Source organism: Acinetobacter sp. SM1B, from assembly GCF_003289665.1.
Lineage (GTDB): Bacteria > Pseudomonadota > Gammaproteobacteria > Pseudomonadales > Moraxellaceae > Acinetobacter > Acinetobacter schindleri.
In genome coordinates this window covers 1,344,322-1,397,103 of sequence record NZ_QMBM01000001.1, presented here as the reverse complement: position 1 = coordinate 1,397,103, position 52,782 = coordinate 1,344,322, and the positions used below count along the sequence as shown (strand labels likewise).

The window sequence follows — 52,782 nt, the reverse complement described above, 5'->3', positions numbered from 1 at the left end:
TTTTCTATCATGATTCTAGACTAACATATCTGTTCTGCTAGTCTAGAGCCAATTAAATATTATAATATTTAATTTATCTTAAATATCTTTATATAAACCTTCAAATGTAAACCTAATTCAACAAATGCAATCTCCTGCATAGATTCTGTTATGAAATGTCAGGTCTTAGCCTATTTCTGGAAAATCTCCCTAATATATTTTTCTGTCATTACACTCAACAATGGACCTGAAAATATATGAATAATTATCCTGAAACCCCAAATTCAACCGAAACACAAGACCATCAGCCTGGTGTTCAGACTGCAATGAACCCAAAGCCAGAGATTATTAAACCTCACTATAAAGGTAGCGAGAAATTGAAAGGCAAAGTTGCTCTTATTACCGGTGGAGATAGTGGGATTGGCCGTTCGGTATCTGTCCTGTTTGCCCGTGAAGGAGCGGATATCGCGATTTGCTATCTGGACGAAGATCAGGATGCAAAAGATACAAAGAAAATGGTTGAAGCAGAAGGACAGCGCTGTCTACTGATCAAATGTGACTTGCAGCAACCAGAAGAAATTCAAGATCTGGTGAAACAGACTATTCAGGAATTCAAGACAATTAATATTCTGGTAAATAATGCAGGAGTACAATATCCGCAGAAAAGTATTACCGATATCTCTCCTGAACAGCTATATCAAACTTTTAACACCAATATTCTGGGTATGTTTCATTTAACTCAGGCGGTTCTCCCACATATGCAGGCAGGTGACAGTATTATTAATACCACCAGTATTACCAGCTATCACGGACATGATGAACTGATCGACTACTCCAGCACTAAGGGTGCAATTACCACGTTTACCCGTAGTCTTTCGACCAATTTGCTGAAAAACAAGACAGGTATTCGTGTTAACGGGGTTGCACCCGGCCCGATCTGGACCCCACTTATTCCAAGTAGTTTTGATGAAGAAACCTTAAAAGAGTTTGGTAAGCAGACACCGATGGGCCGCATGGGACAGCCAAGTGAAGTCGCTCCAGCCTATTTATTTCTGGCTAGTGAAGAAGCCAGCTATATCTCGGGTCAGGTGATCCACGTAAATGGTGGCAGCATTGTTAATGGCTAAATAAAAGCTTTAGGATGATGGCTCTGGGGTCATTATCCTGTTCAAAATTAAGATTTTAAAATTGACTTCTCTTTAGAACTAAAAATAAGTTAGATATAAATGTTCCAGTCATTTAATGAGCTATAAAACAATTCAAACAAATCCTGACAGAAGCTTACTTTGCCTAAATCAAGTCCTTGTTATAGTTATTCCCATATCAGACCGCATGTGAGGATCAGCCTATGCCTAGAGGTGATAAATCTGCCTATACGGAAAAACAGAAACGGCAAGCTAAACACATTGAAGAAAGTGAGAAAGAACAAGGACGTTCTGCAGAAGAAGCTGAACGTATTGCTTGGTCTACAGTCAATAAACAGGATGGTGGCGGAAAGAAAAAGAAAAGTTCTGATCAATCGTAATGATTTTTTTAAAACATTTCATATATATAGGTGTTTAAAACATTTGTTTTAAGGATTGCTAGAAAATATCAAATCCAAGCTGTTTTAAATTTAAGCTTCCAGTTTAACGATGACAATTTTTCTCCTATCCATCTATCCAATAATTTTAATTATTAAATTTTAAATCTGACATAATCTTAGGTAAACATATGAAAATTTTGATTGTTCTGACCTCACATGATCAACTTGGTGACACAGGCGAAAAAACCGGTTTCTGGCTAGAGGAACTGGCTGCACCATATTATCGATTCATTGATGCGGGAGCCGAAATCACTTTAGTCTCCCCACAAGGTGGTCACCCACCGCTTGATCCTAAAAGCAGTGCTGAAGATGCCCAAACTGAAGCAACCAGACGTTTTGAAGCAGATGAAACTGCTATGCGTGCTTTAGCCAATACCCATAAATTAAGCGAAGTAAATGCAGATGAGTTTGATGCCGTATTCTATCCAGGTGGGCATGGTCCGTTATGGGATTTAGCCAATGACTACACTTCAATCCATTTAATTGAAGAAACCTTGCAATCCAATAAGCCTGTCGCACTGGTCTGTCATGCGCCAGGAGTACTGAAAAAGGTAAAAGATAGTGAAGGCCACTCAATTGTGTCAGGCAAATCAGTGACTGGTTTCAGCAATACCGAAGAAGAGGGAGTCGGCCTGACGAATATTGTTCCATTCCTGGTCGAAGATATGCTGAAGGAAAATGGCGGGAACTATTCCAAAGCTGATGATTGGCAAGTCCATGTGCAGCAGGATGGCTTACTGATCACCGGACAAAATCCAGCATCATCTGCAGCAACGGCGGATGCCCTGTTAGATTTATTAAAATAATATCCTAAAGATCCCCATGAATAAATAACTCCTGATTTCTGCTCAATTCAGGAGTTATTTAAACAATTAAATCATGACTAAAATCCATCAACCTTGAATGCTTTTCTCAACTCACGGCACATCAAATGGTGATGGATCCCATGTACCTCGTTCCAGTTCTCTTAGTTTAAACCAGACATGTACAGATTCTCGCTGAAAATTCCGCATGACATAACTATAAAGTTTTTCAGAAATAGGAACTTTAAAACTCAATAATCGATGTAGCATGAAGGCTAAATCAAAATCTGCAATACTCCATTGTGAACTTAACCATTGATCGCCAATCAAAGCCTCACTTACTCTGGTTAATCGATCAATTTCCATTTGGGTATGCCGGTCTGGAACATAGGGTTCTGGTAATGGCTGAAAGATACCTGTTGAAGGCATATTTTGACATATCAGACTAAAATCAGATTTAAGCAATGCCTGAACCGCCCGACATTTAGCACGCGCCCGAATATCTGCCGGATAAAGAGCCGGATAATCAGGTGCTGGAAAAAGCTCGTCTAGAAACTCAGTGATTGCCATGGATTCAAAAATTGACCAGCCATCCACAGATAAGCAGGGAATTTTTCCAGTTTTACAGATTCTTAAATAGGTATCTGTTTTATTTTCATCCTTATCCAGATCGATTTTAATCTCTTTAAAATCGACATGTTTTTCTCTCAGGGCCACAAAAACCGACATGGCATAGGGACTTAATCTTTTACGATCAATATAAAGGCTTAGACTTTGCATAGCATGGCTCCCCTAATGGAGTTGTTATCAGTATATAAAACTATGGGATTGCATACGGTCATCAAGTTCCAAGTTATACCCAAACTGAAGTGAACAATAGCGGAGTATCTTTACAGAGTTTAAGCAATTGCAACCAATCCACTGCTAAATGGAGGAGCTCATTAAGCTGAATTCAGCTTTCCAAGTCATATGATTCACGTTAAATTAAATCATTTCTTTGATCAGTCACCATCATGCTTAATTTTGACGAATTTCCAGATACGGTCTATGCCATTCAGCATCTTGCCTTTGAAGACCTTGGCGCGTGGGAAGATACTTTCTATCAGCTCGGCCTACGCGTACGTTATTTTGAAGCAGGGGTCGATGACCTGACCCAGGCATTTGAACATACAGGTCTGACGGTGATTTTAGGTGGTCCAATCGGCGTTTATGAAACTGAAGACTATCCTTTCTTACAACAGGAAATAGACTTACTGAAAGTTCGTTTACAGCAAAATTTGCCGACTTTAGGAATTTGTTTAGGTGCACAGCTTATTGCGCATGCATTAGGAGCAAAAGTGTATGCAGGTCATAGCAAAGAGATTGGTTGGTCCAAGCTTAGCCTTGCATCTGTAGAGAATAATCCACTAAAAAATCTGGAAAATCTTGAAGTATTACATTGGCATGGAGATACGTTCGACCTGCCCACAGAGGCTGAGCTTCTGGCAAGTTCTGCGGTCTATCCAAATCAGGCTTTACGGATTGGCAGCAATATTCTGGCACTGCAATTTCATGCTGAAGTGGAAGCTGAGCGTCTGGAGAAATGGCTGATTGGCCATACCTGTGAGCTGCGTCATGCGAAGATCGACATTGCAGCCTTACGTGCCGACAATCAGCAATATGCTGCTGCTTTAGAAGCTGTATCGGTGTCCATTCTTCAAGAATTTCTCAAGCACATTCAAACCAGCTAATTTTTATTCTTCAAATTAAGTGGATGATAAAAGATATTTATTCAGATTAGCTATCTACTAATTTCTAGCAAAGCTTAATTTTCATCCATAAAAAAGCACCCAACAGGGTGCTTTTTAAATTTGTCTTTTGTTATTTTTTCGCAGCGGGTACAGATGCTTCGGTGGTAATGTTTACAGTAATTTTATCACCGACATTTGGCACATATGCGCCCACATTGAAAGCTGAACGGTTAAATGATGTAGTCGCATTGAAGCCAATTGTTTGCAGTTTTGTCATTGGATGAATAGCCTGTTTATTTAACACTGCATCCAGCACAACTGGCTTGGTTACACCTTTTATAGTCAAATTACCGGTGATTTTATATTTGTTTTTACCTAAAGCCTGAACCTTGGTACTTTTAAACGTGATGTTTGGATATTTCTCTACATCAAAGAATTCTGCTTTTTGAATATGCTCATCCAGTGCTTTAACATTGGTATTAATACTCGATACCGGAATAGTTACATTCACTGATGAGTTAGCAGGCTTTTCATTATCAACCGTAATCGTGCCCTGAATATCACTAAAGTTCGCAGATGGTGTCGAGAAACCAAAGTGACTCCAACTAAATACGGTCGCGGTATGGCCTGGATCAATGGTATACGCAACCGGCTTCGCCATAGAAAATGTTGCTACCGATGAAACCGCTAAGCCTAATGCTAATGTTTTGAAATTCATGTTTTTATCTCTCGTTTTGGATGTTTTCAAGTGTATAGAATTCAGAAATATTTACAGCCCTAAAGATAAAACGTTTTGTTGCAGCGATGAAACAATAAATTTGTAAGTTATTTTTTAAATTTCTACTATTAATCCATTCGGTATTGGATGAAACCGGTTTTCTTGGCAACCTGATCATAAAGCTGCTGTGCTTGTCGATTGCTCTCATGAGTTAACCAATACACTCGATCACATCCACGCTGTTTGGTATCTACATATACTTTCTCAATCAAGGCTCGTGCCACACCCCGCCCTCGAAAATCAATATGCGTATAAAGATCTTGCAAATAGGCATACGGCGTTAAAGTCCAGCAGCTGTCATGTTGAATGACATGCACAATGCCGATAACTTGCTGATTCAGAATCGCTGCGAATCCATACATATTGCCGAATGCTAGATCAGTAAGCCTTTGCCAGGTATGCTGATCTACCTCTTCACTGAGCTGAGTCTGATAAAAATTCTGGTAATCCAACCATAATGGCAGCCACTCCTGCTGTGTAATATTTTCTAGAGGCTCAATTTGAATCTGGTCTTGTATCATCATTTTTATACGATTCTTCTATTTCAAATAGATTCAATTAGCTTAGGCTATTTTGATGATTAAGATAAGATATTTTTTATTTTTACTCATACCAATTTTTTAAAATATATCTATGACTCATACAGATGATTATTTTTGTACAAAAAAAGCCCCATGTGGGGCTATTTAAGTCTTCAACTTTAAAGCTTTTCCACCAGAATACGGTCAATCTGCTTTAAACCAGAATGTTTTTCATGGTTCTTACGACGCACTTTAATAATTTTTTCAGCCGCCAGATCCTGAAGTAACAGCTCAACTGCCATCATTGCTTCAAGAGGCAGATCCTGCCCGATCCATTTCTGTTCGCCTGCATCCATTAAAGTAATTTCATCGTTAATTTGTTCATACAAGCTCATGTTCATCTCACTCTTTCATTTCGACTATGGGAGAACTTTTTAGCGGTTGCCACATGAAAACAACACTAAAAAGTGAAAAAACAAAAGACGCCCCAAAACTGGGGCGTCCTTTAAAAACTGTTTAATCAGTTGATTAAGCAGTAATCTCTTTTACAGCTGCTACAACTGCTTCAGTGGTAATACCGAAGAACTGGAACAGATCTTTCGCAGGTGCAGATTCACCATAAGTAGTCATACCAATCACACGACCGTCAAGACCTACAAATTTCCACCAGTAATCCACATGTGCAGCTTCTACCGCTACACGTGCACGAATCGCTGCAGGGAGAACTGCTTCACGGTAAGCAGCATCTTGCTTCATGAATTCTTCAGCACATGGCATAGAGACGACACGTACACCTTCAAGTTGTGCATACGCTTCCATTGCCAGAGATACTTCTGAACCCGTTGCAATAATGATCGCTTTCAATTCGCCTTTTTCTTCAGCCAGTACATAACCACCTTTCGCAGCGTTCTCGATTTGTGCTTGAGTACGGGTCTGGAATGGCAAGTTTTGACGAGAGAAGATTAATGCCGTTGGGCCTTCTGAACGCATTAAAGCTGATTTCCAGGAAATCGCGGCTTCAACAGTGTCACATGGGCGCCATGTATTCAGGTTCGGTGTACCACGTAAAGATGCGATTTGTTCAACGGGTTGGTGCGTTGGACCATCTTCACCCAGACCGATTGAGTCATGCGTATAAACATGAATTACGCGCTGTTTCATCAGGGCAGACATACGCACTGCATTACGTGCATATTCCATAAACATCAGGAATGTTGCTACATACGGAATGAAACCACCGTGTAGTGCTACACCATTAGCAATTGCAGTCATACCAAACTCACGTACGCCATAGTGTACGTAGTTACCTGCCGGATTGTCCTGTACGCCTTGCGCACCTTTCCATAAAGTCAGGTTAGAGCCTGCAAGGTCAGCAGAACCGCCAAGCACTTCAGGCAAAGAAGGCACAAGTGCTTGCAACGTATTTTGACTTGCTTTACGTGTCGCAATCGTTTCTTCTTTTGCATTTACTTCAGCAATGTAAGCATCTGCTTTTGCAACAAAGTCAGCTGGAAGATCACCAGAAATACGGCGTTTTAATTCAGCTGCTTCAGTTGGGTATTTTGCTGCATAAGCGGCAAAAGTTTCATTCCAGGCTGCTTCAGCTTGTGAACCTTTTTCTTTGGCATCCCATGCTGCATAAACTTCAGCAGGAATAACAAATGCTTCGTCTGACCAGCCAAGCGCTTCACGAGTCAATACGATTTCATCATTACCTAAAGGCGCACCATGACAGTCTTCTTTACCCTGTTTGTTTGGTGAACCTAAACCAATCACTGTTTTACACATGATGATGGTTGGTTTGTTCGCTTCAGCTTTCGCTTCTACAGTCGCTTGACGGATTGCATCCGCATCATGACCATCAACTTTGATGACCTGCCAGCCATAAGATTTGAAACGTTGCTCTGTATCGTCAGAGAACCAGCCTTCAACTTCGCCATCAATCGAAATGCCGTTGTCATCATAGTAAGCGATCAGCTTGCCTAGACCCAAAGTACCCGCTAATGAACATGCTTCATGAGAAACACCTTCCATCAAGCAGCCATCGCCCAGGAAGCAGTAAGTAAAGTGATCAACAACTTGAATATCGTCTTTGTTGAATTGCGCAGCAAGCGTTTTTTCAGCCAGTGCAAAACCTACGGCATTGGCAATACCCTGGCCTAATGGACCAGTAGTGGTTTCAATACCAGGTGCATAGCCCAATTCCGGATGACCTGGAGTTTTAGAATGTAATTGACGGAATGATTTCAAATCTTCGATTGAAAGATCATAGCCCGTTAAATGAAGAAGTGCATATTGCAGCATTGAGCCGTGACCGTTCGACAATACAAAACGGTCGCGGTTCGCCCAATTCGGGTTAGTCGGGTTATGGCTTAAAAATTCGCGCCAAACCACATCAGCGATGTCTGCCATCCCCATTGGAGCACCTGGATGTCCTGAGTTTGCTTTTTGCACAGCATCCATTGCCAATACACGAATTGCGTTTGCAACACGACGTTCATTAAGCGGGGTTGTCATAAATCAGTGTCCAAATAATTCAGAAATAGAAAATGATGAAAAGACTTTCAAAACTGCTGCATATTGTCTTAAAAAAACAGCGAGGGGTAAAGACCAGCCTACAATATTTATCACTTTATTGTTGTTTAGATTAGTCAACGTACATTTAATCTACACTTTTAAGTACAGGCACCGATTAATACTCAATTTTCATCACAATAAAAACCCTAATTTTCTTATGTTTTACAAGCGAGTTCCCTTCTATCAAATTTTTATTATTCTCTTAAAAAGGTCAGCTACTTAAATATACATATATGACTTTTATTGATTCAAATTATTTCCCTCATCGGCAGGACTAAAAATAAACTAAAGCTCGCTGCTGTATTTTACCTTTTGCCCACTTCTTCGTTTTCAATAAATAAGGCCTAGTCTGTAGGCTTATACATGCAATGAAATTTTATAAATTTTAGATCAAAGTCTTGATGCAATCCTTCTATATATTTATGTCGATCAGATTAATAGAGTTTTTAGCTCATTAACCTTAGCTTAAATCATCACGATTGATGGAGTTTTTTGCGACAGTAAAATGCATTTTCAAACAATAAGATTGCTGCTTCTTCGGAAGAAGCAATCTAAGGTATAAGGAGCCTAGCCCTACTGCTACAAAAAATGACCAAAAAAAGCTGCCGTATTTTTCTTGAGCAAAACATAAGCAAAAACCATTGATATAAGTGGTATATCAGTTTTTCAAATACTAATATTCAAATAAAAACAAATTAAATTGAAACAATTTCAGCCAATTTTACCGTTCAAACCTAGTCCTTCGACGCAACACGATGTAACATATCGGGTCTTTAAATTTAACTGTGATAGGACTTATGCGCGAGTACGCTGTATTTACCTCGGAATCTGTAAGCGAAGGCCATCCAGATAAAATGGCTGACCAAATCAGTGATGCCATTTTGGATGCAATCTTAAAAGAAGACCCATATGCGCGGGTTGCTTGTGAAACGCTTGTAAAAACGGGTGCGGTTGTACTTGCCGGTGAAATCACAACAACTGCAAACGTCGACTTTGAAGCGATCGTACGTCAAACCGTAAATGGCATTGGTTACCACCATTCTGATCTTGGCTTTGATGGTTCAACCTGTGCCGTGATCAACATGATCGGTAAACAGTCCCCTGAAATCGCTCAGGGTGTAGACCGTCAAAAGCCAGAAGATCAAGGTGCCGGTGACCAGGGCCTGATGTTTGGTTATGCCAGCCGTGAAACTGACGTATTAATGCCTGCGCCAATTTCTTATGCGCACCGCCTAATGGAAAAGCAGGCTGAATTACGTCGTAATGGCTCATTGCCATGGTTACGCCCAGATGCGAAAAGCCAGGTAACTTTCGCTTATGAAAATGGCATGCCGGTACGTTTAGATGCAGTGGTCCTTTCAACTCAACATGATCCTGAAATTTCACAAGCGAACCTGAAAGAAGCTGTGATTGAAGAAATCGTGAAGAAAATCATTCCAGCTGAAATGTTCCATGCAGAGACTAAATTCCACATCAACCCGACCGGTATGTTCGTAATCGGTGGTCCTGTAGGTGACTGTGGTCTGACTGGCCGTAAAATCATTGTAGATACTTACGGTGGTATGGCGCGTCATGGTGGTGGTGCATTCTCTGGTAAAGATCCATCAAAAGTTGACCGTTCTGCTGCTTATGCAGGTCGTTATGTAGCGAAAAATATCGTTGCGGCTGGCCTTGCTGATAAATGTGAAATTCAGGTGTCTTATGCAATTGGTGTTGCTGAGCCAACTTCTATTTCAATCAATACCTTTAATACCGGTAAAGTGTCGGATGAATTGATCGTTCAATTGGTACGTGAGCACTTTGACCTGCGTCCATACGGTATTACCCGTATGTTGAACCTGATCCAGCCAATGTATAAACAGACTGCGGCTTATGGTCACTTTGGTCGTGAAGGTTCAGACACTGCATTTACTTGGGAAAAAACAGATAAGGTTGAAGCATTACGTGCTTCTGCTGGTCTGTAATTTTTCTTGCTTAAAAAGCCTGCCTTCGAGCAGGCTTTTTTGTTTTCAATAGTTTATAAAATGGTTGACAACATTTACACGAACACCACATTTTGTAGCATTCTGAAGCACGTGATTCCGATAATATTTTTATATCAGTGATCTATGAAAACAAAAGGATATAACACAATGAATAAACTTCTTATTGCTTTAGGTTTGGCGACAACTGTGGCACTTGTAGGCTGTAGCAAGGAAAAACAACCTGAAACTGGCGCAACTACAGGTGAGCACCTGGAAAATGCTGCAGAACAGGCAGGTCATGATATGGAAGATGCGAGCCGCGAAGCTGCAGCTGAAACCGACCAAGCTCTGGATAATGCAGCAGCAAATACAGCGGAAGCAACAGATAGAGCTGCTGCAAGTGCTGAAGCTGCAGCCCAACGTGCTAAAGAAGCAGCCAAAGATGCAACAGCATCTGTTGCAGGTTCAGTTGAAGAAGGCGCAGCAAAAGTACGCCAAGAAGCTGAAAATTAATTCTGGTTACTTGATTCTTTTTCAAGGCTCCAGTGCCTTAAAAAGCCTGCATTTTGCAGGCTTTTTTATTCTCTCACCTATCTTTCAGATTTGATACCTGGAAAAGTGAATCCTGAAGCCGAACTCAGCCAATTGATCTGAATTTATATTATGCGTGGTTACTCAAGAACTGACGTAAGGTTGCAATATAGCTGGATCATCATGCATTGGAGCCTTAGCTCGTGCTTGGGATGAGATCAGTGTTCATGCCAATACCACCGCTAAATCATTAAAAACTAGCAGACCAGCTACCCTTGTCTTTTCTGTACGAACATTATTTCCCACGTCTTAAATCTTGCTCAGGCTTAAGCAACTGATCTCAGCTGCCGAAATAATTGTAGGTATGTTTTCACTGGCAATTTTAGACGCGATTACCAGCTTACTTTACCAAGACGTTAAAGCTAAGTGCCAGTTAATATATTCCCTTTTTTGCTATCGCTGCCATGCTGTTCCTTTCCTGGAATATCTCGCTCTTTCACTTCAATCTGATTTAATATAAATTAAATTGATATGAAGAATCAGATATTGGAATGTAAATTCTAGGTTTTGGACTCGCTTTGAAAAAGCAGCACTGTAAAATGACACACTTTATTTTTTGATATTTTATCTCTCCTATGTCAGTGATTGCTGCATCCTCAAACCGATCTAATATATCGGTTTGGGTATCATTTATTTTACTTGCTTTAGGTACGGTCGGTGCCTATCAAATCGTAGGGCTGAATCAGGCGCTTTTGTTCCTGGTCGGTGGCGCCTTGGGCATGACCCTGTACCATGCCTCTTTTGGTTTCACTTCTAGCTGGCGTGTGTTTATCAAGGAACGCCGCGGTCGCGGGTTACGCGCGCAAATGATTATGCTCGCTCTGGCAGTATTACTTTTCTTTCCCGCCCTTGGTGCCGGTGAGCTGTTCGGTAATCCTGTCAAAGGTAATGTTAATCCCGTTTCCATATCAGTCATGATTGGTGCCTTTATTTTTGGTATTGGCATGCAGCTCGGTGGCGGCTGTGCATCAGGTACGCTCTATACCGTTGGTGGTGGTAGTGCGCGTATGCTGGTAACTCTGTTCTTCTTCTGTGCAGGTTCGCTGATTGCAACGTCTCATCTCGACTGGTGGTTTAATCTGCCACATCTGGCACCAATTTCGATTGTGAAAAGCTTCGGGGTAGTGCCTGCACTGTTACTCAGCTTTCTAGTATTTGCAGTTATTGCCGCTGCGACTGTGTTTCTCGAAAAGAAACGCCATGGCAGTCTGGAAGCTGAACCACAAAGCCAATATCAAGGCTGGAAACGCTTTCTTCGTGGTCCATGGCCATTGATCTGGGGCGGTATCATTTTAACCTTGCTTAACTTTGCGACTTTGGCACTGGCTGGACGTCCATGGGGGGTAACTTCTGCCCTTGCCGTTTGGGCAGCGAAATCGGCAAGTTTCGTAGGTGTAGATGTTGCTTCTTGGGCATATTGGCAGCAACCAGGCAATGCTAAAGCATTATCAGAATCACTCTGGTTTGACATCACGTCAATGATGAACTTTGGCATCATGCTTGGCGCCCTCCTTGCTGCAAGTCTGGCAGGTAAATTTGCACCCAATTTCAATATTCCAAAACGTTCATTACTGGCAGCAGTCATTGGTGGCTTAATGCTCGGCTATGGCGCACGTTTGGCTTATGGCTGTAACATTGGCGCATATTTCAGTGGTATTGCTTCAGGCAGTGTACATGGCTGGTTATGGCTGATATTTGCCTTTGTGGGGAATGGTATTGGGGTAAAACTCCGTCCGATTTTCTTCCCGGGCGAAAAACCTCAGCCAGAAAAACTGACCGGCTGTTAATACTCCAGCATAAAGAAGCCCATCTGATGATGGGCTTCTTTATGCACTGAATAATTTTAAAAATTTATAGTGCCGCTTTTAGATTACAACCATAGTTCATGGTTTGTTGTACCTGACGATAGCTGGTATATCGATCCAGAATAAAGGTATAGAACTGATCAGCCGTTGAGAAATTCGCTTTAAGATCTTCTTTTTCTGTATTTGGCAGCTGAATATCATTCACTAAATTAAGATTGTAATGTCCCAGTCGATACATCTCGGCAAAATAGCCATTCATCATATCGCAATAGGCCATTTTACTGGACTTAAGTGCTGTGCTTGCGACCAAATGCTGATTCAAGGTTCTCAGGTTATTTACATCTAAGGGGAACTGATGCGCAAAGGCAATGCTTTCGACTTTCTTAAACTGGCTAAAGTCAGTTGCCAGTTTTTGATTGAGGGTATCAAAGCGTTGCTGTAATTCCTGAGCATTTTTAACCTGATACTGAGCGGGGTCGACCTCAACCTTTTCGGGTTCTTGCGAACATGCAGTCAACGTCAAGCCTAGCGCCAATGTACTCAGCCATACCTTCATAAACACATCACTCAATCAAAAAACAATAGCGCTCTGATTATGCCTGAAAATCCTAAAGCATGTGTTTCAAAGTGCTTTTTCATTCATATATCGCCAATAGCGCTTAGGCACATATTGAATATGCAGCTTCATATTCTTACGTGCCTGAATATTTACACTATGAAAATAGTCTTTCCAAAGCTGGTCATAGAGTAATTCCTCATCATCCAGTTCAACGCTGAAAGACTGACTATGTCCAAGCCGGACTTGTGGATCTATCTGTACTGCATTCATTTCTACCTGATGTAAATTTTTTAAATCATAGTAGATACCATATTTGCGCTGTTCATCATAAATCAGCCAGGTCTGATCCTGATAACGTTCCTTGAAGTGTTTGCTAATAATCGGTAGCACATTAAAATCTGGCTTGATCAAACTTAAGAACAAACCATCCTGACATTTTTTGAAACGCACAAAAGCTTCCATCCGGTGCTTTTCGCGTCCCACCTGTTTTGCCCATTGTGACATACCCAATACCGCAGCATGACCATAGTCTTGATCCACTGGACGCTGACTCTGAAAAACATATATCGCAAAGTCAAACAGGACCTGAAAAGCCTGTTCTTGCTCCGCCAAAAAGGTATAGTAAAAAGCCCTCAAGCTGCCTGAACCGACTTTCTGCTTTAAGCCTTGCCAGACACGCTGGCCATGCGCATCATTAGACGCCACATGAATAAAATCATCAAACAGACCATTTTGTGCATGTGGATTGGCAGTAATTCTGACCTCAAATTCACGAAATTCAAAAGCACGAAATACACAGCTCAATAGTCCTGTCATCGTGCCATCAAAATAGTAACAGGCCATCAGAACCCTAATCCCAGTTGAGGTGAAAGTTGCTGCTGATATTTTGAATAACCCGACTGCAATATCTGCTGCCGAATCTGTTGTGATTGCTGTTCTTTTTTAAATTTTGGTGTATCGGCGCAGTGGATAAAATGCTGCGCACGGTTATAAGCTACCCCCATACGTTTCAGCTGATCAATATGAATCTGACCAAAACGGCGCGCCTGAACGATTTTTTTGGCTGAGCGTACTCCGATTCCCGGTACTCGCAGAATCATTTTATATTCGGCTCGGTTAATATCGACTGGAAAGGCTTCCGGATGACGTAATGCCCAGCTGAGCTTCGGATCAATATCCAGTTCCAGATTCGGATGCTGATCATCGACAATTTCTTCAGCATCAAAACCATAAAAACGCATTAACCAGTCAGATTGATACAGCCGGTTTTCACGTAATAATGGTGGCGCTGAACCCACGGCCGGTAGTGCTTTTTCTTCAGCATTAATCGGGATATAACCGGAGAAATATACCCGTTTTAGCTTGAATTCCTTGTAATGCCGATCCGCCATCAAAATGACATCACGATCCGTTTCACTATGCGCCCCAACCACCATTTGTGTAGTCTGGCCTGCCGGTACGAATTTGGGTACAGCCTTGATGATTTTACTTTCGTCTTTCATTTGAATCAGACGATCACGCACAATGCCCAGATCTTTCTGTACTTCAGCATGAGTTTTCTCTGGGGCAAATTTTCGTAATCCATCTTCTGTTGGCATTTCCAGATTGATACTCATCCGGTCCACATAGAGACCTGCTTCAGTAATAATTTCCTGCGAAGCTCCCGGAATGGTCTTAAGATGAATATAACCATTAAAGTTTTCTTCCAGCCGCAGTTTCTTGACTACCTGCAGCATACGCTCCATGGTGTAATCGGCAGACTTAAAGATACCTGAACTCAAGAACAGCCCTTCAATATAATTACGACGATAGAAGTTCATGGTCAGATCAACCACTTCCTGCACGGTAAAAGCGGCCCGTTTTACATCATTGGAACGGCGCGAAACGCAATACGAGCAGTCATAAATACAGACATTGGAAAACAGGATTTTCAGTAAGGAAACACAACGGCCATCTTCAGTATAGCTATGACAGATCCCGTTGCCGGTATTGCCTAGACCTTTATCTTTATTCTTTCGATTACTGCCGCTAGATGAACAGGACACATCATATTTGGCAGCATCAGCGAGAATCTGTAATTTTTCACGTATACGATCAGACATGAGTTCAGGAAAATTTAACTAAAACAGTATTATAAAACTGCAGGATTTCATCTACTATGCAATCGATCAGTACAGCGACAATGAGTGTCGTCGCAAATGTAAAGCTTATGTAACTATAGTCGAATATTTCAAAATAAAATAACCAATATGATTTGCTTAATTTTCAAGGCGAAGGCACAGTAAGGTGATAACAAGGAGCAAAGCCATGTCTTTATTGGAAAAATTAGGCATTAAACACCCAATTCTGTTAGCACCCATGGCCGGTGTCTCCACACCTGAGCTGGCCGCTGAAGTCTCTAATCAGTGTGCTTTGGGTTCATTAGGATTAGGTGCCAGTAGCGTACAGTCTGCGCGTGAACAGATTCTTAAAACTCAGGAGCTGACCGATCAGCCTTTTCAGGTCAATTTCTTCTGCCATAAAACTGAAGACTTAGATGACACTGTCGCTCAAGCCTGGATCGAGCAGTTCAAGGATAAATTCGCCCAGTTTGGTGTAGAACCACCCAGAACCTTGAAATGCATTTATCCAAGCTTTAGGGACAATGATGATTTCCTGAATCTGGTTCTGGAAACACGTCCAAAAGCGGTGAGTTTTCACTTTGGTATTCCGCATTCGCATCAGGTTCAAGCACTTAAAGAGGCTGGAATTATCACCATGGTTTCTGCGACCAATCTGGCTGAAGCACGTGCGATCGAGGCTGCTGGCATTGATGTGGTGATTGCTCAAGGTATTGAAGCAGGTGGGCACCGTGGAATTTTCAGCACCAAATTTGATGCCTCAGTCAAAACTTCGAATTTAATCAAGCTGATTAAACAGTATTGCTCCTTGCCTATTGTAGCCGCTGGGGGCATTATGGACGGCTATCAGGCACGACAGATGCTGGAGTTTGGTGCTGAAGCCGTTCAGCTGGGAACGGCATTTGTACAGTGCAAAACCTCTAATGCCAATGAAGCCTATCGTAAAGCCTTGCTGTCTAAACCATTGACTCAAGTGACTGCAAGCATTTCTGGTCGTCCTGCGCGTGGCATTATCAATCACTGGCATACTGATATCGACACCCCGGATCGTCTAGATGTACCAGCCTATCCATATACTTATGACCTGGCCAAGCAATTACATGCAGCAGCCGTTCAACAGGGCGATCATGGCTATGGTGCTTTCTGGGCTGGCTCAAACGCCGCACAAACACGCGAAATGGAAGCTTCGGATCTGGTTAACCAGCTGGTTCTGGAGATTAAACATCGAGAATAAGCAGTTTTTCTTCTCATTAAAATAAAAAAAACCTCTCAATATTGAGAGGTTTTTTTTATGAGTAATAGAAGTTAGCGAGTCGCACGATGCCATGCATCTTTCACTGCAAACTTGGCTTCTTCCCAATTGAGACGGGAGTCACCTTTAACCTGTTCCCATTTGGTACGCAAATCAGGTTCAGCTTCATTAAATTCTTTACCATTGTAATATTCACGGTTTTCATAACCGAGGCGATATGCACCACGATAATCTCGATCATAGTCCAAATCACCATAGACATTACGGCTTTCACTATAATAAGGCGTCTGATGATGCTGTTCACGCCAGTAGTGATCATCGTCCTGTAAATTCTCTGAACCTGAAAGTGCAATACCTTCTGGTGTATCTAGCGTAGGTCGTGCTGATTCTGCCATTTCATTTCCAGCTAGGCCACCTACCACTCCCCCAACAAGGCCGCCGACGACTGCACCTGCAGGACCACCGACTGCTCCAATCGCCGCACCTGCTGCAGCGCCACCTAAGGTTCCAGCACTGGTCGCCACAGGATGATCACCCGCTTCATTCATATCGGGAACACGATGGCTTTCGGTATCTGGTAAATTTAAATCTGGGCGTGCACTGCCTGAAGTGGTCGGGCTGCTTTTCAATGCTTCATCATCTCTTAATACATCAGTCCGTTCTTGAGACAAATCACGATGTGAAGCTGGATTAATATCTGAAACTGGTCGATTGGTATTTGTCATTCTAAATCTCCCTTGATCTTTTATAGCCAAGATAGAAATCTCATCTTGTCTTTGATCTATTTATAATAGAGAAAATTCAGGTTAACACTGTCCAAGTCCTGTCCGGTTTCAGTGAATATATACTACGCTATGTACCTGTAGACTACGGATGTAACAGGCATGTCTAAATTGCATGAATAAACATCAAATAAGTATAGTTTTTATAACCAGGTAATTATAATTTTTTGAAATTCCCAATTTTATATTTATTCATGAATAGTCGTTTTAAATACATTATCCTCTTGCCTATTTTCAATGATGACTGTTAGATTTCTCGGATATAATAGACGTATTAAAAATAGCTAGTCTTAATCTGAAGGATTCAGACTAATGCTGTAAAGCAAATAACGGTTAAGTTTGTATTTGTAAAAAAATAATAAAACCTCTCCGAAGTAGAGAGGTTTTATCTAAAGATGTGATTTAGCGAGTTGTGCGATCCCATGCATCTTTGACTGCATATTTAGCCTGTTCCCAGGTCAAACGAGACTCACCTTTGAATTGTTCCCATTTGCTTCGCAAGTCAGGTTCAGCTTCATTAAATTCTTTACCACTATAATGTTCACGGTTTTCATAACCGAGTTGGTAAGCACCACGATAATCCCGATCATAATCCAGATCACCATGCACATTGCGGCTTTCACTATAATAAGGTCTGCTCTGATACTCTTCGCGCCAGTACTTGTCATGGTCACCTAATAGACTCGAATTCTCAATACCATGGTCTGGATGATCTGGTGTTGAAATATCCTTACCTGCGATTCCGCCAAGTACTCCGCCAACGACTCCACCAATCAAGGAGCCTCCTGGTCCACCCACCATACCGAGTGTTGCACCAATGGCCGCTCCGCCTACACTTCCAGCACCAGTTGCCAATGCCTGATCTCCAGCTTCAGCCTCTTTGTCATCTGGATCAAGGGGTCTTGTAGTATCTGCTGGATTTAAATTAGGATCAGTACCTTGTGCGATTGAAGGATCCATTTTCACAACTTCTTCATGTTTTATTGCGTTATTGTCCTCAACCAGATCGGTTTGAGTAGTTGGATTAATCTCTGAAACTGGACGATTAATATTTGTCATTCTGATTCTCCCTTGATTTTATTTAGACAAAATTGAAATTCATCTTGCACATGTCCTTTATCATAGAGAAAATTCAGGTTAATACTGTCCAAGTCCTGTCCGGTTTTAGTGAAGTTAGTACTTAACTCTGTACAGGTATTTCCATCATGTAAACACCTTGCTGTATTGCAGCATACAGATATTAAAAAGGTACTGTTTAAACGACAGTACCTTAAGAAGGAATTCATTTCAGGTAATATGGAAAATCAGGTTGTTTCCAGAAGATTCACCTGCTCGACCTGCACATCACTCATGATCTGACCATACTCCAGCAGGTTATTGAAATAGTCTTCTACCACTTTATATTGATCTGCGGTACTTTCCACCTTATACATATTTTGACGAAACTCATTACTGGAACGCAGACCTTTGGTATACCAGGCAATATGCTTACGGGAAATTCGGCAGCCAGAATATTCACCGTAAAATTCATACAGTTCAGCCAAGTGACCCAGTAAGACCTCTTTAACTTCGGCAATACTTGGTGCAGCGAGCTGTTCTCCAGTCTTTAAATAATGTGCGATTTCACGAAAAATCCATGGACGTCCCTGTGCTGCACGCCCAATCATCACTGCATCGGCACCGGTATAATCCAGTACATATTTGGCCTTTTCTGGACTGTCGATATCTCCGTTCGCAATCACGGGAATATTCAATATCTCCTTCACATCTTTAATCAGTGAATAGCGCGCTGTGTTTAAATACATATCTTCGCGGGTACGGCCATGTAATGCCAAGGCCGCAATACCGGCTTCTTCTGCCCGCTTGGCCACACGCATGATATTTTCCTGACCATTTAAATAACCCAGACGGGTTTTTAAAGTCACGGGGACATCAACTGCAGCAACAACGGCATCCAGAATACGTGCAACCAGATCTTCATCTTGCAGTAATGCCGAACCAGCCAGCTTGTTACAGACTTTTTTAGCTGGGCAACCCATATTAATATCAACAATTTGTGCGCCGTTCGCAACCTGATACCGTGCCGCCTCTGCCAGATCACGCGGATCTGAACCGGCAATTTGTGCAGAAATTGGCGCCAGTTCGCCATCGAAATTAGCACGGTACAAACTTTTCTTACTCATGCGCAGGGTTTTGTCTGAAGTCATCATTTCACTAACAGCATGACCTGCACCAAAATATTTGCATAGTGTACGGAACGGACGGTCTGTCACGCCTGCCATGGGAGCAACAATCAAATTATTTGATAGTTGATACGGACCAATATACATATAAATTCATCACTTTGTTGATGAGCATAGTATACTGCATCTGCCTTGATCGCTCATCTGCTGGAATCTGATTTAGACAACATGAACAACACACTTCACCGAATTTTTACTGTTAAATCGTGGTCTGTCCTTGCTTTATCCCTAAGTCTTGCTGGCTGTGGCAATGGTTCCTGGTGGTCTTCTGATGAGCCAACTATGGAAGCTGACCAGATACCTAAAGCGATTCCATCACGTGTCAGCAATCGTGATTCATGGGCTAAAGATATCTATGATATTACCGAACAACTGGGTATTCCCCAAACTAAACAGAATATCTGTACCATCGTCGCAGTGGTGGATCAGGAATCTAATTTCCACGCAAATCCAACTGTTGCTGGTCTGGGCGAAAAAGCAGTAAAAGAAGTTCAAGGCCGTCTGGAAGAAAAATTTACCGAGAAACTTGGTGAAAGTATCGGTGGAACAGTTGCAGGATATTTCCAGGATGTTCTGAAGAATCATCCCACTCCGGATAACAACTATCTCAGCCAGATGCGTAAGGTTAAAACTGAACGTGAACTGGATGAACTGTATCGTGAAATATTTGACTATATGGCCAAACATTATCACGTGAGTGCCCTAACGGGTGCAGCCAAACTCTTTGGTCAAAACATCGGCGAAAAGCTTAATCCGATTACGACTTTAGGTTCGATGCAGGTGCATATTAGCTATGCCAAGGAGCATAAGCGTCAAGGTGGCAATATCGCTGAACTGCGTACCGATCTGTATAGTCAGTATGGCGGTCTGTATTATGGTATTCATCGTCTGATGATGTATCCGGCAGATTATGATAAACCGATCTATCGTTTTGCCGACTATAATTCAGGCATGTATTCCAGTCGTAATGCTGCCTTCCAGAGCATGCTCAATGACCTGACTGAAGCCGAACTGGATCTGGATGGCGATCTCTTGCTATATAGCAAAGATGGCAGTATCCGCTCTCAGAAAAGTCAGTCTGAACGTGAATTAATCAATGTATTTGCCAAGCATAATTTCATTATTACTGAGCGTCAGATCCGTTCTGACCTGAAGAAGGAAAAGGAAAAGGATTTTGAAGACACCATGACCTATCGTGGTGTAGCGAAACTATATCAGGAACAAACGGGTAAAGAACCTTTTTATGCCATCATGCCTGAAGTGGTGATTTCTGGACCAAAATTGAGTCGTGATTACAATACCAACTGGTTTGCTAGCCGTGTAGATGGCCGTTACCAAACATGCATGCGCAAAATCAAAAACCTCAAGCTCTAGCCTTATTTGACTTTGATGGCACCCTGTATCCACATGACAGCTTTACAGGGTTTATTTTTTCTGTCCTGAAAAAACGACATATTATTTGGCGTGGTCTGAAAATTTTGCCGTGGATTACTGCTTATTATCTCAAACTCTATCCTGCTCATCGCATGCGACCAAAGCTTTATTTAGCCATGTTTAAAGATGCTGATGTAAAAATAATTTACCCTTTAGCATTGCAATACGCGAATAAGATTTTAGGGAATCTTGACCCTGCCCTGTTTGAGCAGCTGAAAATGCATCAAAAGTTAGGACATAAAGTTATACTGGTTTCAGCAACCATTGATCTATATCTGGAAATGATTGCTAATACTCTAAGTATTGAGCTGCTCTGTTCCAAAGTGGAAATCAAAAATGGAAAATTGACAGGGAAATATCTAACACCCGACTGTAGCTGTTTGCAAAAGAAATTACGGATTTTAGAAGCAATCAATCTTGTAGATTACGAGACGATTTATGCTTATGGGAATAGTGAGGAAGATAAGGAAATGCTGAGTTTAGCGCAGCATAGCTATATGGTGGGCTTTGACAAGAAATTACCCGTATTAGAAAATCTAAATACTATAAAAAAACTCTCAAATTAATATTCTTTAAATAATAAATGTATTTTCAAGTTGAAATTATAATTAAATATTCATGATACATAATTAAATATAAAGATAATTTAAGCTGGTTATTTAAATTTTTAAACAGAATAGACTAAATAATAATTTTTCATATTTATATAAATAAAATCTAATACTTATAACTTTAGTCTATAAATATCATAACACGCCATTTATCGTGATACATTTCACACAAATAACCTAGTACAGCGATTTAATTTCATTAAGGCAATGTAACTATGAATCAATTTAATCCCCCCAAATACATAAGAAATCTATATATCCAATACGGTGAAAATCCTTTTATTTTGCTATCAAAATTTATTTGTGCTGCACGTCGGCATAAATGGAAAAAAGAAGAAATCGATCGTGTCATTTCAGCCGCAAAGAAAGGAAACTATATCAATCTCATTCGGATTTTACGTAGCCATGTTCAAGACTGAAAATATAATTAAAGGAATAAAAAAACCACTTCAATTGAAGTGGTTTTCTATTAAATCATCTAAACTTATTTTTTAAACGGAAAAGCATATTTCACAATACGCTTGATCACGCTGCCGTACTGTTTTACCAGACTGGCATTGTTGTAGTTCAGACCATATTTCTCACAGACTGCCTGAACTTTTGGCGCCATTTGACGATAACGACGTGCAGGTACATCAGGGTATAAATGATGCTCAATCTGATGGCTCAAGTGACCAGTCAGAATATGAAATGCTTCAGAGCCTGTCAGATTCGATGAACCACGAATCTGGCGCATATACCAGTGACCACGGCTTTCGTTTTCCAGTACTGATTTCGGGAATACTTCAACATCCTTGGTAAAGTGACCGCAGAAAATAATACTAAATGTCCAAACGTTACGAATACCATTTGCCACCATATTACCAGCAAACACCGGCAATGCAGCAGGACCTGCAATTAATGGGAAGAAGATATAGTCCTTAAACAGCTGCTTGGTAATTTTACGCTGCATTGGTTTCCATTCTTCTTTGGTCTGTTCCTTGGTTTTACGACCCTTGAAATATTTACCCAGTTCCAGGTTTTGAATCGCTACGCCCCATTGGAACAACAGGCAGAATGGAATGCTGTAAATCGGTTGCAATAAATAACCCGGTTTCCAGCGTTGTTCAGGGAACAGACGAACCAGACCATAGCCGATATCATCATCCATACCTTTAATATTGGTATAGGTATGATGCTTAAAGTTATGGGTTTGACGCCAGTTGTCAGAAGTACCCACAATGTCCCATTCATAAGTCTGGCCATTCATCTTAGGATCATTCATCCAGTCGTACTGACCGTGCATGACATTATGACCCAACTCCATATTTTCCATGATTTTGGCAAAACCAAGCAGACCTGTACCTAAAATCCATGCTGGAGGGAACCAGCCTGCGAACAATAACGCACGACCCGCAATAGAAGAGTAACGAATTGCAGAATAGACACGACGGATATATTTCGCGTCTTTCTCGCCCAAGTCATCTAGCACTTCCTGCTTGATCGCATCAAGTTCACGCGCAAGTTCGTCCAATTCTGTCTGTGTCAGTTCACGGTTTTTCGGATTTTTAAAATACTGAAATTTTACTGGCATATTCATAGTGATCAACTCGCTTATAGGTCGATGACAAGGTCAGTCTGCGCTGAATTCACACAAATTTTCAGGAGATTTCCTGGTTCTTTATTTTGTGCGCCATTGACTAAATTTTTGGTAGAACCTTCAACTTTATTGCAAGCGCATTTATTACAAATACCCATACGACAGCCGTGGTTCGGTTTAATATTTTGCTGTTCCAGACTCGCCAGAATAGACTGACCTTTTGGAATGCTAACAACTTTATTAGATTGCGTCAGTGTGACATTCACAAAGCCTGTTTCAGTGTTATCGTCCAGACTCATGCTGAAAGCTTCAGACTTAAATACTTTGGCATGAGCAAACAGTATTTCTGCCTGAGCGACAAAACCTGATGGACCGCAAGCATAGACTGTTGTCTGATCAATATTTTGAAGATCGGTCAGATGACTTTGATTCAAGCGTTCCGCAGCCGGTTGTTCCTGAGTCGCGAATACTTTAAAGCTAAAGTTTGGATACTGCGCAGCAAATTCTTCAAAACGTGATTTGAATGCGACATCTTGATAATGCTTTACCCAGTACAGAAGCTGTACTGGCTGTTGACTCAGCTTGCCAGTCTTGCTCAATGCTTCGAGCAAACTCAGCATAGGTGTAATACCACTACCCGCTGCCAACAACAGCATTGGTGTTGCTTCAACAGCTAAAGTCATATCACCAAATGGCAAACCGAATTCAATAATGTCACCAACTTGAGCGATATTTGCCGCCCAATGACTTACCTTACCATCTTCAACTTTCTTGATGGTCAGTAACACATGTTGCTGATCTAGCTGCGTCAGACTATAGCTACGCTCGTAACGAATACCATTTACCACAACGTAAACTGGATGATGCTGGCCCGCTTCGCCAAATTTGAACAAGCGATTGACCTGAATTTTCAGGCTGACCATATCCTGGGCAGCATTTTCTTTATGCACAATCTTGCCCAATGGCTGGTTCAACGACCAGAGTGGGTTAAATTTCTGCATCCAGAAATTAATCGCATGCTGATCAATCACGCTTTCTTTAAAGAAATCGATCGGCGATTTACGTTTTGCGAGTACCTGCATCTTCATAGCAATCTTGTTGGGTTTTGAATTATTATACACATGTATATATATTTGTATATACACCTGTATTGTTTCTATTCATTTCACAAGTTTGCTGGGCTTCGCTATAATACTGGAATGCCTCATATCCAATACATGACGAGTCTTCAATGAAAATAAGCAGTGACGCTTCCCTACTCAAAACAAAGAACATTGATGAACCGATCATTGTACGCAGCGTGGGGCGTAAGGCGACCATTACCAAAGAAGAACTGTTTCAGGCAGCCTTGAATCTGATTGGCCCACAAAAAAGTATTGCCTCTTTAAGCCTGCGTGAAGTAGCACGCGAAGCCGGTATTGCACCGAACAGCTTTTATCGTCACTTTAAAGATATCGATGAACTGGCAATTGAACTGATTGACCGTGCCGGTCTGGTATTGCGTAAGATTCTGAATGAATCGCGTTTAAAGGCATCGAAACAGAACAGTATTATTCGTAGTTCAGTAGAAGTATTTATTGCCCAGTTAGATGCTGATGAAGGCAACCTGAGTTTGTTACTCCGTGAAGGCTATACTGGTTCACAATCATATAAACAGGCGGTAGAACGTCAACTCCAGTATTTTCAGCAGGAATTACAGGAAGACCTGGTACGTCTGGAAAGACTAAATAAAAGCCGTCTGCTCTATCCGGATATTGCTGCCAAAGCGATTACCCAGCTGGTATTTAACATGGGTGCCAAAGTGATAGATATGCCAGCTGATGAACGTCAGGAAATTGCTGAGCAGACCATGATCATGATACGCATGATTTTGGAAGGTGCTCGACATCTCGATCAGTCTCAAATCCGTTAATCCTAATGAATGCAAGCTAAATAGAAAGAGATGCCGGTTATCTCTTTTTATTCGATATTATCCCAAAGTTTTCAGTTTGGCTTTTACATATTCAGCTACCTGTTTTGGCTGTTCCAGTGGAAACATATGTCCACCTGGCAAGACTGAATAATCAATTTGATAAATTTTCTTTAAGCCTTGCGGTAGACCCTGTTGATAGAACTGGCTCTGTTCTGCAGTGATGAGGTGAATGGGAACTTGCGGTGCTTTACGCGGGGTACGCCACCACCAGGCCGGAACTGTCCGAAAGATTTCTGCTTCAACCTGTTTTGGAATTTTTAAAGTTACACCACCGCGCTGTTGATCTTCAACAATTCCACTGTCGATATAGTCCTGAAAACACTGTTCATCAAAATGCTTAAACAGACGATTCGATCTCAGCGCCTCTACCGCGTCCAGCTGAGATGACCAGTGGTCTTTACGCTTTAAAGTAATACCTGCCGGAGTAAAGCGATCAATACTTTTTAAATTGAGCTTTTTTACCAGTTCAAATAACGCACTGTTTTTCCCAATCACAAAAGGCGGATCCATAATGATGAGCTTAGAAAATAAAGCTGGCTTTTTATAAGCCGCCATCATCGTAACTAAACTACCAAAAGAGTGTCCAAGTCCAATCACTGATTTTCCTGAAAATTGCTGTTCAATATCGGCAATCACCTCATCCACCAAATAACGCCAGTCTGTGGTAATTGGATAATCTGGATTCATGCCGATCAAAGGAATACTTTTAACCGTATATTCATCCTGAAAACCGTTCAGGAACTTCCGATAGGTCGCTGATGGAATGCCATTGGCATGGGTAAAATGTAAGGCTGGCTTCATGCGGTTATATAGTTTTTCAATCCATGATGTCTGCAAGCTTAACCTTAAAGATGACTAAAAATGAGCACATATTCTTCCTAAGCATGACCTTGAAGTCACCGAATGAAGGATAAAAGCAGCTGGATTATTTTTGCGAAACTGTCAGATGCTGATTTGCCAGAAACTGGGCACCACAACTGGCTTTGTCACCTGCGACAATCACAGCCCGCCCTAAAACAGTTATGGATTGATTTTTAGCAATGGCGGTTACCACGCTATTGCACTTGGGACAGTAATGCTTCATGCCTTGTAAATGCACAGCGATTCCGTGAATTAATATAGAATTTTCCGCTTCAGCAACTACACCACCATGTGAAGTTTGCGAGCCTAGAGTAATAAACGCCTGAGACATTATTTTGATTTCTTGTTATGGTTTTTTACCATTTTAACCGAAGATGATTTTTAACAACAACCATTTACTGACAGCTTATATCTTCAAACAAATATTCTTATCTAAATGAAATAGTTTTAATCATATAAATCCTCATAATTTCAATCCAGATTTCTTGTAGAAAAATAGCCATAAAAAAACAGCCCGAAGGCTGCCTTTTCTTAGATGATTGTTATGGTTTAACCACCACCATCACCTGAATTGCTTCTGGGGTTACAGACAGACCATCCAGTAAGCTTAAACCTTCTTTCTGCAGTTTTTGCAGACGAGAAATTTCATCTTCACGGATGCTTGGGTTGAACTGTTTCAGGTAAGTCAGACGGTCAATTTCATATTGCCACTTACTGCCATATACTTCCTTCGCCTGTTGCTTGAATTGCGGCAAAGCAGCACGAGCCAGTTCCAGTGCCTGTTGATAACGTGCTTCAATTACTTCACGACGCGCTTTTACGACCTGACGGCAGCTATTGCCATCCAGATGATGCAAGTATGGCTTCAGGATTTCTGGTGCAATTTTTTGCGACAGATCCTGACCTTTTTCGCTCAGCAATACCCGAACCAATTGCTGTGGCAGGCTTGATGGCAAGTTCAGTGCTTTCGGTGCCACCACATCCACTTTAAACCAGACTTCAAGCAATACTGAACCTTGTGGCAATGCAGCAGACTTCAACACCGCAACGTTGGTACTACCAAAACCTTGCGTATTGATCATTTCCATCACACTTTCAGTGAATGGATGTTCAAGCGTCAAGTATTGAGCATCTTCACGGATTTGTGCCTGATCACGATAGAAGGTTGCAGTCATGCCCTCTTCATCCAGAGTCAGACCTTGCACCTGCATTTGATCGGTTGGCTTGATGATCACAGTACCATTACTTTGCTCATCAAAATCAATGTTGGTCGATGCCATAAAGCGCTTCATGAACATTGGCAAAGTCGTATTATCGTCATAGTCTTCAAGCGCAGTGACGATTTCCTGTGCCACCATTGGACGGCAAGAGTTGTATTCCAACAGACGGTCACGGCCTTCTTGCAGTTCTGCTTCCAGCGCCTGACGTTGTACAGTCACTTCTTCTAGCAGGTCTTCAAAAGCCTGACCTTTATCAGCAAGTAAACAGTCTTTTAATTCAATAATGAAGTTTTCTTGCAATGTTTGCGCAGTTGGCGAAATATTGCTGAAAATATTCAGTGCTTCGTTATACCAGCGGAACATACGCTCTTGTGCAGTACCGACCAGATAAGGCACATGGATCTGGATACGATTTTCCTGACCGATACGATCCAGACGACCGATACGCTGCTCAAGCACATCTGGATTTGCTGGCAAGTCAAATAGAATCAGGTCAGAAGCAAACTGGAAATTACGGCCTTCAGAACCAATTTCTGAACACAGCAAAATCTGTGCGCCATAAGACTCTTCAGCGAAATAAGCTGCTGCCTGGTCACGTTCCAGCAGGCTCATGCCTTCATGGAACATCGCAGTACGGATACCAGCATGAAGACGTAGCACATTTTCCAGTGCTTCTACTACTGGACCACTACGCGCAATCAAAAGCACTTTTTTGTGTTTGAGATCAGTGCGAAGTTTTTCCATCAACCACATTACTCGTGGGTCTGATTCCATCCAGGAACCATCAAGCTGTGATTCTTCTGGCCACATTTGTTCACGTAACTTGCCATCTTTAGACCAGTTTTCAGGTGCTGGTAATGGTGCTGGCTGGCAGTCCCGCCCCGGGAAGCCTTGAATGGCTTCACGAGTATTACGGAACAGGATACGACCTGTTCCATGGCGGTCTAGCAATTCGTGAATCGCACGGAAACGTTGCTCAGGGTTATCTTCAATACGATGACCAAGCAGACCTTCAAGTGCTGCCAGATGCCCTTCTTCAAGTGGCATATCTGACATCAACACTTCCGCAATTTTTGCAGTCTGCTGATATTGTGCTTCCTCATCCAGGAAACGGTCTAATGAACTGAAACGTTGTGGATCCAGCAAACGTAAACGCGCAAAGTGCGATTCCACACCCAGCTGTTCAGGTGTTGCCGTTAACAATAATACGCCTGATGTTTTTTCAGATAGTTCTTCAACCAGATCGTAACGGTCGTTACCACCCTCTTCTTCACTCCACATCAAATGATGCGCTTCATCGACAACCAGCAGATCAAAACCAGCTTCAAGTGCCTGCTCACGCAGGTCTTCGTGGTCAATCATCAGGTCAATAGAAGCAATAATGCGTTGTTCAGTCAGGAATGGGTTCAGATCAGGATCGTGTTCTTTGATCGATGCAGTACGGGTTAAATCAAATAGTGAAAATTCCAGATTGAAACGACGGCGCATTTCAATCATCCACTGATATTGCAGTGAATCTGGTACCAGAATCAGAATACGTTCAGAACGGCCAGTTTTTAACTGTTGGTGAATGATCAAACCGGCTTCAATGGTTTTACCCAGACCTACTTCATCCGCCAGCAATACACGCGGTGCAAAACGTTTACCGACTTCGTGTGCGATATACAGCTGATGCGGAATCAGGCCTACACGTGAGCCAACCAGACCACGTAACGGGCTGCTTTGCATATTGGCTTGCATGAGCATAGCTTCAATACGCAGATCATACCATTCTTTATAATCGATCTGGCTAGCCAACAAACGGTCTAATGGCTTAGACAACTGAATGGTTGCACCAATACGGGTTTCATTCAGAGCTTTACGTTCTTCAGTACCATCACTTAAAGTACGTACGACCTGATAACGCACCACGCCGTTGCGATCTTCAAAAGATTCAACCGTCCAGGTATTGCCTTCCTGGTCTTGCAGTTCATCATTTACATTAAAAATGATACGAGACAAAGGCGCATTGCTACGTGCATAGACACGGGTTTCGTCGCTTTTCGGGAATAAAATGCTGACCGATCGCTCATCAACATCAATGAGAACCCCCAGACCGAGTTCTGTTTCAGTATCTGATAACCAACGTTGACCAATAGCAAACTGCTGCAATTTTTCCACCTTTATCTTAAGTACAAGACTGTAAAGATTATGCTCAAAAATAACACATCATTTGAGCAAAATTTCACACCTTCAAGCAATATATTTTGACACAAAGCCCACCAAAAGTGGGCATCAATAACGACGATTAAACAAGTATTTCCTAGAATGGTGCAGGGCAATAAAACTCGACTTTTTCTGCATTTTTAGGATGAATAAAACTGAGCTGTTCTGCATGCAGACACAGGCGTGGCATCAACTGTTGCTGTTGCACTGTAGCATATAAAGTATCGCCAATAATTGGATGACCGAGATACTGCATGTGTACACGAAGCTGATGTGAACGGCCGGTAATGGGTGTCAGTTTGACGCGAGTAACGGGCTGTCCCTGAATTTCAAAATGCTCGACTGCCTGCCAGTGGGTCAATGCGGGCTTATTATGATTTGGTTCAGCAACATGTAATGGTGGACGGCTTGGATCATAGATCACCGGTATATCGACAGTACCTTCACCGTCTAATGTTCCGGCGACAATAGCTTGATAGGTTTTATCGGTTTGGCGTTCCTGAAACTGGCGCGAAATAGATTTTTGTCCTTCACGGCTTAAGGCAAAGACCAGAATTCCTGAAGTGTCCCGATCGAGACGATGAATAAGCAGTGTTTTTGGTTCTAATTCTACTAATCTGTTAATCAGGCAATCTTGCAAATCTTCTGTTTTACCGGGTACTGTGAGTAAACCTGCTGGTTTATGAATGACCATAAAATCGTCATCACGATGAATCAGATGTTCGGTTAGAAAATTGCTCAAAGTTCAATCCCTGGCTGATCGCGCAAAACAAGGCGGCAATGATAGAAAGCTTGGCACAGAATTACAATGTCGTTTTCTGTAATTGCCGATGAAATTTCCGATTATATTAAGAAAATTACCCAATTCGTGCTTATCTGCGTGCTGATTGCAGAACAAAACTCACCAGTTCTTCTAGTGAAGGATATTCATAAACATCTTCATAACCGACATTTGCACCATTAGCGCGCCACACACCAACCAGGCTTACCACAGCGATCGAGTCCAGTCCGTATTGTCTTAAATCTACATGTGGATCAATATCTAGTACATCCATATCCAGCTGTTCTGCTAATGCTAACATAATACCTTTGCTCGACAACACATATTCTGCTGGCGCACTCAGATTCTATAATCGGGTCAAGCTATAACTATTCATATGATGCAAGCCTTGTGCAGAAATATTATCGATCCACTGAATGTGCTGTTCTTGATTTGACAATAGGATCGCATCATCAATCACGCAAATTTGCTCAGTCACACTTTGTAAATGTGGCAGGATTTGTTTCAACACTGGGGTGATTGTGCCTGCAAAGATTAACTGTGGATGGGTTGAGGCATATTCACCGAGTTGCTGCATACCTTGAATCAGATCATCACCGTACAGGTCAACAATGGGAATATCGAGTGCTTTGGCTTTGTTGCTGATTTGGATCAGATTTTGCATCAATGGGCTATCTTGAATCCCTGCCTGCATCCTTAAATTATGCAACCCAACCAGCACTAGCACAGATTGTGTTGAGGACAGCTGCCATTTGGCTTGGGAAGGTGCAAACTGGATTTTTTTAGGCATTGGGTACAGCATAGTAGACTCTTATAAATACAAAATGGCATGAGGATTCATGATATTTTTGTCTAATCTCAATTTGAAAAAATTTTGATTGCACAAACATTTATTGAACTAATTTCATATAATACCCTTATATTAAATAGACATAAATTTAGTAAATTATTCATGCTCCATCTTTAGAAAAACTTGCAGATTCTTTTTTAATTTGTAATCCTTGTCACTAAGGGTGTCTAACTAAGCTAAGGCAGGTGTGTGTTGTAGTCGGGCCGCTACAATAATGATAAAGAGCGCCTGTATGTTGAATTTCAAGATTTTTAATAAAGTCTCTACAGAAGTATTGACGATAAAAAATGACCTCCAGCTTAATTCTGAGCAGCAATTAATTAATAAATATAGAACTTCTACTTCTGAAGATTATAGACAAGCTATTGTTTTGATTTTTAAAGAACGTGGTTACACTAGACTAGAAATAGGCCAAATATTCGAAAGGTAAATTTAAACTTTTTCTAAAATTGGAGAAAATATAATAAACGTGACATGAAATACGATTTTTATTTTATATAGAAAAGCCCCCTCATTACCGATTGGGCTTTTATTTGATATTTCACGCTTCATTTTGGAACAATTTATTGAATTGAATTAATCAATTTCTATTTTGAATTAACTCAGCTGTGCTAAAAACTTCTCAATTGCTACCTGAGCAATCTCCGCATCTTCAAACGACTTCACACCAGATACACCGATTGCACCCACTAACTGCCCTTGATACAGAATCGGCTCACCACCTTCCAACATACCCGAGAAGGTATCCATTGTCAGAAAACCCATCTGGCCGCCTTTAATAATATCTTCAAATAGCTTGGATGGACGGCGACTCATGGCAGAACACTTGGCTTTTTCCAGACATAAGTTAGCCGTCATAGGTGAAGCACCATCCATACGCTTCATCGCAAGTAAATTACCCGTTTCATCCACCACCTCAATGCTGACATTAAAGTTATTCTGAATCGCATATTGATGGGCTTGGTCTAATAAAAATTCCGCATCGCTTAAAGTCAAATAATGTTTGGTTTGCATTTTGATCTCAAATTAACTGAAGCTTCCCTCTCCTTTTAGGAAAGGGTTAGGGAGAGGTGTGATTTTTATTTACAACGATGAATACCCTCTCCTGAGCGAATATTAAAAGCATTGCTTATAAAATGAAGCCCAAGAGAAGGTTAGGGAGGATTCTAAAAAAGCAAATTTACTCTTTCATTTCTGCAAAAGTTTCTTTAGCAGCCTGGATCGTGAATTCGATATCTTCATCGCTGTGTGCAGCAGAAATAAAGCCAGCTTCAAATGCTGATGGCGCCAGATTTACGCCACGATTGAGCATCCCATGGAAGAATTTACGGAAAGCATCGACATCGCATTTCAACATTGAATCGAAGCTGGTGATGTCTTCTTGATCAGTAAAGTATAGACCAAACATACCACCGACTTGTTGGGTCTTGAATGGAATACCAGCTTCATCCGCAGCTGCTTGTAAGCCAACCAGCAGTTTCTCAAGTTGCACAGTCAGTTTTTCATAGAAGCCCGGTTCACGCAGATGCTTAAACATCTCGATACCAGCACGCATTGCCAGTGGGTTACCTGATAAAGTACCTGCTTGATATACCTTACCAAGCGGTGCGATGCATTCCATCACTTCACGTTTACCTCCGAATGCACCCACTGGCAAACCCGCACCGATGATTTTACCCAAAGTGGTTAAGTCAGGAGTTACGCCGTAATGTGCCTGAGCACCGCCAAGACCAACACGGAAACCTGTCATTACTTCATCAATAATGAAAACTGAACCATGCTCATCACATACATCACGAATGGCTTGCAAGAAACCGTCAATTGGTTTCACCAGGTTCATGTTACCTGCCACAGGCTCAAGAATCACACCAGCGATTTCAGAACCAAACTTGGCAAAGCATTCTTTTAAGGTAGCGATGTCATTATATGGAAGTGTTAAGGTATGTTTGGCAAAGTCCGCTGGTACGCCCGCAGAAGTCGCCTCACCCTCGCCTTTGGTCAACAGGCCTGAACCTGCTTTTACCAGTAAGGAATCAGAGTGACCGTGGTAACAGCCTTCAAACTTCACGATCTTGTCACGGCCAGTATAACCACGTGCCAGACGGATCGCAGTCATCGTTGCTTCAGTACCTGAGTTGGTCATACGAACCAGTTCAATTGATGGCATGATATCGCAAATGATATCCGCCAAAGTCGTTTCATGAACCGTCGGTGCACCAAAGCTTAAGCCATCTACCGCAGCATCCTGAACAGCTTTAATAATCGCTGGATGCGCATGACCCAGAATCATCGGGCCCCATGAACCAACATAGTCCACATAACGTTTACCATCAACATCGTATAGATAAGCACCTTGTGCCTTTTCGATAAAGACTGGCGTACCGCCTACGCCGTTAAAAGCACGTACAGGTGAGTTTACGCCACCTGGAATATGTTTATTGGCTTGTTTAAATAGTTGTTCTTGCTTTGGAGATAAACTCATGAAAATCACTCAACTCAAAAAAATAAGATAAGAAATAAAAAATTAAGCTTGTTCAGCAAATAGTTCTGACCAGTCATACACACGTTGACCGACAGTAGACATTGAACGACCTAAAACATCGCTAATAACCGCACAAAGATCCGCACCTGCCTCAATCACTTCTTTGGAGTTTTCAACAGTTAAGCCACCAATTGCACAGATGGGTACATTTAATTTTTGCTTGGCCAGCTTTAAGGTTTCCAAGCCAATATTGCCCGCTTCAGGTTTACTATCAGTGGCATAGATCGCACCAAATGCCACATAATTTGCACCATCTGCAATGGCTTGTTCAGCCAGCTCAAGTGAGTTATTGCAACTACGGCCAATCAAAACATTTTTAGGTAACCGTTCAACAGCTTCCTGAATTGAGCCATCACCCTGCCCCAAATGCACACCTACGCCATATTTCACCGCAGTTTCTAAATCATCATTAATCACAAATGGAACTTTATATTGTTCACACATTTGTTTCATATATTCGATTTCATAAGCCTGATTTTCTTTCGCAACTTTTTTACGACGATACTGAAGCACTGCAACTTCATAAGTTGCCATCGCACCTTCAAGTTTCGCGAGAAGAAGTTCAATTGGATCATCATTGGTAATTAAATACAAACCGCGCATGACTGCCGCCATTCAAAATACATCAGCTATTATAGGCATAACCAGGAGCATGATGACACCATGCAAACTTATATAACGACATATTTTCAGTAAATAAATACAAAGAATGCAGTATCAAAATAACCAGTTCATTTAATGTGGAAAATTAATAATTTCAGGGATAATTCATATCTGCTATTTGACTTAAATAAATCACATAAAAATAATCATCAGTTATGAATCACTCATTTGATACCCTGATTCCTATATGCCCAACTTTTAGGGAAAATGGCAGAATGTCAGATTTTTTTACTTTCATATTGTTGGATTTTGGACATAAAAAAAGCCCGGAGAAGGTCACTCCAGGCATGGAAAACTGTGTAATTCTTTCGCTGTATCTTTTGGTAAAATATTACCTTTAGACAACGCCTTAATTATTAGAACATTAACTCTAAGCTTGCAAGCGTTTTCCTGTAATTTTGATGACCCATCAATACATTTTTTTATTTTTTAATCAGTTCTAACTTGGAATCTTGTCCTGATCACGACTAATCAGGCTGATATTGCCACGCAATACATCAGCAAACATACGCCAATCCGAGACAAAACTATATAGTGGCTGCTTAAAGCTAGCAGGCTTGTTTTTCTCAAAAATAAAATGTCCGATCCAGGCACAGGCATAACCCGATGCCAGTCCATAAAGAAAATATTTAGGTTTACGCTGTATGATCGCCTTGCTAAAGAAATACAGCCCGATACTGCTCCCTGCTACATGCAGACGGCGACTCATAATATTGCGGTGTTCAGTCAGATAAAATCGATAAAATTCATGATAATCACGGATCGGCATTGGCTGGCTAACTGCTAGCGTCAAATCCGCTTTAGGTTCTAGTTGTGCATTCATGGCATCATCCTGATATTTTTAATTTCACATTAGCGCATTATTTAAACATTTAAAAGTGCGATTTCATGCAGTGAGCTTTCTCAGCTATGTTTAATTTTCCTTGAATCTAGCATGCTTTCAACTGCTTAGGTATGAATAAATTCTTTCAATTTAAACAGGTTCATGATTTTTTTAGCCCGGTCAAGTCTTACTAAAAAAATGATTTTAGTTACAATCTTCGACTTAAAAATTAAAAACATGATTGCAGCGTATATGTGCTCACATCCACAGCATATACAAAGCACCATCAGCTCTGTCTATCACCTTTATAGACAGTACAAACAGGATATTTATCATGGTTGAAGTTGAACTTAAATTTCAGATTCCTGCAGCACGCCGCACTGCGCTGTTAAAGGCACTTGATCCGAAGAAGTCCGAACAGATTCAACTACAAGCCAAATACTATGACACCGAAGACCGTCTGCTTTCAAAAAGTGGCGTAGCCCTCCGTCAGCGTCTGGAAGGCACTCGTTGGGTACAAACCTTAAAAGCAGCCGGTAAAAGCCATATTGAACGTTTTGAACATAATCATGACTTGGGTGAACTGGAACGGGCACCTGAACTGGATCTGAATATTTATGCCGCTGCACCAGAAGCGCAACAAATTTTAAATAATGCACTGGGTGATCAGATCAGCCAGCTCAAGCTACAGTTTGAAACGGATATCACCCGTACCCTGCGCGTGATTGAATATGAAGGCACTGGAATTGAAGTTGCCCTCGATATCGGTGCGATCCGTACTCTAGATGCCGAACAGGAAGTCCATGAAGTCGAATTCGAACTAAAAAGTGGTTCAGTTGAACAATTGCTGGCATTTAGCTTTGAATGGGTTAAGAAATATCAGCTATGGCTCGATGTGCGCAGCAAAGCAGAAATCGGTAACCTGCTTGCAACTCAGCAAAAAGTCAGTCCGGCAACCCAGGTAAAAGAATTCCAGCTCAGCAAAAAAGATAGTGCAGCCAAAGCTTTATGTAGTCTGATTGCCCAGCAGATGCAGCATTTACTGCCGAATATCGCAGCAATCTCGGCACAGGTAGCTGAACAGGATCATATCGATCAGGCTCAGCAAGCGCTAGAGCATTTGTATCTAAGTGTTCTGTTATTTAAAAACTGGCATTCTGGCATTTCGGATAAATGGGCACATCAGCTGGAAGCTTTTAAGAAGCAGTTTGAACACTTGCAGCATTTACAGCATATGCAAAGCACATTAGCCGCCTTTTTACAGAATCCGACTACTGCAGAAAACCTGAGTAAAGATATTCTATATACTAAGGAAAAACTGGGTAATCTGGTGAAGTCGACACAGAATGTGCATCACTATCTGGAACTGCTGATCTTTAGCCTGAAAGAAGATGTCAAAAGCACACAGGATTTAAAAACCGTAGCGCAGGCAACTTTGCAACAGCAATATAAAGCTTTACAAGAGCAGATGAACCAGACTGAAATCCATGATTTTGAACAACTGGATCTACTTGCGGTGCGTATTCAGGAACTGAAGTTCAGCTTTCCAATTCTGACCTCAATTTATGATGTGAAAAATCTACAGAAATACAGCAAGGCGCTGAATGATGCGCAGCTGGCAGCAGCTGAATACCAGACTCTAGCCTCCTCAGCAGTCTATATTCAGCAGACTGAGCTTGAAGCCAGTGACTGGTTTGTCTTGGGCTGGCTGACTGCAAAGCAGGAAGTTTATGCGCAAAAACTGCTAGAGGCCACAGAACAGTTTCTGATAAGCCGCAAGTTTTTAAAATAAAGTCGCTTTATCAAGTTTTATTGCAGTTGTAGAAAATCTATCCTAAAGCACTTCAGTCGCAGAGGTGCTTTTTTGTTGCATTTGCAGCTTATCTTTTCCAAACGCTTTGGGCTATATTCACTATTATAATTATTAGACGCCGTATCGAGGAGGAGCACCCGATGGCAGAAATCGAACTCAAATTTCAAGTCCCCTCCCACATGCACGCACAGCTGCAACAAGACTTCATCAGTTTAACGCTAGTGCGTAATCATCTCTGGGCTCGTTATTTTGATACGACTGAGTTACAGCTGCGCGAGCATGGCATTGCTTTACGGCAGCGCCTAGAAAATGAAATCTGGCTACAGACCCTTAAAGCTCCTGGGAAACAGCCTTTTGAACGTCTGGAGGTGGAATTTGAGTTAGGAAAAGAACAGCCTGAACAATGTGACCTTAAACACTATAAAAATTATCCTGAAGTCAGTGAACTGCTCAAAGAAGCATTAGGGTCACTAAAAATTCCTTTACATCTGCAATTTGAAACTGAAGTGCAACGTTCTATTCATGTAGAAAACTATAAAAACAGTGTGATTGAAATTGCTTTTGATCAAGGTGAAATCCGGCATGGTACAGAATTTATTGCCATTTATGAGCTGGAATTTGAACTCAAACAGGGACAGCTGAGTGAACTGATCGAATTTGTACAACCCTGGATCCAACGTTATGACTTATGGCTAGACAGCCGTAGCAAGTCAGATCGTGGCTATGCTTTGCTTGAAGGCAGCAGCATTACACCTGCTCAACATCAACTGCCGCTGGTATTAGGCAAGGATGATAACTTACATGGCATGTTGCAGAAAATTATTAGAAATACTTTGCAGCACCTACTTCCTAATGCAACGGCGCTATCTACTGAATATTATAATAGTGAACATATCCATCAAGCTCGGGTCGCTATCCGTCGTCTGCGCAGTGCCTTACGCTTTTTTAATGTCGATGAGCTAGAAATTCCTCCTATTTGGGTGGAGCAACTGACTGAGCTTTTTCAGCAACTCGGTGCAGCACGTGATCGCGATGCCTTGGCAGAAAGCTTATTGCCACAACTTGAAGCTGCCGGATCACCGATTCTGAGCTTACCACCGGCAACAGAAGAAAATGTCGATGTAGAACAGTTATTCCGGGAACCAGAAACCAATTATCTGATACTGGACTTACTGCGTTATAGTGAGGCTGAACCTAAACAGGTCGCTACAGATATTCGTATGCTGTATAAGCGTCTAGGCAAATTACATCAGCAGATCTGTGCCGATGCTGAACAGTTTTGTGAGCTGGCAATTGAAGATCAGCATCGTACCCGTAAGCGGGTCAAGCGTTTACGCTATAACATCGAATTTCTGCAAAACCTGTTTCCAGCCAAACAGGTGAAAAATTATCTTAAAGCGTTAAAACCGCTACAGGAAAGCCTGGGTCAATATAATGACCTGCATGTTGCAGAAAGCCTATATCAACCTTATGTGAAACGAAAGCCTAAAGCATGGTTTGTGCTGGGCTGGTTACATGCGGAGCAACAGCGCCTGCAAAAGGAAATTCAGGCAGAGTTACAGCAATTTGCCCAGGTACAGCCTTTCTGGAAGAAATAGATCAGTAAATACTTAACGATATTTACCGTAAACTTTCCAGATATTGTTATCGGCAAGCGGATCGTTATAACTGTCACTGCGCTGTTTACGTGGCTTATCTCGTGCATCTACCAGTTCGAAATTCTGCTCTACGCTCAGAACAATACCATTCACATAGAATCGAGTCCGGGTATATTCACTTTGCCCATGCTGGAACACATAAGTGCGTAAATCGACAAATTCCCGATGTGCCACCAGCGCTGCTGTCTCATCACTGTCTAGCCAGCGTTGCATCGCCTGAATCTGTGCCGGCTCGAATTGACCGCATTTTTCTACCAGACTGGCAATGCCGCGAAAAGTTTTTGATTCTTTGGCGCGGGTTTTATTGATCCGGATACGATCGACATGAAAATAGAATAATGGCAGATTTAAATGGCTAGGCAGATGAACTGCATCCAGCACTTCATCTTCCATAAAAGGCTGAAACAGATCCTGCGCCCTTTCAATCAGACCCGTCCACTGATGATAATATTCTTCCACCTGCGACTTGCTGCCATAATAAATTGGTAGTCCTTCAACATTGGTCAGATTGACTGGTGGCCAGATATTTTGGCGTAATAAGGCAATGTCACTTTTTAGGCTTTGTACAGCAATTGCATCTTGCATGGGAATCACATTTTTATGCTTAGGCTATTTTTAGATTAAGGCAAAGGTTTAGTTTCTGCAAGGCTTTGCCTATAATAAGTCGATTAAGATTTTAGTGTCAGGAAAAATTCATGGTTCAAAAGATTGAAGCGACCGATGTAACCGAAGAAGAAGCGTTAAATGCTGCATTCTTTGAACGTGCTGATGAATTTATCAAGCAAGCCAATGAGTTTAGCCGCGTAGAAAAAGGCTCTCAGGACAATCCTGCAGAAAAGCGTGGTCAAGTCAGCGCTTCGATGCTGTTTGCAACTGCCCGTTTTAATACCTGGGTGGCAGCCAACAATTTCAAAGACGGCAATGAAATGCGTGATGCCAAAGATCAGGTGATGTCTTACATTCTTCAGCAGTTCCAGATGATGCTGGAAGACAATTATGATGAATACTGCGAGCAGTTCGAAAACTATTTGCGCTTCCGTCATAACGAAGAATTCCATGCTAACAAGCATAAACATGATCATGACCACGATCATTAATGCTCAGCCCTTCGGGGCTTTTTTTATACCTGGCATTTTTAGATCAACTTTTTGCATTGACGCCCGTATTATTTTACTTCTATATAGCAATAAGAATAATTCCAATAACAACAAGGAAAGTCATGCAGCTTAGCTTCCCCATTATCGACCCACATATCCATCAGTGGGATCCCTATCACACCCCTCATGCGGCAGCACTGGCAGTCAAACTGTTTGGTAAGCATCCTCGCCTGCTGGACCGTATGGTGCGCCTCCTGAATCCCAAACCAATTATTGAAACGATAGGCCTGACTGAACACATTACCGCACCTTATTTACCTGCCCATTATAAACAGGATATTGGTCGTTATCAGGTTGAACAGGTGGTACATATTGAAGCTGGCTGGCATGAACACAAAGGCACAGGTGTCGTGAATGAAACCCGATTTGTAGCCGGTCTGCCTTTTCAGGCACACGATCTGGCATTAGGTGCAATTGTGGCTACGGCGGATCCACGCAGGAAAGACTTTAAAAAATTACTGCAACTCCATCAGGAAGTTTCGCCCAAGTTTCGTGGGATCCGTAAAATGGCTTCCGTGCATCCGGATAAAGGCGTGCATGCCTGGGCTGATGAACCCCATTTGTACCTTAATAAAAAATTCCTGAAAGGGTTTGAACATCTGGCCAAAGCCGGGCTGAGTTTTGATGCCTGGGTCTATTCCACCCAGATTTCTGATGTGATTCATCTTGCCAAGACTTTCCCTGAAACACCGATTGTTCTGGATCATCTCGGCACACCTGTTGGACTATTTGGCACAGTGGGTAAAGGTACCGGAAAAACTGCACAGGAAAGGCAACGGATTCTAGAAAACTGGCAAACAGATCTGGCCAAACTGGCAGAATGTCCGAATGTCATGACCAAAATCTCTGCGCTATTTATGCCAGTGCTGGGTCATCATTTTCATCAGCAGCGACAATTAGCTTCCAAAGCACAGCTGATTGAACTTGCAACACCTCTAATTCAGCATGCCCTAAAATGCTTTGGAACGGATCGTGCCATGTTTGCCTCCAATTTTCCGATGGATCGGGTCAGTGCAAATCTAGTTGATATCATTGATGCCTTTAGCGATATCGTACATAGTCATGATGAAAATGCTTTAAAATCTGTTTTTTATGACAATGCTAAAGGTTTTTACCGGCTTTAAAGGTTGAGAAAATGGCCAGAAATTATGGAATATCCATTACTTTTCACCTTATGGAAGATATTTACTACTATTAAAGAATAAACATTTCCCTTCCTTATAAAAAAACCTCCTGTATTGAGGAGGTTTTTTAGTCAATTTTATCAGAATTAGACAGATTTAACGTTTCGTAAGCGTGGTCTGATTTACTGGCTGCCCATATTGATCCGACATCACTTCTACCAGCTGATCGGTATTCAGATACTTCTGAATCACTGCATCGATATCTGCTTTGGTTAAGGCTGCCACCGCGCGGTCACGTTTCTGACGATAATTCAGGTCACGGTTCCGTTCCAGCTGAGGCACCAGCATGCTATGAATACGGCGATCATCTTCCAGTGCTGTGACACGTTTTTTCAGAATACTGGCTTTTGCAGCTTCGACTTCTTGTGCAGTGACACCTTTGCTACGTAGCTCAGCAATTACCTTACGTATTGAATCCGATACTTGGCCAGAGCGTCCTGCGGTATAGTTTGCGCCAAAGGCCAAGGCACCGGCATTGTCCCATTCAGCGAAATCTACATTGGCACTAAAGCCATAGACCAAGGCATTCTTTTCACGTAATTCCTGTGCCAGACGAGAAGACAGTTGTGAATCACCCAAAATGTATCTTAATACCAGTAATGCAGGTACATCTGGATGATCTGAACCCACCGGAATTGAAATGGCGGCGACATAGCTGCCAAACTCGCGCTGTTCCGATAATGCATGTACCCTTTCAGCAGTACGCGCGACATATTCAGACTTGAGGCGGGCATAAGGCTCATTACTCTTCCAGCCCTCAAATTCCTGCTTGATCAGCGTCTGCATCGCCTTAGGCTTAAATTCACCAGTGACCGCAACGCGGGCATGATGGGTTTTAAAGAAACGTTGATACAGTTGCTGGACCTGTTCACGCGTCGCTGCGTTGATCTGCTGTTTAGCCAAGTCAGGCTCAAAATGATAACGTAAATCTCCCGGCTCATAACGCTCGAGCAGACGCGCAAAAGTCAGACTGGTCACCGTATCCGGTTCTGTATAAGGACGGTCTAAGCTGGACAAAGACTGAGACTTGATCAGATCAAACTGGCTCTGCTCAAAAGTCGGATTTTTCAATACATTTAGAATGTATTTAAAATATTCTTCAAAATATTCTTTCTTGGCTGAAATCGAAATATTCAGGCCATTGCCTGATGCACTGACATTGGCCGAGCCACCCACTTCAATAGTTTTGTCTGAAATCTGTTGCAGGCTCTGAGTCTCAGAAGCTCGCATGATCAAGTAAGCCATCAGATCCAGCAATTCCCCTTTATGCTTGAGTGTTTCAGCTGTACCAAAATCAAGGGCAATCGTCGAGTAGACTTTGTCATCGCGGGTCTGGGTGGGGAACAAAGCATACTGAATGCCATTTTGCAGTTTGCCACGCTGGATCTGCTTTTCTTTGCTGGCCAGTAGCTTTCTAGATTCCTTTACGTACTGCTTTACTTCAGTCTGATAAACCGAAACATCTTTTAATGGTTCTTCAGTGACAGGTTGTTGATCCAGGGTTGGTTTGGCTGCTGCAAACTGCTCTTGCTGTTTGGCTTTTTTCTGATCTTCAGGCGTAGGTACAATATTGCCCTGAATGCGGTATTCCGCCTTAAAAAAATCTTTATAGATAGCGTTAGCATCTGCCACAGTCAGGTTTTGAATTGCATTCAGATCCTTAAAATATTTGCTCCAGTCTCCATTCGAAGATGCAATATAATCACTCAGGCGTGAACCTAGTGCTGCTGCATTATTTTTAATGTTCTCAGCGGCATTGCGGCTCATATTTTTAACCCGGTTCAGCTCAGTTTCATTAAAACCTTTACCCTGCTCGACACCATTCTGCAACGCCTGTTCGACCTTTTTCGCATCATGATTTGGCGCATAGACTGCCCCCATGAAGACCATATTGAAGTCCTTATCTAGCCAGGTAGCAGACTGTACAGCTGTCGCTGTTCCCTGCTCGACAACCCCCTGATACAGATGCCCGCTCGGCTGCAAGGTGTATAGCGTTGGTGTTACCGATAATGCGTTCTGCTTAGCTACTTCTGAACGGTTCAGATAGATATTGAATTTGGCAAAATCACTGCCTTTGGCCACAGTAAACTCACGCTGTTTAATCTTTTCAGGACTTAACTCTGGTACTTTCGGCTGTTCTGGTACAGAACGTGCCTTGATTGGACTAAAATGCTGATCAATATATTTCAGTACCTGTTTCTTGTCGAACTTGCCTGAAATTACCATATAGGCATTATTTGGTGCATACCAGGTCCGGTAGAATTGATTCAGTTCCTGCATATTGATCGATTGCAGTTCGTTTAAATCGCCAATTGGCAGACGACCGAGATGCTGGTTACCATAAGCCGATTTAAAGATTTGATCCATCAATACTGAAAATGGCTGATCCAGACGGATTTCACGTTCACGTTTAACAATATCAATTTCAGTTGGCACATATTTTTCTTGCAGTACCAGCTTATCCATCCGTTCTGCTTCAAGCTGAATTACCGCAGCCAGTGCAGTGCTTTCAGGGCGAACCAGATTGGTATATTTGGTGGAATAATAATCCGTACTGGCATTCGATGAGAGTGTGTACTGATCCAGACGACGCTGAAATTCATCGCCTTTAATATTTTCAGTCCCTTTAAAGGCTAAATGTTCTAATAGATGTGCCAGACCACCCTTCCCCTGCGGATCGTTCAATGAACCGGTGAAATAGACCGTATTCATAAAAGTCTTATTTTCTTTGTCATTTGGTGCAAGGACAATTCTTAAACCATTATCCAGTTTATATTCTTCAATATTTTGTTCTGTTTTTACCAATACCGGTTGAGCAAAACTGAGCGTCGCTGCGCCCATTAAAAACATGGAAAGTGTTAATTTTTTAAAACGTAGTGACATTCTGGATCCAGCAAATTTAAACATGAACTTTTTATTCAGTGAACATCATAGAGAATGACTCTCTTGTTGTGAGTTGTATTTTTATAAAAGCTGCTGTTCACAACAGCTTTTAGATATTCTATCTGATTAAAGCAGAATTTCAGCTTTCATATACAGCTTGCCATAACCTGAAATTTCAATCCGGTCATTATCCTGTATCTCACAATACAGCACACCACCCCGGCTTGATCCCTGATAAACAACCAGCTGCTGTTTTCCGAGTTTTTCTGCCCAGATCGGTACGATTCCGGTATGAATTGAACCCGTCACCGGATCTTCATTAATACCATTACTTGGCGCGAAATAACGCGATACACAGTCATACTGTTCTGCACCCGCCGTTAAGGCGACATCCAGCAATGCGCCAGTCGCAGTAATCGCGGTACGGCGATCATTGACCTGTTTCAGTAATTCAAAATCCGGAGCCTCATCCAGCACATCCTGTACCGACTCATATTCGATAATATAGGCCTGTTCATTTAAATAGACATTTTTAAAAGATTTGGTCAAAGCTCCACGCAACATAGCAGGATATTCATCGACCAAAACTGCCCGACGGATCGGGAAGTTCATACGGATTTTGCCATCTTCATCTTGACTAACTATAAAAATACCGAGATTTTTTACATGAAATCGAATGGTTTTATGCGAGGTATAATCCAGAAATAATACAAAGCTGCTGGCCAAGGTTGCATGCCCACAGAAATCAACTTCTTTCGTTGGCGTAAACCAGCGAATTTCATAGTTTTCTGCATCAATGGTCTTCACAAAGGCAGTTTCAGATAAATTATTTTCCAGCGCAATGTTTTGCATCAGGCTCTCATCCAGCCACTCATCCTGCACAATCACCGCAGCGGGATTGCCCTTGAATAGCTCCGTAGTGAACGCATCCACTTGATACATTTTCATTGCTTAAACTCCTTTTGTTTAGCGCTTTAGTTTAAAAGCTTTTTTCGCCAAAAAAATTTATATATGTTAATAAGCCAATAAGTGCATAATTTTTAGCACGTACATTTGTTTATTTTAAGGTTTGCAATGTCTAATCCCCATCTGAAAGCTGTACCCTTGGAAAAATCCTATCGTTTGCTCAATCATGGTCCAACGGTGCTGGTTTCTGCCCAGGATCAGGAAAATACGGATGTTATGGCCGCAGCCTGGGCTTGTGCACTAGAATTCCAGCCAGCCAAAGTCACTGTAGTTTTAGATAAAAGTACCAAAACCCGCAAAATTATTGAAAATTCTGGTTACTTTGCTTTGCAAGTTCCCACGCTTAAACAGCTGAACATGGTGCAAGCCGTTGGAACGATCAGCATGCATGATCAACCCGATAAGTTAGAACAATGTGGTGTGGAACTGTTCCAGTTTGATCAGTCAGACATTCCGGTTGTAAGGGGTTGTGCAGCCTGGCTGCTGTGTGAACTGATTCCTGAACCCCATAATCAGCAAACTCATGACCTGTTTATTGGCAAGGTCATTACGGCTTATGCTGACGAGCGCGTGTTCCGTGATGGACACTGGTATTATCAGGACGTGGAGCGTGAATGGCGCAGCATTCACCATATTGCAGGGGGGCATTTTTATAGCATTGGTGATCCGGTTTCAGCGGATGATATAGACTGATCACCCAACCTATACACTCTTAAAATCAGATACATGAATCATCCATAAACATCGATCCAGCATCTGCATATGCCGGGTAATTATGCTAATTTACTAAATAACTTCAAACGGTTTAACTGAAATGATGCCTTTCAAAATTCACTGTATAGACGTCAAAAATATCTTACAGAACTATATCTGGCTGCTGGAACATACAGACTCCAAACAGGTCGTGGCTGTTGATCCCACGGAAGCTGGTCTGGTACAGGAATATTGCCAGCAGTATAGGCTGGAACTGGCGCAGATCTGGTTAACCCATTGGCATAAAGACCATATTGGCGGTGTTCCTGAACTGATTCAGGATAAAAACATTCCGGTATATGGTCCTCGTGAGGAATTGAGTAAAATTCCATTCATCAGCCATCCTCTAGAGCATGAAGATGAATTCAATTTTCATGGTATCGATGTCAGCATCATCAGTGTACCGGGACACACTTTAGGCCACATTGTCTACTTTATCGATGCGCTAGATGTGCTGTTCTGCGGTGATACCCTGTTTGCAATGGGCTGTGGACGGGTGTTTGAAGGTACTTTTGAACAGATGTACCACTCTCTATCCCGTCTGGCTGCATTACCCCCGCGCACCAAGGTGTACTGTACACATGAATATACACTTTCCAATGCCCAGTTTGCACTGCATGCAGAACCGGATAATCTGGAAATTCAGGAGCGCCATGAACAGGTTGAACGTCTGAGAATGCTAGGCCAATGCACCTTACCCAGCACGATTGAAATTGAACTTAAAACCAATCCTTTCTTGCGTGCAGACAGCGTTGAAGAATTTGCCCGTTTAAGAACCTTGAAAGACAATTTCTAATTAGGGTTTTTATAGAATCTGATTGCTTTGCGCGTAGGCATCCAGCTCTGCTTGGGTCACAACGCGTAAAGCATGAATTTCATCCACCCGAACCAGTAATAAACCGCCCAGTGCTGGCTGATAACGTCTTGCGCTCCCGAATGGCGTATATGCCACTTGAGACTGTACGGTAAATTCAATCCAGTCCTCATGTCCCAACATGACAGCAACCGGTGTCTGATCCTCTTGCTGCATACGTTCAATGCAATCCTTTACATACTGTTCAATATTTACTTGTGTCATATTCAGACTCACTATTTTTTGCAAGTATAAATTATTCTACACATTGATCGAGGACCACTTATTGCAAAAAATGGTCAACCAGATGATTGCTGCAATCTCTACCCAAATTGAAATGAATAACAATTCGACCAGTTGTAGACTCCCCCTAGTTGCAACATACTCAAAACTTTATAATGCGTAAATTTCAGTCAATCAGAGTGCGATTTCTAATATTTAGTTACAACATCCAAAAGCATTCATAAATCATAAATTTAGCTATTTATTAGTGAAAGTTCATCCAATTATTTGTCTATAAAAAAAGCATTTTCAGGAAATTTAAAGAATTTTTAAAATTTGCCCCTTTAAAAATTTTTTATTCACCCTAATTTATTAAGGAACAGTGATGAAGGAGTTATCTCGTGAAAAAAGTGGTGAAAGCAAAAAATCTTCTGGCATTCCGTCTATGGCTTGAAAAATTGGGGTATTCCGTACGTACCTTGGCAGACAACCGTGGTTTTACATTTAGTTTTAAAAAAGAATACGGTCTGGTGACCTGTGATCTCTCTGGCAATACCCTTGCGATGCAATTGGGTGAAGAATTCGAAGACCATTTGAAGGCTTAATTTGCGTTACTTTTAACGCGAAAGATCAATTCAAACATCTTAAGTTAACGCCAAGCTAGCCCATTTCGATGGGCTTTTTTTATAGCTATAAAATTTCAGGCGAAAAAAAACAAGGCATCAACCTTGTCTCTTTTGAGTGGTGGGGACGGAGAGACTCGAACTCTCACACCTCGCGGCGCTGGAACCTAAATCCAGTGCGTCTACCAATTTCGCCACGTCCCCATCGGGTACCAACTTATCGCTGGATTTCTCAAACTTTAATGGCAGAGGATCAAGGATTCGAACCTTGACGAACGGTTTTGGAGACCGTCATGCTACCATTACACCAATCCTCTACTCGACCATCTCTACTCATTCTCATAAGTAAATTTGGTGGGGACGGAGAGACTCGAACTCTCACACCTCGCGGCGCTGGAACCTAAATCCAGTGCGTCTACCAATTTCGCCACGTCCCCGATGGCTGTGTATATTATAGAGATCATTTCCCTTTGACAAGCCACTTTACAAGCAATTAGAGTCTAATCTGCTATAAATTAAGCAGTTAAATCTATTTTTTTATTTTTCATCAAATTAATACAGAGAAATGCATCATTTTTATTCTTTTTCTATAAATCGATTCATTACAATCATTTTTCTGTCTCCTCAGCTCGTTCACTTAACTATAGCGAATCAGAAGTTTCTTTATCGTTTCGATTCCAATCACTTGGTCTAATAAAGACTCATTCATCTACCCTGCCAAATTTCAGGCAAAAAAAAACAAGGTATTCAACCTTGTTTTTTAAAATCTGGTGGGGATAGAGAGACTCGAACTCTCACGCCCAGAAGGCGCTGCGACCTGAACACAGTGCGTCTACCAATTCCGCCATATCCCCGCTGAACTGTATATTATAGAGATCAAGCTTTATTGACAAGCGCTTAAATAAGCAATAAAGCCTTATTTAATCAAAAATTAAGCAATTAACTTATCCAAGCATTTTGATAGTCAGATTTTAAAAATTAAAAACAATTTGATCCAAAAACTTTTATTCATTCAGATTTTTTCAATTGCCCATTTTGAGTGCGCTTAAATAAGTAATAATACATATGGTCAATCATTATTAATTCTATGATTTAAAAAATAATAAATCTTGGCTCTTTTTACCAACTAGATTCCTTATAAAAACTGGCTACCCTTTTCTATCTCCAAATGAGCAAGAGTTATCTTTTTATGCATTAAACTCTTTGGCTTTTTTCTAGATGATTGATATAGAGTTTAAAAGAACCGTATGTTTTTTTCAAAGACCGAATCAGAGAGGAAAGCTTGCCGTTAAATTTCAGGCGAAAAAAAACAAGGCATCAACCTTGTCTCTTTTGAGTGGTGGGGACGGAGAGACTCGAACTCTCACACCTCGCGGCGCTGGAACCTAAATCCAGTGCGTCTACCAATTTCGCCACGTCCCCATCGGGTACCAACTTATCGCTGGATTTCTCAAACTTTAATGGCAGAGGATCAAGGATTCGAACCTTGACGAACGGTTTTGGAGACCGTCATGCTACCATTACACCAATCCTCTACTCGACCATCTCTACTCATTCTCATAAGTAAATTTGGTGGGGACGGAGAGACTCGAACTCTCACACCTCGCGGCGCTGGAACCTAAATCCAGTGCGTCTACCAATTTCGCCACGTCCCCGATGGCTGTGTATATTATAGAGATCATTTTAGCCTGACAAGAACTTTTTCATAAAACGCTTATCATTTGATTAAATAAAAAACAAAGTATTGATTTTTGTATTTTTATCAGTCGATTACAATTAACAAAACAGCTTTAATCTCTTCAAAATCAGCAACCCTAGCCGACTTATGCCGAGCAAGCATGCCTTTTAACACAGTTTTAAAAGACCTAAATTTTTCTGGAAGATTAATTTCCAATCGTTGACAGTGTAGATAAGCCCAGTCCTCATAATTTCCAGCACCAAGTCGTCTCTGACTTAACCATTCCAGCCAGATGATTCCTAATGCATAAATATCCGATTGAATCGTTTTTGCTTCGGCGTGAAATAATTCTGGCGCCATATAACGTGGTGTTGCATCTAATGTTGGAGGTGATTCATCCGAGATTCGATATGCGTGTTCAAAATCAATCAGACAGACCCGCCCGTTGCACTGGACAAAATGTTCTGCTTTTAAATCATGATGGAGATAACCATATTGATATAACTGCATCACAGCATCCAAGGCTGCAAGCAAATGTTTCTGAATCTCAGACACGCTTAAATCAGCCGGATCAATCGCAAAATGAGAAGGACAATCCTGTAGCAAGATGCCCTGTTGAAAAATTTCACCAGCAATAGTGATCTCTGAATTAATCAGTAAATGCGGCGCCAGAAATTTAGCTTTTGAGTTAGTAGAAAGCGCCTGATAAAAACCGAATTCATTTTCAAAACTACGCTGACTATATACAGTTGAGTTTTTCGCTTGCACCTTAAGCCAGTAAATTTCTTCACCTAAGCTACCTTTATAGAGCCGACGGCCAAAAGCCAGACTTCGCGGCTTTGTGTTGAGTTCAAATTTTATCTGGTTTAGGTCATGACTAGATATCAACTGGAATATATTCTTCTTTCTGCTGTTCAGGTGCATGTTGATAGGTTAAAAGTTCCAGACAATGCTGTATGGTTTTCCCTACCCGCTCCTGGGTTTCAATCATGGAGATTTTCGGCCAGGTGGCACGTTCGCCTTCACGTTGCAGGATTTTAAACAGGTGTGGACGTGGGTTTTGCAACATATAAGTATAATGACGCAGACCATATTTGCCGACAATATTCACATCACCATAATAACGCTGATCGACTACACCATAACCATGATCCAGCAAACGGCGTACAGGCGGTACACTTCCCACCCGCTCACGAGTAAAGTCCATCATGCCTTTGGCAAACACCTTGCCTTGGCGTCGTGCAATTCGTTGTGGCCAGCTCAGCATATCCTTACGGAATCGGGCTGCATCGTCCTGCATGAAAGGCACAATGTGCGGGTTTACCTGACTGGCGATGGTATAGTTAATATTGTACAGCCGTGCCATTTTCTCCTGTGGAAAATCACTGCGTACACTACCATCGACCCAACGTGTCGAGGACATATAGGGTGTGAATTTGCCATCATTGCGCTTACTGGTCAGGCGCACAGGTGGAAATAGAATCGGTACAGCACAGGATGCGAGTACTGCACTCCAGACCAATAGATCCGGTGCAGTATAAGCATTCATAATCCGTGCATCTTGAGTCGCATCATAAGGTGCAACGGCAACATTAATATGTAAGCCTGATTTTTTAAGGGCTTCATCAAAAGTGAGATTACCTAAATTTTCAATCAGGAATTTTTTTAGGTATTTCACATCTGCCAGACCGCCATTACCCTTCATCAACTCACGGAAATTCCGAAAATGAAAGGCCTCATTAAAGAAATTGTGTCCCTGAAGAATATCTGGATATTCAGATGGCTTGGATACCCCCAACATGGCTGTCATGATGGCACCAGCACTCGAACCCGATACCACTTTCGGCATCAAATCCTGTTCCATTAACGCCTTACACACACCAGTATGAAATAGTCCCAGCGTTGAACCGCCAGAAAACATCAGCGCTGGCTGACCATAAGCACGCTGGCAACGTTCGAAATATTCTATTTTTTCTTCGAGCGTCAGACATTCACATTCTTGCGAAGCGATATAAGCCAGTCCTTTACTTACTTCTTCAACATAATCTTCAATAATTTTTTTAGTGCCAACATAAGTTTCTATAAATAATAAAGGATGCGCGATATTGGCAATGTCATAACTGAGCCCTTCTCGCAAGATATGCATCAGATCACGAGTACGCTTTTGCAGGCGGTATCGTCGAAGTTTGCCCAGACGATGAGAGATCACTTCTGCATCAAAATAATCGGAAGAGTTATCAAGCTTCCATTCCTGCGCACCTGATTCTTCATCCAATTTTAACGCAATGCATTTCCACTCCTCATAAGTTTCCGCAGTTTGCAATTGTTGCTTTAATTTCTTGATGCGATAAGCCTGATGAGGATTAATCTGATGAGTAAAATCTGTTAACAACATGCTATGCGTGATCCTTATGTTTATTTTTGCTGCTACAAGATCTGTCACATACTTAAATTAAGCAGATCATATGTGCGGGACAATAGCGAAAAATCTCCTTTCTTGGGCAAATTATAACATTTTTCTAGCTTTGACTGCTTTTTTTGCAGTGGTAGTATCATGAGCATAATTTAAATGCGTAATCCGAGATCATGGCTACAATTGATTTACCCGACCATATTCTAAATACCCTTTCCACTGTCCTTCAGCAGCTTCAGCAAAGCCTGCCGGAAGTTAAAACCGTACCGGATTTCTCTGCTTATGCCTACAAATGGCAAGATGGCCAACTCAAACCAATTCATAAGCTGAGATCGATTCAACTGGCTGATTTGAAAGGAATTGAAAAGCAAAAAGAGAAAGTGATTCAGAATACCTTACAGTTTCTAAATAACCTGCCTGCCAATGATGTACTGCTCACCGGTTCGCGTGGTACAGGTAAGTCCTCTATTGTTCGTGCCCTGCTCACTGAATATGCTGATCAAGGCTTACGTCTGATTGAAATTGAACGTGATGATTTATCAGATCTGCCCGAAATCCAGAAACTCATCGCTGACCGTCCGGAAAAGTTCATTGTCTATTGTGATGACCTGGCTTTTAATGCCGAAGATGAAAATTACCGTAGTTTAAAAAGTGTATTAGATGGTTCATTGCAATCCGGTTCCAGTAATTTTGTGATTTATGCAACCAGTAACCGTCGTCATTTACTGCCAGAATTTATGCATGAAAATATGCCCGTTACTAAAGTAGATGTTCCGCAATATACCGAATTACATCCTCAAGAAGCGATCGAAGAGAAAATTTCTTTATCAGACCGTTTTGGTATGTGGCTATCTTTTTACCCGATGGATCAAAATCTTTATCTGGAAATTGTGGAACATTATTTAATACAAGCAGATATGGAACTTACTACAGAAACTCGTGCTGAAGCCCTACGCTGGTGTCAGGCACGCGGTCAACGTTCAGGACGTGCTGCCTATCAGTTTTCCAAGCACTGGATTGGTTCAACCCAACTAAATGCCTCTTAACAGCTTGAAAGCGACCGGTTTAGGTCGCTTTTTTCATATAAATCATTTATATAATAATGACACTCAAAAGAAAATAAAAATTATGGATGTCGGCGCAGTTCTCATTCAACTTAAGCCCTTACACATGCAGCAAGTTCATGACTGGCAGCGCACTTTAAAAGCACGTCAAGACGAAGTAATTGAAACGCTTAAGGCTGAACAGGTTCATGTCGAGTCCTGGTTTTATCTGCAACTTCATGGTCAGGACTATTTAATTGCATATATGCACGCCGACAACATTCAAAAAGCGCAAAATATTGCAAAACTCAGTACTTTCCCAATTGACCAAGTGCATAAACAGTTTAAAACTTCATGGCAGGCGGTTTATCCCGCTGAATTGTTATTGGATACTACAGCGACCTGATTTATTACCCTGGCTATTTAAGGAGTTTTATAATAGACCTCTTTCATAAATCATTTTTTGCTCAGTTCCAAGTTGTAGATTCCAGCGATTAAATTGAATCTCAAACCAAGCCTTTTACCTCTATTTCGATAACGCTCAGCAAGGATTTTGAAGGTTTTCAGGCTGCCAAATACATGCTCAATTCCGATTCTTCTTTTATTGATTTCCTGATTATAGATTTTCAATTCAGGATCCAATTTACAGTGTCTTTTGGCTTTGTTGCACAAACCTATCTGTAAAGGCTTTTTTAGCGATATAATT

Annotated in this window: 50 protein-coding genes, 7 tRNA genes and 1 pseudogene; 22 read left to right on the top strand and 36 right to left on the bottom strand. The window is 41.6% G+C overall.

Going from position 1 to position 52,782, the window contains the following annotated elements; genetic code table 11:
- Window positions 1-236: 236 nt before the first annotated feature.
- The 3 genes from C8322_RS06665 to C8322_RS06660 all read left to right on the top strand — a co-directional run bounded on the left by C8322_RS06665 (window position 237) and on the right by C8322_RS06660 (window position 2,370).
- A complete protein-coding gene (locus C8322_RS06665) occupies window positions 237-1,106 on the top strand; it encodes an SDR family oxidoreductase (RefSeq protein ID WP_111810464.1) in 870 nt (289 codons plus the stop codon).
- A 221-nt stretch (window positions 1,107-1,327) separates the two neighbouring features.
- Window positions 1,328-1,504 (top strand): hypothetical protein, encoded by a 177-nt coding sequence (locus C8322_RS14385; protein WP_099046671.1) that lies wholly within the window; start codon window positions 1,328-1,330, stop codon window positions 1,502-1,504.
- 188 nt (window positions 1,505-1,692) lie between these two features.
- Window positions 1,693-2,370, top strand: coding sequence for a type 1 glutamine amidotransferase domain-containing protein (locus C8322_RS06660; protein WP_004812565.1), 678 nt, complete (start codon window positions 1,693-1,695; stop codon window positions 2,368-2,370).
- A gap of 111 nt (window positions 2,371-2,481) precedes the next feature.
- Here the strand turns inward: C8322_RS06660 and yfcF are convergent, their stop codons facing one another.
- The gene (yfcF, locus tag C8322_RS06655) at window positions 2,482-3,147 is read right to left on the bottom strand and encodes a glutathione transferase (RefSeq protein WP_004812564.1); all 666 of its coding nucleotides are present in this window, start codon (window positions 3,145-3,147) and stop codon (window positions 2,482-2,484) included.
- A 233-nt stretch (window positions 3,148-3,380) separates the two neighbouring features.
- Between yfcF and C8322_RS06650 the strand changes: the two genes are divergently transcribed.
- Window positions 3,381-4,097: a glutamine amidotransferase gene (locus C8322_RS06650; protein WP_004812561.1), complete on the top strand. Its 717-nt coding sequence runs from the start codon at window positions 3,381-3,383 to the stop codon at window positions 4,095-4,097.
- A 130-nt stretch (window positions 4,098-4,227) separates the two neighbouring features.
- Here C8322_RS06650 and C8322_RS06645 read toward each other — a convergent pair whose 3' ends face one another.
- From C8322_RS06645 to tkt, 4 genes are all read right to left on the bottom strand, one after another.
- Window positions 4,228-4,815, bottom strand: a complete 588-nt coding sequence (locus C8322_RS06645) for a YceI family protein (RefSeq protein WP_004812559.1) — start codon at window positions 4,813-4,815, stop codon at window positions 4,228-4,230.
- Between the two features lie 128 nt (window positions 4,816-4,943).
- The gene (locus C8322_RS06640; protein ID WP_004812557.1) at window positions 4,944-5,399 is read right to left on the bottom strand and encodes a GNAT family N-acetyltransferase; all 456 of its coding nucleotides are present in this window, start codon (window positions 5,397-5,399) and stop codon (window positions 4,944-4,946) included.
- A 176-nt stretch (window positions 5,400-5,575) separates the two neighbouring features.
- Complete coding sequence (locus C8322_RS06635) at window positions 5,576-5,791, bottom strand: hypothetical protein (protein ID WP_004812556.1); 216 nt, start codon at window positions 5,789-5,791, stop codon at window positions 5,576-5,578.
- Between the two features lie 133 nt (window positions 5,792-5,924).
- The gene (gene tkt, locus C8322_RS06630) at window positions 5,925-7,913 is read right to left on the bottom strand and encodes a transketolase (protein ID WP_004894294.1); all 1,989 of its coding nucleotides are present in this window, start codon (window positions 7,911-7,913) and stop codon (window positions 5,925-5,927) included.
- Between the two features lie 857 nt (window positions 7,914-8,770).
- Between tkt and metK the strand changes: the two genes are divergently transcribed.
- From metK to C8322_RS06615, 3 genes are all read left to right on the top strand, one after another.
- Window positions 8,771-9,937, top strand: a complete 1,167-nt coding sequence (gene metK / locus C8322_RS06625; RefSeq protein ID WP_004812553.1) for a methionine adenosyltransferase — start codon at window positions 8,771-8,773, stop codon at window positions 9,935-9,937.
- 168 nt (window positions 9,938-10,105) lie between these two features.
- Window positions 10,106-10,450 carry a hypothetical protein gene (locus C8322_RS06620; RefSeq protein WP_004812551.1) on the top strand — a complete coding sequence of 115 codons (345 nt, stop codon included), beginning with the start codon at window positions 10,106-10,108 and terminating at the stop codon, window positions 10,448-10,450.
- A gap of 653 nt (window positions 10,451-11,103) precedes the next feature.
- Window positions 11,104-12,315: a YeeE/YedE family protein gene (locus C8322_RS06615; protein ID WP_108675936.1), complete on the top strand. Its 1,212-nt coding sequence runs from the start codon at window positions 11,104-11,106 to the stop codon at window positions 12,313-12,315.
- Between the two features lie 64 nt (window positions 12,316-12,379).
- Here C8322_RS06615 and C8322_RS06610 read toward each other — a convergent pair whose 3' ends face one another.
- The 3 genes from C8322_RS06610 to C8322_RS06600 form a co-directional block, all read right to left on the bottom strand.
- Window positions 12,380-12,889, bottom strand: a complete 510-nt coding sequence (locus C8322_RS06610; protein WP_004812548.1) for a hypothetical protein — start codon at window positions 12,887-12,889, stop codon at window positions 12,380-12,382.
- A gap of 66 nt (window positions 12,890-12,955) precedes the next feature.
- A complete protein-coding gene (locus tag C8322_RS06605; RefSeq protein ID WP_005221700.1) occupies window positions 12,956-13,735 on the bottom strand; it encodes a TIGR03915 family putative DNA repair protein in 780 nt (259 codons plus the stop codon).
- A complete protein-coding gene (locus C8322_RS06600; RefSeq protein WP_004894280.1) occupies window positions 13,735-14,994 on the bottom strand; it encodes a putative DNA modification/repair radical SAM protein in 1,260 nt (419 codons plus the stop codon). Before C8322_RS06600 ends, C8322_RS06605 begins: the two co-directional genes overlap by 1 nt.
- A 205-nt stretch (window positions 14,995-15,199) precedes the next feature.
- Here C8322_RS06600 and C8322_RS06595 point away from each other — a divergent pair, with 205 nt between their 5' ends.
- The gene (locus C8322_RS06595; protein ID WP_005221699.1) at window positions 15,200-16,246 is read left to right on the top strand and encodes an NAD(P)H-dependent flavin oxidoreductase; all 1,047 of its coding nucleotides are present in this window, start codon (window positions 15,200-15,202) and stop codon (window positions 16,244-16,246) included.
- A gap of 71 nt (window positions 16,247-16,317) precedes the next feature.
- Here C8322_RS06595 and C8322_RS06590 read toward each other — a convergent pair whose 3' ends face one another.
- The 3 genes from C8322_RS06590 to dusB all read right to left on the bottom strand — a co-directional run bounded on the left by C8322_RS06590 (window position 16,318) and on the right by dusB (window position 19,376).
- Window positions 16,318-16,989: a glycine zipper domain-containing protein gene (locus C8322_RS06590; RefSeq protein WP_004894274.1), complete on the bottom strand. Its 672-nt coding sequence runs from the start codon at window positions 16,987-16,989 to the stop codon at window positions 16,318-16,320.
- 459 nt (window positions 16,990-17,448) lie between these two features.
- The gene (locus tag C8322_RS06585) at window positions 17,449-18,105 is read right to left on the bottom strand and encodes a hypothetical protein (RefSeq protein ID WP_111810463.1); all 657 of its coding nucleotides are present in this window, start codon (window positions 18,103-18,105) and stop codon (window positions 17,449-17,451) included.
- Window positions 18,106-18,350: 245 nt separating this feature from the next.
- On the bottom strand, window positions 18,351-19,376 hold the full coding sequence (gene dusB, locus C8322_RS06580; RefSeq protein ID WP_005221697.1) for a tRNA dihydrouridine synthase DusB: 1,026 nt from the start codon (window positions 19,374-19,376) through the stop codon (window positions 18,351-18,353).
- A gap of 81 nt (window positions 19,377-19,457) precedes the next feature.
- Between dusB and C8322_RS06575 the strand changes: the two genes are divergently transcribed.
- The 3 genes from C8322_RS06575 (at window position 19,458) to C8322_RS06565 (ending at window position 21,753) form a co-directional block, all read left to right on the top strand.
- Window positions 19,458-20,663 (top strand): DUF1615 family protein, encoded by a 1,206-nt coding sequence (locus C8322_RS06575; RefSeq protein WP_026056709.1) that lies wholly within the window; start codon window positions 19,458-19,460, stop codon window positions 20,661-20,663.
- On the top strand, window positions 20,630-21,289 hold the full coding sequence (locus tag C8322_RS06570) for an HAD-IB family hydrolase (protein ID WP_008305407.1): 660 nt from the start codon (window positions 20,630-20,632) through the stop codon (window positions 21,287-21,289). The genes C8322_RS06575 and C8322_RS06570 overlap by 34 nt, the downstream gene beginning before the upstream one ends.
- 260 nt (window positions 21,290-21,549) lie before the next feature.
- Window positions 21,550-21,753: a hypothetical protein gene (locus C8322_RS06565; protein WP_004894267.1), complete on the top strand. Its 204-nt coding sequence runs from the start codon at window positions 21,550-21,552 to the stop codon at window positions 21,751-21,753.
- A gap of 65 nt (window positions 21,754-21,818) precedes the next feature.
- On the opposite strand, the gene C8322_RS06560 is transcribed toward C8322_RS06565, so the two are convergent.
- Together C8322_RS06560 and C8322_RS06555 are read right to left on the bottom strand one after the other, a co-directional pair.
- A complete protein-coding gene (locus C8322_RS06560; protein ID WP_005221693.1) occupies window positions 21,819-22,913 on the bottom strand; it encodes a fatty acid desaturase family protein in 1,095 nt (364 codons plus the stop codon).
- A gap of 14 nt (window positions 22,914-22,927) precedes the next feature.
- Window positions 22,928-23,995 (bottom strand): ferredoxin reductase, encoded by a 1,068-nt coding sequence (locus C8322_RS06555; protein ID WP_008304718.1) that lies wholly within the window; start codon window positions 23,993-23,995, stop codon window positions 22,928-22,930.
- Window positions 23,996-24,144: 149 nt separating this feature from the next.
- Here C8322_RS06555 and fabR point away from each other — a divergent pair, with 149 nt between their 5' ends.
- The gene (gene fabR / locus C8322_RS06550; protein WP_004894263.1) at window positions 24,145-24,825 is read left to right on the top strand and encodes an HTH-type transcriptional repressor FabR; all 681 of its coding nucleotides are present in this window, start codon (window positions 24,145-24,147) and stop codon (window positions 24,823-24,825) included.
- A gap of 57 nt (window positions 24,826-24,882) precedes the next feature.
- On the opposite strand, the gene C8322_RS06545 is transcribed toward fabR, so the two are convergent.
- From C8322_RS06545 to C8322_RS06525, 5 genes and pseudogenes are all read right to left on the bottom strand, one after another.
- Window positions 24,883-25,686, bottom strand: a complete 804-nt coding sequence (locus tag C8322_RS06545) for an alpha/beta fold hydrolase (RefSeq protein ID WP_111810747.1) — start codon at window positions 25,684-25,686, stop codon at window positions 24,883-24,885.
- Window positions 25,687-25,810: 124 nt separating this feature from the next.
- The gene (locus tag C8322_RS06540; protein WP_076753388.1) at window positions 25,811-26,077 is read right to left on the bottom strand and encodes a PAAR domain-containing protein; all 267 of its coding nucleotides are present in this window, start codon (window positions 26,075-26,077) and stop codon (window positions 25,811-25,813) included.
- 211 nt (window positions 26,078-26,288) lie between these two features.
- Complete coding sequence (gene rapA / locus C8322_RS06535; protein ID WP_111810462.1) at window positions 26,289-29,126, bottom strand: RNA polymerase-associated protein RapA; 2,838 nt, start codon at window positions 29,124-29,126, stop codon at window positions 26,289-26,291.
- Window positions 29,127-29,268: 142 nt separating this feature from the next.
- Window positions 29,269-29,913 (bottom strand): RluA family pseudouridine synthase, encoded by a 645-nt coding sequence (locus C8322_RS06530; protein ID WP_005221683.1) that lies wholly within the window; start codon window positions 29,911-29,913, stop codon window positions 29,269-29,271.
- 130 nt (window positions 29,914-30,043) lie between these two features.
- A pseudogene (locus tag C8322_RS06525) lies at window positions 30,044-30,754 on the bottom strand (phosphopantetheine-binding protein).
- Between the two features lie 280 nt (window positions 30,755-31,034).
- On the opposite strand from C8322_RS06525, the gene C8322_RS06520 reads away from it, so the two are divergent.
- Window positions 31,035-31,232 carry a hypothetical protein gene (locus C8322_RS06520; protein ID WP_004812396.1) on the top strand — a complete coding sequence of 66 codons (198 nt, stop codon included), beginning with the start codon at window positions 31,035-31,037 and terminating at the stop codon, window positions 31,230-31,232.
- Window positions 31,233-31,399: 167 nt separating this feature from the next.
- On the opposite strand, the gene C8322_RS06515 is transcribed toward C8322_RS06520, so the two are convergent.
- The 4 genes from C8322_RS06515 to C8322_RS06495 all read right to left on the bottom strand — a co-directional run bounded on the left by C8322_RS06515 (window position 31,400) and on the right by C8322_RS06495 (window position 34,830).
- Window positions 31,400-31,816, bottom strand: coding sequence for a GlcG/HbpS family heme-binding protein (locus C8322_RS06515; protein ID WP_111810461.1), 417 nt, complete (start codon window positions 31,814-31,816; stop codon window positions 31,400-31,402).
- A 166-nt stretch (window positions 31,817-31,982) separates the two neighbouring features.
- Window positions 31,983-33,284, bottom strand: a complete 1,302-nt coding sequence (hemL, locus tag C8322_RS06510) for a glutamate-1-semialdehyde 2,1-aminomutase (RefSeq protein WP_111810460.1) — start codon at window positions 33,282-33,284, stop codon at window positions 31,983-31,985.
- 42 nt (window positions 33,285-33,326) lie between these two features.
- Complete coding sequence (thiE, locus tag C8322_RS06505) at window positions 33,327-33,947, bottom strand: thiamine phosphate synthase (protein WP_111810746.1); 621 nt, start codon at window positions 33,945-33,947, stop codon at window positions 33,327-33,329.
- A gap of 499 nt (window positions 33,948-34,446) precedes the next feature.
- Entirely contained in the window at window positions 34,447-34,830 is a 384-nt protein-coding gene (locus tag C8322_RS06495) for a DUF962 domain-containing protein (RefSeq protein WP_111810459.1), read from the bottom strand.
- A 334-nt stretch (window positions 34,831-35,164) separates the two neighbouring features.
- On the opposite strand from C8322_RS06495, the gene C8322_RS06490 reads away from it, so the two are divergent.
- Complete coding sequence (locus tag C8322_RS06490) at window positions 35,165-36,622, top strand: CYTH domain-containing protein (protein ID WP_008304741.1); 1,458 nt, start codon at window positions 35,165-35,167, stop codon at window positions 36,620-36,622.
- A 161-nt stretch (window positions 36,623-36,783) separates the two neighbouring features.
- A complete protein-coding gene (locus tag C8322_RS06485; protein WP_111810458.1) occupies window positions 36,784-38,241 on the top strand; it encodes a CYTH and CHAD domain-containing protein in 1,458 nt (485 codons plus the stop codon).
- 12 nt (window positions 38,242-38,253) lie between these two features.
- On the opposite strand, the gene C8322_RS06480 is transcribed toward C8322_RS06485, so the two are convergent.
- On the bottom strand, window positions 38,254-38,886 hold the full coding sequence (locus C8322_RS06480; RefSeq protein WP_008304746.1) for a hypothetical protein: 633 nt from the start codon (window positions 38,884-38,886) through the stop codon (window positions 38,254-38,256).
- Window positions 38,887-38,996: 110 nt separating this feature from the next.
- Here C8322_RS06480 and C8322_RS06475 point away from each other — a divergent pair, with 110 nt between their 5' ends.
- Both C8322_RS06475 and C8322_RS06470 read left to right on the top strand, forming a co-directional pair.
- A complete protein-coding gene (locus C8322_RS06475) occupies window positions 38,997-39,398 on the top strand; it encodes a DUF3144 domain-containing protein (RefSeq protein ID WP_004812380.1) in 402 nt (133 codons plus the stop codon).
- Window positions 39,399-39,520: 122 nt separating this feature from the next.
- Window positions 39,521-40,582 carry an amidohydrolase family protein gene (locus C8322_RS06470; RefSeq protein ID WP_108675929.1) on the top strand — a complete coding sequence of 354 codons (1,062 nt, stop codon included), beginning with the start codon at window positions 39,521-39,523 and terminating at the stop codon, window positions 40,580-40,582.
- Window positions 40,583-40,738: 156 nt separating this feature from the next.
- On the opposite strand, the gene C8322_RS06465 is transcribed toward C8322_RS06470, so the two are convergent.
- Together C8322_RS06465 and C8322_RS06460 are read right to left on the bottom strand one after the other, a co-directional pair.
- On the bottom strand, window positions 40,739-43,525 hold the full coding sequence (locus tag C8322_RS06465) for a M16 family metallopeptidase (RefSeq protein ID WP_111810457.1): 2,787 nt from the start codon (window positions 43,523-43,525) through the stop codon (window positions 40,739-40,741).
- 126 nt (window positions 43,526-43,651) lie between these two features.
- Window positions 43,652-44,473, bottom strand: a complete 822-nt coding sequence (locus C8322_RS06460; protein WP_008304751.1) for a PhzF family phenazine biosynthesis protein — start codon at window positions 44,471-44,473, stop codon at window positions 43,652-43,654.
- A gap of 126 nt (window positions 44,474-44,599) precedes the next feature.
- On the opposite strand from C8322_RS06460, the gene C8322_RS06455 reads away from it, so the two are divergent.
- Window positions 44,600-45,184 carry a flavin reductase family protein gene (locus C8322_RS06455; RefSeq protein WP_005221656.1) on the top strand — a complete coding sequence of 195 codons (585 nt, stop codon included), beginning with the start codon at window positions 44,600-44,602 and terminating at the stop codon, window positions 45,182-45,184.
- A gap of 121 nt (window positions 45,185-45,305) precedes the next feature.
- Window positions 45,306-46,040 (top strand): hydroxyacylglutathione hydrolase, encoded by a 735-nt coding sequence (gene gloB / locus C8322_RS06450; protein WP_005221654.1) that lies wholly within the window; start codon window positions 45,306-45,308, stop codon window positions 46,038-46,040.
- 9 nt (window positions 46,041-46,049) lie between these two features.
- Here the strand turns inward: gloB and C8322_RS06445 are convergent, their stop codons facing one another.
- Entirely contained in the window at window positions 46,050-46,322 is a 273-nt protein-coding gene (locus C8322_RS06445) for a hypothetical protein (protein WP_111810456.1), read from the bottom strand.
- Between the two features lie 398 nt (window positions 46,323-46,720).
- Between C8322_RS06445 and C8322_RS06440 the strand changes: the two genes are divergently transcribed.
- Window positions 46,721-46,924: a hypothetical protein gene (locus C8322_RS06440; RefSeq protein WP_004812366.1), complete on the top strand. Its 204-nt coding sequence runs from the start codon at window positions 46,721-46,723 to the stop codon at window positions 46,922-46,924.
- Window positions 46,925-47,061: 137 nt separating this feature from the next.
- On the opposite strand, the gene C8322_RS06435 is transcribed toward C8322_RS06440, so the two are convergent.
- The 9 genes from C8322_RS06435 to C8322_RS06395 all read right to left on the bottom strand — a co-directional run bounded on the left by C8322_RS06435 (window position 47,062) and on the right by C8322_RS06395 (window position 51,015).
- Window positions 47,062-47,146, bottom strand: a tRNA-Leu gene (locus C8322_RS06435).
- A gap of 39 nt (window positions 47,147-47,185) precedes the next feature.
- Window positions 47,186-47,259: transfer RNA gene (locus C8322_RS06430), tRNA-Trp, on the bottom strand.
- A 35-nt stretch (window positions 47,260-47,294) separates the two neighbouring features.
- Window positions 47,295-47,379: transfer RNA gene (locus C8322_RS06425), tRNA-Leu, on the bottom strand.
- Between the two features lie 331 nt (window positions 47,380-47,710).
- Window positions 47,711-47,796, bottom strand: a tRNA-Leu gene (locus C8322_RS06420).
- Between the two features lie 483 nt (window positions 47,797-48,279).
- A tRNA-Leu gene (locus tag C8322_RS06415) sits at window positions 48,280-48,364 on the bottom strand.
- A gap of 39 nt (window positions 48,365-48,403) precedes the next feature.
- Window positions 48,404-48,477, bottom strand: a tRNA-Trp gene (locus C8322_RS06410).
- Between the two features lie 35 nt (window positions 48,478-48,512).
- Window positions 48,513-48,597: transfer RNA gene (locus C8322_RS06405), tRNA-Leu, on the bottom strand.
- Window positions 48,598-48,704: 107 nt separating this feature from the next.
- Window positions 48,705-49,544: a protein kinase domain-containing protein gene (locus C8322_RS06400; RefSeq protein ID WP_111810455.1), complete on the bottom strand. Its 840-nt coding sequence runs from the start codon at window positions 49,542-49,544 to the stop codon at window positions 48,705-48,707.
- Window positions 49,498-51,015 (bottom strand): DUF3336 domain-containing protein, encoded by a 1,518-nt coding sequence (locus C8322_RS06395; RefSeq protein ID WP_004812363.1) that lies wholly within the window; start codon window positions 51,013-51,015, stop codon window positions 49,498-49,500. The genes C8322_RS06400 and C8322_RS06395 overlap by 47 nt, the downstream gene beginning before the upstream one ends.
- Before the next feature lie 191 nt (window positions 51,016-51,206).
- Here C8322_RS06395 and C8322_RS06390 point away from each other — a divergent pair, with 191 nt between their 5' ends.
- Complete coding sequence (locus C8322_RS06390; protein WP_008304758.1) at window positions 51,207-52,079, top strand: ATP-binding protein; 873 nt, start codon at window positions 51,207-51,209, stop codon at window positions 52,077-52,079.
- Complete coding sequence (locus tag C8322_RS06385; RefSeq protein ID WP_008304760.1) at window positions 52,069-52,482, top strand: DUF6176 family protein; 414 nt, start codon at window positions 52,069-52,071, stop codon at window positions 52,480-52,482. The genes C8322_RS06390 and C8322_RS06385 overlap by 11 nt, the downstream gene beginning before the upstream one ends.
- 50 nt (window positions 52,483-52,532) lie before the next feature.
- Here the strand turns inward: C8322_RS06385 and C8322_RS14555 are convergent.
- On the bottom strand, window positions 52,533-52,782 hold a 250-nt coding region (locus C8322_RS14555), incomplete at its 5' end, for a transposase family protein (RefSeq protein ID WP_228156495.1).

Coding starts and splice junctions, on each gene's coding strand:
- hemL (WP_111810460.1), bottom strand. CDS start 33,284: ATGAGTTTATCTCCAAAGCAAGAACAACTATTTAAACAAGCCAATAAA.
- C8322_RS06465 (WP_111810457.1), bottom strand. CDS start 43,525: ATGTCACTACGTTTTAAAAAATTAACACTTTCCATGTTTTTAATGGGC.
- fabR (WP_004894263.1), top strand. CDS start 24,145: ATGAAAATAAGCAGTGACGCTTCCCTACTCAAAACAAAGAACATTGAT.
- C8322_RS06475 (WP_004812380.1), top strand. CDS start 38,997: ATGGTTCAAAAGATTGAAGCGACCGATGTAACCGAAGAAGAAGCGTTA.
- C8322_RS06565 (WP_004894267.1), top strand. CDS start 21,550: ATGAATCAATTTAATCCCCCCAAATACATAAGAAATCTATATATCCAA.
- C8322_RS06645 (WP_004812559.1), bottom strand. CDS start 4,815: ATGAATTTCAAAACATTAGCATTAGGCTTAGCGGTTTCATCGGTAGCA.
- C8322_RS06585 (WP_111810463.1), bottom strand. CDS start 18,105: ATGACAAATATTAATCGTCCAGTTTCAGAGATTAATCCAACTACTCAA.
- dusB (WP_005221697.1), bottom strand. CDS start 19,376: ATGTATATTGGTCCGTATCAACTATCAAATAATTTGATTGTTGCTCCC.
- C8322_RS06400 (WP_111810455.1), bottom strand. CDS start 49,544: ATGCACCTGAACAGCAGAAAGAAGAATATATTCCAGTTGATATCTAGT.
- C8322_RS06545 (WP_111810747.1), bottom strand. CDS start 25,686: ATGAAGCCAGCCTTACATTTTACCCATGCCAATGGCATTCCATCAGCG.
- C8322_RS06470 (WP_108675929.1), top strand. CDS start 39,521: ATGCAGCTTAGCTTCCCCATTATCGACCCACATATCCATCAGTGGGAT.
- thiE (WP_111810746.1), bottom strand. CDS start 33,947: ATGCGCGGTTTGTATTTAATTACCAATGATGATCCAATTGAACTTCTT.
- tkt (WP_004894294.1), bottom strand. CDS start 7,913: ATGACAACCCCGCTTAATGAACGTCGTGTTGCAAACGCAATTCGTGTA.
- C8322_RS06595 (WP_005221699.1), top strand. CDS start 15,200: ATGTCTTTATTGGAAAAATTAGGCATTAAACACCCAATTCTGTTAGCA.
- C8322_RS06445 (WP_111810456.1), bottom strand. CDS start 46,322: ATGACACAAGTAAATATTGAACAGTATGTAAAGGATTGCATTGAACGT.
- C8322_RS06575 (WP_026056709.1), top strand. CDS start 19,458: ATGAACAACACACTTCACCGAATTTTTACTGTTAAATCGTGGTCTGTC.
- yfcF (WP_004812564.1), bottom strand. CDS start 3,147: ATGCAAAGTCTAAGCCTTTATATTGATCGTAAAAGATTAAGTCCCTAT.
- C8322_RS06460 (WP_008304751.1), bottom strand. CDS start 44,473: ATGAAAATGTATCAAGTGGATGCGTTCACTACGGAGCTATTCAAGGGC.
- C8322_RS06615 (WP_108675936.1), top strand. CDS start 11,104: ATGTCAGTGATTGCTGCATCCTCAAACCGATCTAATATATCGGTTTGG.
- metK (WP_004812553.1), top strand. CDS start 8,771: ATGCGCGAGTACGCTGTATTTACCTCGGAATCTGTAAGCGAAGGCCAT.
- C8322_RS06570 (WP_008305407.1), top strand. CDS start 20,630: ATGCATGCGCAAAATCAAAAACCTCAAGCTCTAGCCTTATTTGACTTT.
- C8322_RS06605 (WP_005221700.1), bottom strand. CDS start 13,735: ATGGCCTGTTACTATTTTGATGGCACGATGACAGGACTATTGAGCTGT.
- C8322_RS06555 (WP_008304718.1), bottom strand. CDS start 23,995: ATGCAGGTACTCGCAAAACGTAAATCGCCGATCGATTTCTTTAAAGAA.
- C8322_RS06480 (WP_008304746.1), bottom strand. CDS start 38,886: ATGCAAGATGCAATTGCTGTACAAAGCCTAAAAAGTGACATTGCCTTA.
- C8322_RS06600 (WP_004894280.1), bottom strand. CDS start 14,994: ATGTCTGATCGTATACGTGAAAAATTACAGATTCTCGCTGATGCTGCC.
- C8322_RS06490 (WP_008304741.1), top strand. CDS start 35,165: ATGGTTGAAGTTGAACTTAAATTTCAGATTCCTGCAGCACGCCGCACT.
- C8322_RS06390 (WP_008304758.1), top strand. CDS start 51,207: ATGGCTACAATTGATTTACCCGACCATATTCTAAATACCCTTTCCACT.
- C8322_RS06665 (WP_111810464.1), top strand. CDS start 237: ATGAATAATTATCCTGAAACCCCAAATTCAACCGAAACACAAGACCAT.
- C8322_RS06385 (WP_008304760.1), top strand. CDS start 52,069: ATGCCTCTTAACAGCTTGAAAGCGACCGGTTTAGGTCGCTTTTTTCAT.
- C8322_RS06515 (WP_111810461.1), bottom strand. CDS start 31,816: ATGCAAACCAAACATTATTTGACTTTAAGCGATGCGGAATTTTTATTA.
- C8322_RS06590 (WP_004894274.1), bottom strand. CDS start 16,989: ATGACAAATACCAATCGACCAGTTTCAGATATTAATCCAGCTTCACAT.
- C8322_RS06455 (WP_005221656.1), top strand. CDS start 44,600: ATGTCTAATCCCCATCTGAAAGCTGTACCCTTGGAAAAATCCTATCGT.
- C8322_RS06495 (WP_111810459.1), bottom strand. CDS start 34,830: ATGAATGCACAACTAGAACCTAAAGCGGATTTGACGCTAGCAGTTAGC.
- C8322_RS06635 (WP_004812556.1), bottom strand. CDS start 5,791: ATGAGCTTGTATGAACAAATTAACGATGAAATTACTTTAATGGATGCA.
- C8322_RS06640 (WP_004812557.1), bottom strand. CDS start 5,399: ATGATGATACAAGACCAGATTCAAATTGAGCCTCTAGAAAATATTACA.
- C8322_RS06520 (WP_004812396.1), top strand. CDS start 31,035: ATGTTGAATTTCAAGATTTTTAATAAAGTCTCTACAGAAGTATTGACG.
- C8322_RS06560 (WP_005221693.1), bottom strand. CDS start 22,913: ATGAATATGCCAGTAAAATTTCAGTATTTTAAAAATCCGAAAAACCGT.
- C8322_RS06610 (WP_004812548.1), bottom strand. CDS start 12,889: ATGAAGGTATGGCTGAGTACATTGGCGCTAGGCTTGACGTTGACTGCA.
- C8322_RS06395 (WP_004812363.1), bottom strand. CDS start 51,015: ATGTTGTTAACAGATTTTACTCATCAGATTAATCCTCATCAGGCTTAT.
- C8322_RS06620 (WP_004812551.1), top strand. CDS start 10,106: ATGAATAAACTTCTTATTGCTTTAGGTTTGGCGACAACTGTGGCACTT.
- C8322_RS06540 (WP_076753388.1), bottom strand. CDS start 26,077: ATGTCTCAGGCGTTTATTACTCTAGGCTCGCAAACTTCACATGGTGGT.
- C8322_RS06660 (WP_004812565.1), top strand. CDS start 1,693: ATGAAAATTTTGATTGTTCTGACCTCACATGATCAACTTGGTGACACA.
- C8322_RS14385 (WP_099046671.1), top strand. CDS start 1,328: ATGCCTAGAGGTGATAAATCTGCCTATACGGAAAAACAGAAACGGCAA.
- C8322_RS06650 (WP_004812561.1), top strand. CDS start 3,381: ATGCTTAATTTTGACGAATTTCCAGATACGGTCTATGCCATTCAGCAT.
- gloB (WP_005221654.1), top strand. CDS start 45,306: ATGATGCCTTTCAAAATTCACTGTATAGACGTCAAAAATATCTTACAG.
- C8322_RS06485 (WP_111810458.1), top strand. CDS start 36,784: ATGGCAGAAATCGAACTCAAATTTCAAGTCCCCTCCCACATGCACGCA.